At 38.4% G+C, this 57,671-nt stretch carries 43 protein-coding genes (2 of these 43 only partly in view); 19 read left to right on the top strand and 24 right to left on the bottom strand.

Translation table 11 applies throughout. The features are described 5' to 3' along the window. The 11 genes from UABAM_RS17170 to UABAM_RS17120 form a co-directional block, all read right to left on the bottom strand. On the bottom strand, positions 1 to 2,772 hold the 5' portion of the coding sequence (locus UABAM_RS17170; RefSeq protein WP_151969240.1) for a protein kinase domain-containing protein. The gene continues 774 nt to the left of window position 1, outside the view; only the first 2,772 of its 3,546 coding nucleotides appear in the window; it begins with the start codon at positions 2,770 to 2,772; the stop codon falls past the left edge of the window. 10 nt (positions 2,773 to 2,782) lie between these two features. After that, on the bottom strand, positions 2,783 to 3,118 hold the full coding sequence (locus UABAM_RS17165) for a hypothetical protein (RefSeq protein ID WP_151969239.1): 336 nt from the start codon (positions 3,116 to 3,118) through the stop codon (positions 2,783 to 2,785). 115 nt (positions 3,119 to 3,233) lie between these two features. Then, positions 3,234 to 4,106 carry an alpha/beta hydrolase gene (locus tag UABAM_RS17160; protein ID WP_151969238.1) on the bottom strand — a complete coding sequence of 291 codons (873 nt, stop codon included), beginning with the start codon at positions 4,104 to 4,106 and terminating at the stop codon, positions 3,234 to 3,236. Between the two features lie 172 nt (positions 4,107 to 4,278). Beyond that, positions 4,279 to 6,540, bottom strand: a complete 2,262-nt coding sequence (locus UABAM_RS17155) for a serine/threonine-protein kinase (RefSeq protein WP_151969237.1) — start codon at positions 6,538 to 6,540, stop codon at positions 4,279 to 4,281. A 15-nt stretch (positions 6,541 to 6,555) separates the two neighbouring features. Beyond that, positions 6,556 to 7,500, bottom strand: coding sequence for a bifunctional riboflavin kinase/FAD synthetase (locus UABAM_RS17150; protein ID WP_151969236.1), 945 nt, complete (start codon positions 7,498 to 7,500; stop codon positions 6,556 to 6,558). After that, positions 7,487 to 7,999 (bottom strand): peptide deformylase, encoded by a 513-nt coding sequence (gene def, locus UABAM_RS17145; RefSeq protein ID WP_151969235.1) that lies wholly within the window; start codon positions 7,997 to 7,999, stop codon positions 7,487 to 7,489. The genes UABAM_RS17150 and def overlap by 14 nt, the downstream gene beginning before the upstream one ends. A gap of 15 nt (positions 8,000 to 8,014) precedes the next feature. Beyond that, entirely contained in the window at positions 8,015 to 8,650 is a 636-nt protein-coding gene (locus UABAM_RS17140) for a prepilin-type N-terminal cleavage/methylation domain-containing protein (RefSeq protein ID WP_151969234.1), read from the bottom strand. Then, positions 8,622 to 10,721: a polyribonucleotide nucleotidyltransferase gene (pnp, locus tag UABAM_RS17135; protein ID WP_151969233.1), complete on the bottom strand. Its 2,100-nt coding sequence runs from the start codon at positions 10,719 to 10,721 to the stop codon at positions 8,622 to 8,624. Before pnp ends, UABAM_RS17140 begins: the two co-directional genes overlap by 29 nt. Before the next feature lie 173 nt (positions 10,722 to 10,894). After that, positions 10,895 to 12,325, bottom strand: coding sequence for a tetratricopeptide repeat protein (locus UABAM_RS17130; RefSeq protein WP_151969232.1), 1,431 nt, complete (start codon positions 12,323 to 12,325; stop codon positions 10,895 to 10,897). A gap of 16 nt (positions 12,326 to 12,341) precedes the next feature. Continuing rightward, positions 12,342 to 13,457 (bottom strand): tRNA guanosine(34) transglycosylase Tgt, encoded by a 1,116-nt coding sequence (gene tgt / locus UABAM_RS17125; RefSeq protein ID WP_151969231.1) that lies wholly within the window; start codon positions 13,455 to 13,457, stop codon positions 12,342 to 12,344. Positions 13,458 to 14,062: 605 nt separating this feature from the next. Next, positions 14,063 to 14,764, bottom strand: a complete 702-nt coding sequence (locus UABAM_RS17120) for a hypothetical protein (RefSeq protein WP_151969230.1) — start codon at positions 14,762 to 14,764, stop codon at positions 14,063 to 14,065. A 156-nt stretch (positions 14,765 to 14,920) separates the two neighbouring features. Between UABAM_RS17120 and UABAM_RS17115 the strand changes: the two genes are divergently transcribed. The 6 genes from UABAM_RS17115 to UABAM_RS17090 are packed head-to-tail and all read left to right on the top strand — an operon-like array spanning position 14,921 to position 20,635. Next, complete coding sequence (locus tag UABAM_RS17115; RefSeq protein ID WP_151969229.1) at positions 14,921 to 15,625, top strand: pseudouridine synthase; 705 nt, start codon at positions 14,921 to 14,923, stop codon at positions 15,623 to 15,625. A 12-nt stretch (positions 15,626 to 15,637) separates the two neighbouring features. Beyond that, positions 15,638 to 18,259: a M16 family metallopeptidase gene (locus UABAM_RS17110; protein ID WP_151969228.1), complete on the top strand. Its 2,622-nt coding sequence runs from the start codon at positions 15,638 to 15,640 to the stop codon at positions 18,257 to 18,259. Next, positions 18,259 to 18,645 carry a fluoride efflux transporter CrcB gene (gene crcB / locus UABAM_RS17105; RefSeq protein WP_151969227.1) on the top strand — a complete coding sequence of 129 codons (387 nt, stop codon included), beginning with the start codon at positions 18,259 to 18,261 and terminating at the stop codon, positions 18,643 to 18,645. Before UABAM_RS17110 ends, crcB begins: the two co-directional genes overlap by 1 nt. Before the next feature lie 11 nt (positions 18,646 to 18,656). Next, on the top strand, positions 18,657 to 19,418 hold the full coding sequence (locus UABAM_RS17100) for a hypothetical protein (protein WP_151969226.1): 762 nt from the start codon (positions 18,657 to 18,659) through the stop codon (positions 19,416 to 19,418). 4 nt (positions 19,419 to 19,422) lie between these two features. Next, a complete protein-coding gene (locus UABAM_RS17095; protein ID WP_151969225.1) occupies positions 19,423 to 19,812 on the top strand; it encodes a hypothetical protein in 390 nt (129 codons plus the stop codon). Next, complete coding sequence (locus UABAM_RS17090; RefSeq protein WP_173013376.1) at positions 19,796 to 20,635, top strand: patatin-like phospholipase family protein; 840 nt, start codon at positions 19,796 to 19,798, stop codon at positions 20,633 to 20,635. Before UABAM_RS17095 ends, UABAM_RS17090 begins: the two co-directional genes overlap by 17 nt. Before the next feature lie 16 nt (positions 20,636 to 20,651). On the opposite strand, the gene UABAM_RS17085 is transcribed toward UABAM_RS17090, so the two are convergent. The 3 genes from UABAM_RS17085 to UABAM_RS17075 are packed head-to-tail and all read right to left on the bottom strand — an operon-like array spanning position 20,652 to position 23,955. Next, the gene (locus UABAM_RS17085; RefSeq protein ID WP_151969223.1) at positions 20,652 to 22,307 is read right to left on the bottom strand and encodes a DUF6798 domain-containing protein; all 1,656 of its coding nucleotides are present in this window, start codon (positions 22,305 to 22,307) and stop codon (positions 20,652 to 20,654) included. After that, entirely contained in the window at positions 22,304 to 23,242 is a 939-nt protein-coding gene (locus UABAM_RS17080; protein WP_173013375.1) for a glycosyltransferase family 2 protein, read from the bottom strand. The genes UABAM_RS17085 and UABAM_RS17080 overlap by 4 nt, the downstream gene beginning before the upstream one ends. Before the next feature lie 5 nt (positions 23,243 to 23,247). Further along, positions 23,248 to 23,955 carry a class I SAM-dependent methyltransferase gene (locus UABAM_RS17075; protein ID WP_173013374.1) on the bottom strand — a complete coding sequence of 236 codons (708 nt, stop codon included), beginning with the start codon at positions 23,953 to 23,955 and terminating at the stop codon, positions 23,248 to 23,250. A 477-nt stretch (positions 23,956 to 24,432) separates the two neighbouring features. Between UABAM_RS17075 and UABAM_RS17070 the strand changes: the two genes are divergently transcribed. Genes UABAM_RS17070 through UABAM_RS17050 form a run of 5 tightly spaced genes read left to right on the top strand, consistent with a single transcriptional unit; the run spans position 24,433 to position 29,715 of the window. Further along, entirely contained in the window at positions 24,433 to 24,786 is a 354-nt protein-coding gene (locus tag UABAM_RS17070; RefSeq protein WP_151969220.1) for a PEP-CTERM sorting domain-containing protein, read from the top strand. Continuing rightward, the gene (locus UABAM_RS17065) at positions 24,787 to 25,374 is read left to right on the top strand and encodes a polysaccharide biosynthesis/export family protein (RefSeq protein WP_151969219.1); all 588 of its coding nucleotides are present in this window, start codon (positions 24,787 to 24,789) and stop codon (positions 25,372 to 25,374) included. 8 nt (positions 25,375 to 25,382) lie between these two features. Further along, positions 25,383 to 28,049: a polysaccharide biosynthesis tyrosine autokinase gene (locus UABAM_RS17060; RefSeq protein WP_151969218.1), complete on the top strand. Its 2,667-nt coding sequence runs from the start codon at positions 25,383 to 25,385 to the stop codon at positions 28,047 to 28,049. A 30-nt stretch (positions 28,050 to 28,079) separates the two neighbouring features. After that, positions 28,080 to 29,012 (top strand): glycosyltransferase, encoded by a 933-nt coding sequence (locus tag UABAM_RS17055; protein ID WP_151969217.1) that lies wholly within the window; start codon positions 28,080 to 28,082, stop codon positions 29,010 to 29,012. A 7-nt stretch (positions 29,013 to 29,019) separates the two neighbouring features. Further along, positions 29,020 to 29,715 (top strand): class I SAM-dependent methyltransferase, encoded by a 696-nt coding sequence (locus tag UABAM_RS17050; RefSeq protein ID WP_151969216.1) that lies wholly within the window; start codon positions 29,020 to 29,022, stop codon positions 29,713 to 29,715. Positions 29,716 to 29,765: 50 nt separating this feature from the next. Here the strand turns inward: UABAM_RS17050 and UABAM_RS17045 are convergent, their stop codons facing one another. From UABAM_RS17045 to UABAM_RS17020, 6 genes are all read right to left on the bottom strand, one after another. Then, complete coding sequence (locus UABAM_RS17045) at positions 29,766 to 31,043, bottom strand: VanZ family protein (RefSeq protein WP_151969215.1); 1,278 nt, start codon at positions 31,041 to 31,043, stop codon at positions 29,766 to 29,768. Between the two features lie 70 nt (positions 31,044 to 31,113). Beyond that, on the bottom strand, positions 31,114 to 32,139 hold the full coding sequence (locus tag UABAM_RS17040; protein WP_151969214.1) for a sulfotransferase: 1,026 nt from the start codon (positions 32,137 to 32,139) through the stop codon (positions 31,114 to 31,116). Beyond that, positions 32,139 to 33,224: a glycosyltransferase family 4 protein gene (locus UABAM_RS17035; RefSeq protein ID WP_151969213.1), complete on the bottom strand. Its 1,086-nt coding sequence runs from the start codon at positions 33,222 to 33,224 to the stop codon at positions 32,139 to 32,141. Before UABAM_RS17035 ends, UABAM_RS17040 begins: the two co-directional genes overlap by 1 nt. Next, positions 33,214 to 34,713, bottom strand: a complete 1,500-nt coding sequence (locus UABAM_RS17030; protein WP_151969212.1) for an oligosaccharide flippase family protein — start codon at positions 34,711 to 34,713, stop codon at positions 33,214 to 33,216. Before UABAM_RS17030 ends, UABAM_RS17035 begins: the two co-directional genes overlap by 11 nt. A gap of 75 nt (positions 34,714 to 34,788) precedes the next feature. Further along, positions 34,789 to 35,952: a glycosyltransferase family 4 protein gene (locus tag UABAM_RS17025; protein ID WP_173013373.1), complete on the bottom strand. Its 1,164-nt coding sequence runs from the start codon at positions 35,950 to 35,952 to the stop codon at positions 34,789 to 34,791. Between the two features lie 61 nt (positions 35,953 to 36,013). Continuing rightward, entirely contained in the window at positions 36,014 to 37,105 is a 1,092-nt protein-coding gene (locus UABAM_RS17020; protein ID WP_151969210.1) for a hypothetical protein, read from the bottom strand. A gap of 63 nt (positions 37,106 to 37,168) precedes the next feature. Between UABAM_RS17020 and UABAM_RS17015 the strand changes: the two genes are divergently transcribed. Then, complete coding sequence (locus UABAM_RS17015; protein ID WP_151969209.1) at positions 37,169 to 39,616, top strand: RIFT barrel domain-containing protein; 2,448 nt, start codon at positions 37,169 to 37,171, stop codon at positions 39,614 to 39,616. On the opposite strand, the gene UABAM_RS17010 is transcribed toward UABAM_RS17015, so the two are convergent. Both UABAM_RS17010 and UABAM_RS17005 read right to left on the bottom strand, forming a co-directional pair. Further along, positions 39,604 to 41,424: a putative O-glycosylation ligase, exosortase A system-associated gene (locus tag UABAM_RS17010; protein ID WP_261344008.1), complete on the bottom strand. Its 1,821-nt coding sequence runs from the start codon at positions 41,422 to 41,424 to the stop codon at positions 39,604 to 39,606. The two genes, UABAM_RS17015 and UABAM_RS17010, sit on opposite strands and share 13 nt — an antisense overlap. A gap of 1 nt (position 41,425) precedes the next feature. Then, on the bottom strand, positions 41,426 to 42,544 hold the full coding sequence (locus tag UABAM_RS17005; RefSeq protein ID WP_151969207.1) for a glycosyltransferase: 1,119 nt from the start codon (positions 42,542 to 42,544) through the stop codon (positions 41,426 to 41,428). On the opposite strand from UABAM_RS17005, the gene UABAM_RS17000 reads away from it, so the two are divergent. Beyond that, entirely contained in the window at positions 42,543 to 43,565 is a 1,023-nt protein-coding gene (locus UABAM_RS17000; RefSeq protein WP_151969206.1) for a FemAB family XrtA/PEP-CTERM system-associated protein, read from the top strand. The two genes, UABAM_RS17005 and UABAM_RS17000, sit on opposite strands and share 2 nt — an antisense overlap. Positions 43,566 to 43,568: 3 nt before the next feature. On the opposite strand, the gene UABAM_RS16995 is transcribed toward UABAM_RS17000, so the two are convergent. Beyond that, positions 43,569 to 44,510 carry an NAD-dependent epimerase/dehydratase family protein gene (locus tag UABAM_RS16995; RefSeq protein WP_151969205.1) on the bottom strand — a complete coding sequence of 314 codons (942 nt, stop codon included), beginning with the start codon at positions 44,508 to 44,510 and terminating at the stop codon, positions 43,569 to 43,571. 169 nt (positions 44,511 to 44,679) lie between these two features. On the opposite strand from UABAM_RS16995, the gene UABAM_RS16990 reads away from it, so the two are divergent. From UABAM_RS16990 to UABAM_RS16970, 5 genes are all read left to right on the top strand, one after another. Then, positions 44,680 to 46,101 (top strand): hypothetical protein, encoded by a 1,422-nt coding sequence (locus UABAM_RS16990; RefSeq protein ID WP_151969204.1) that lies wholly within the window; start codon positions 44,680 to 44,682, stop codon positions 46,099 to 46,101. 321 nt (positions 46,102 to 46,422) lie between these two features. Further along, positions 46,423 to 47,079: a PEP-CTERM sorting domain-containing protein gene (locus tag UABAM_RS16985; protein WP_151969203.1), complete on the top strand. Its 657-nt coding sequence runs from the start codon at positions 46,423 to 46,425 to the stop codon at positions 47,077 to 47,079. Positions 47,080 to 47,291: 212 nt separating this feature from the next. Continuing rightward, positions 47,292 to 49,145 (top strand): asparagine synthase (glutamine-hydrolyzing), encoded by a 1,854-nt coding sequence (gene asnB, locus UABAM_RS16980; protein ID WP_151969202.1) that lies wholly within the window; start codon positions 47,292 to 47,294, stop codon positions 49,143 to 49,145. Next, positions 49,142 to 52,084 carry a tetratricopeptide repeat protein gene (locus UABAM_RS16975; protein ID WP_151969201.1) on the top strand — a complete coding sequence of 981 codons (2,943 nt, stop codon included), beginning with the start codon at positions 49,142 to 49,144 and terminating at the stop codon, positions 52,082 to 52,084. Before asnB ends, UABAM_RS16975 begins: the two co-directional genes overlap by 4 nt. A gap of 1 nt (position 52,085) precedes the next feature. Next, positions 52,086 to 54,833, top strand: coding sequence for a tetratricopeptide repeat protein (locus tag UABAM_RS16970; RefSeq protein WP_151969200.1), 2,748 nt, complete (start codon positions 52,086 to 52,088; stop codon positions 54,831 to 54,833). Between the two features lie 81 nt (positions 54,834 to 54,914). Here the strand turns inward: UABAM_RS16970 and UABAM_RS16965 are convergent, their stop codons facing one another. Continuing rightward, positions 54,915 to 55,493, bottom strand: coding sequence for a PEP-CTERM sorting domain-containing protein (locus UABAM_RS16965; protein WP_151969199.1), 579 nt, complete (start codon positions 55,491 to 55,493; stop codon positions 54,915 to 54,917). Positions 55,494 to 55,870: 377 nt separating this feature from the next. On the opposite strand from UABAM_RS16965, the gene UABAM_RS16960 reads away from it, so the two are divergent. Then, positions 55,871 to 57,671, top strand: the 5' portion of a protein-coding gene (locus UABAM_RS16960; RefSeq protein ID WP_151969198.1) for a hypothetical protein. The gene runs 440 nt beyond the window's last position; the window shows 1,801 of its 2,241 coding nt (coding positions 1–1,801); its start codon is at positions 55,871 to 55,873; its stop codon lies off the right edge, out of view.

The raw sequence follows: 57,671 nt of genomic DNA, 5'->3' as shown, positions 1-57,671 counted from the left end.
CTTATTGGGGTGAAATTGCAGATAGCGCACTGGTCCCATACTGCCCAAAAAAGGTTTTAAACGATTTTTTTCAGGTAATTCAATTTTAACTCCGCGAAAATCACTCAGGAAAATGGACAATGCATGCTCTAAAGCAAAGGCAAGCTGATTAGGCGTACGCAGGTCTATCGCGCAATCAGTAATCGCATATTTTTGTTTTGGAAAAATAAAGGGGTTATTTCCAGAAAAATGTGCATCACTATAACGAATTCTCCAAAATTTCACCCCATCTTTACCACATGAAACTAGTTGATCTTTTCCATAAAACGCACATTTATACACCGCCCCCACATGGCCAACTAATGTCGCGACGCGCTCAAACGTTTCCATGGACCATACAATCATGGTGTTATCATTACTTGTAGAGACAAGATACTTTTTGTCGGGACTTAAGCAACAACTAAACACATAACTTTTATGTCCTACAAGTTGTCGTAATGGCTGCAATTTTTTGTTATAGATGATAATCGTACCATCGAAGCTTGCGGTAATAATGAACTTGTCGACGATAATAGAGTGTATTTTACTTTTAGGATAAATACGCGATTTGGATAAATAACTCACTCTTTCTGTTTTGAGATCCCAAATAGTTAGAAAGTCTTTATTGAAATCTTTTCTGATACGTTCATTATCCCCGACACCGCAAAACAACTTTCCATTGCGATATGCTAAGCTGTTGATATTATTCTCGAATTCATTTAATGGACTAAAAATCTTCAGGGGTTTCTGCGTCTTTATATTCCAAATCACAACCCCTTGCTTCCTCTTTTTCGACGCTATTTTTCGTTTGTAAATATCATAATTTTCAACCTCATAGCCTACAGCAAGATAATGCTCTTGAGATAAAAAAAGGCATGTACGCGATACATTTTCATGAGGTATCGCAGCGACTAAATCCCACGATGTGGTACTAAAAACTTCGACAAATTGCCCGTGTAAAATGGCGAGATATTTACCTGAAGGGCTAAAAATACAATCATTAATCGTGCCGGGAATTCCCGATGAACTTTTTTTGGTTTTATTGAGCTTTTTAATTATTCTTCTGTCTGACATATGATAAATAATCACTTGCCCTTTTTTGTTCCCCATGGCGAGCAAATCACGGTGTAATCCAATAGAAGTCGCTTTTTTAGCAAATTCTCTAATAACCTCCGGTTGAGGTTCAGAAGTGTTGCACTGTCCATCGAGCCAATACCACTCCCAATTACGTAAGTCCTTGGCGCAGTGCCCAAGTGCTTCCTGAGCCTCAAGACTGTTGTGGTCTTTCAAATATTGATTTGTCAACAGTATATTGGCATAGTACTCGCGTATTTGGGCTTTTTGTTTTGCTGTAACCGCTTCGTTACGCGCATCTAAAGCCTCTTGTTTTTGTGTTATCGCTTCGTTTTTTGCCTCTTCCGCTTTTTGCCTTGCTATTTCCAAATCGTTATTGACTTTTGCAAGCTCACTAAGTGACGTCCCCAGTTTTTCGTTCTTGTCTTGCAGTTGAAAATATTGATAAAAAATCGAAACCCCAGAAAAAACGGTAATCATCACGATAAATAAAACCAAGGAAGAAATAAGTTTGTTGCGCTTAAACAGTTTAAACATACGCGAAATAGGTGTGATTGGCGATGCACTAACAGGACGATCTTTTAAAAAATTCTCAATATCTTTCGCAAAAGCTTCTGCCGTACGATAGCGTTTACGTGGAGACTTCTCTAAACATTTCAAACAAATAGCTTCAACCTCTGGAGGGATATCGGGGTTTAGAACACGAAGACGTATAGGATCATCGGTGTGAAGCTTCTTGAGAACTTTCCAATAGCTATCCGCCTGAAATGGCGCCCGCCCCACAAGCATCTGATACATCGTTGCTCCGAGAGAATATACGTCACTACGCGGATCGACTTTTCTTCCATCGGCCTGTTCCGGAGACATGTAGGCAGGAGTTCCCATCACATCTCCTTGCCGCGAAAGATTTTGATCGTTGTTCACATCTTTCGCTAGACCAAAATCCATCACCTTGGGATTTTTGAGCTTATCCAGCATTATATTCGAAGGTTTTATGTCGCGATGTATAATCCCCTCTTTATGCGCAAAGTCAATCGCCGAAGCGCACTTGTTCATAATATACAGCACTTCTTTTAGTTTAAGGCCCTTCCCCACATAGTCTGATAGAGGCTTTCCTTCCACGTACTCCATCGTAAAGTAATTTACAGGCGTATTGTTGATTTCATACAGACTTATGATGTGCGGATGCTTCAAACGCGCCGTGGCTTTCGCTTCTTCTAAAAAACGCCTTATTTTTGTCGCGGTAAGGGCTGTACCAATAATCACTTTTACAGCAACAGTACGTCCTAATTTGGTATCTGTTGCTTTGAATACAATCCCCATTCCTCCACGACCAAGCTCTTTTTCAATATTGTAATGTGCGATAACTTGTCGCTGATTAATCGCTTGCAACATTTGCGTCTGTGTAAATTTGCTGCTATTCATCATCGACTGTTGCGAGACATTCACTTCTGAAGCGGTACCACTACTCATAATCGTACTCACCATACCGATGGCCGTTTGTAAATTTTGCTGCGAGACATATCCACTTTGTAATAGCACACTCTCTACGGCAATTTTTTGTCCTTGTTGACGTTGTTTAGTCACATATTCAAGAACCTTATTAATGACATGTGGCTGCACCCAATTTTTTTGCACGAGTAACTTCACAAGAGCTTGTTCATAGCTAGAGAATAGCATAAAGGATACCTTAACGAGGTTCTATAACAACAGGCGTTTTAAATCTTCCGTAAGACAACGGACTCCAGGCAATGTGCACTGTCACATCGTTGGATTTAATTTCGTAAATAAAAACACCGTAAATCTCTTTGCCAGGTATACGGCAGCTTAGGGGTTGCACGTATTTATAAAAGTGAAATTTGTCAAATCGCAGATATGTTTTTGTTGCAGTACTGTTTTTTACGGCGGGGGGAACAAACTCTGTTGCGCAACTTTTACCGTACATAACGAAGCCAACAAATGTGATGGTAAATAAACAAAGAATAGCGAGGAGAAATGTGAACGTGTAAAGCGTATATTTTTTCATGCAAACCTCTTGGGTTTTATTAGGCCAAACAGTAGTTGTGACATATGGTATGATAAAATTTACCTTTGGAAAAATTTGGGTCTAGGGCGTAAAACGCCCTAAACGAAAAATTCTTCTATTTTTGGCTTTGGTTTTGAATAGCAGGTTTTTGATATTTGATATTGAGATCTGTTGGTTGTCGAATGTACTGAAGCTCTAAAGAATTTGACTCTAAGAATTGTATAATGGAATCTCTTATTGGTTCTCGCGATAATGCTTCCACGTGCCCACAGTTGGCAACCGCCAGGAACGATTTGGGAAAACTCGCCTCTTGGAATAGCTGGTAGCCGTGCGAAATAGGAATCATTTGATCTCTATCTCCGTGTATAAACATAATTGGTACACGTAGAGATGCCACATAATCGGCCGCACTATAGCTATTACCACCTATTAGTGTCCACACAAAAGGATAAAAGAGAGATAAATCTCCTGCGTGATAATTGGCGACGGAAGCGTAAGAGTAAAAGGTACTATCGATGATCATGCCGTCAATAAAAGGACGATTGGAGTCATCCACAGCAGCGATCGCTTGGTTGCCCCCTAAACTTTGACCAAAAAGGTAGATGTTATCCCATTTTTTTTGTTGGATGATATAGCGAATGGCAGCGCGACTATCCTCTACTAATCCAGCACGACTTGGAGATCCTTGTGATTCCCCATAACCGCGATAGTCAAATGTAAAAACGTCATAACCTCTTACGATTAGCCATTCGACAAAAATAAAATATGTCTGTGCGTTTCCGGTGTTGCCATGGAAATGAATAACAACGCCTTTGGAGGGCTTTTGCGATTTTAGCAAAAAACCTTTGAGCTGATGGTTATCTGCTGTTTGGAATGTTACAGATTCTACAAATTCTGGGTTTTCTGCATACTCGCCAACGTATGGCTTGTAAAATTTATGCGAACAACTTGCAAATAATATGCATATAAAAATGACTATCTTCATCATATTTCCCTCAATATTTTCGGTTTGGAAGTAATCAAATCTTTAAATATTATACTGGCTTACAGTAATTTTAGCATCTATTTTTTGTAAATCTGTGGAAAATTTGTGTAGCATTAAGACCATAATATAGTTCTTAGCTGTTGTTTTATTTAGACAAAGCAGCTGATAAAAAAGCTTACTTAAAACCTTTTCTTCTCATTTCAGCCAACATACGTTCTCTCTCTGCGGCATTAAAATTAGGATCTGCTCTTTTGCATTGCATTAAATCCAGTTTTGCCTGGGCGAATTTCTTATTGTCGAATAAAAACTTCCCGCGACTAAATATAAACGTAATAGATGGTTGCATCTGTATGGCTTTGTTTAAGTTGTTTAATGCTTCTTGTTTTTGACCAAGGGCAACTTGTACAAGTGCTTTCTTGTGATAGAGGTCTGGCTTCACCTGCATCTTGAAGCACTGTTCGATGTCCTTCATCGCTTTGTGTGGCTGTTGCGTCAAGTAGTAACAAAAACCACGTTGGTCATAAGCACCGTATACATCTTTGGCTAACAGATGTTCTTTATTTTTAATCGCAATGTTCAAACAATCTATTGCTTCGGGAATTTTTTTCAAAGCAGTAAGTGCTCTTGCTTTATTGAGATAAACATACCACAGTTGAGGGTTACATGCCAAAGCTCTATCAAACGTCTTTAAAGACATCGCGGCATTGCGTCCTATTTGCATCTGTGCGACACCTGCTTCATTGAATAAATTGGCAAGTTCTTTATTTGTCAATTTGACGTTGACATCTGTACTTGCAACACTTTTCTTCTTGGATAGTTTTTCTTTTAAGACATTTGATTCAATTTTCAGCGTGTCTACTTGGTCTTTGTATTCGGCCAATTGAGTTTGCGCTTCATTAAGTTTTTCAGAAAGCCTGTCGTATTTGTTTTGTTGCGAACCCATACTGCCATACATCCAAAAAACAACGACGCAAAACAACAAAGATGTCGCGACCACACCAAAAAGTACTGATTTATTTTTACTCAACATTTTGCTCAACGCTTCCATGGGCACAGACCTTTTGGCTTTGATCTCGTCTCCCTTTAAGAAGCGCTCAATATCGCGAATAAGTGCTTTGGCATTGGGATATCTTTGATTGCGTGTTTTTTTCAAACATTTCAAACAGATGGTTTCCACTTTAAGCGGAATATTCGGAACTTCTTGTTTAAGACGTATCGGGTCTTGAGTCAAGATCATCTGTAGAGTTTCCGCCAGTGAATTTCCCGAAAAGGGGGGTTTACCACATAGTAACTCGTAAAAAACAGCTCCAAGAGAATAAATGTCACTGCGTTGATCAATTTCACGAATACGTCCTTCAGCTTGTTCAGGAGACATATACGCGGGAGTACCAATTGCCACCCCACTCATCGTTAAACCATCTTTACCATCTTTTTGTCTCGCCAAACCAAAGTCTGTCAAAAATGGCTTCCCTGATTTATCCACAAGAACGTTACTTGGTTTAATATCGCGGTGAATAATCCCCTTTGTATGCGCAGCACCTAAAGATTGGGCGACCTGAAGAATAATCTTTAACAGCTTGCGCAAAGAAGGCTTATTTTCTTTTACATAGTCCGACAAAGAAACGCCGTCAACAAAATCCATTGTGTAGTAATGTAAATTTTCTTGCAAACCAACTTCGTGTATTTTGACAATATTAGGGTGTTCTAGTTGCGAAGTCAACTTTGCCTCACGCCTAAATCTTTCAATGTCTATAGAGTCCGCTGCTTCTCCGGCAATGATTGTTTTCAAAGCAACGATCTTGTCTAAATCGGGATCTTTCGCTTGGTAAACAACCCCCATCCCTCCACGGGCAATTTCACGAATAATCTCGTAATTACCAATACTTTGTGGAACGTTGGAATTATTGAGATAAATTTTATTGTCGTGTTGTTTTAAAGACAAATACGTAAGACTTTGTGTTCTACTAATCGTTGCGGCCTGTACTTTGCGATTTATTTCGACAAACTGCTCAGAGGAAATCAAACGTTTTCGCAGTAAAATTTGTCCTAGGTTAAGACTAGGATTTTCCTGGCATTCCATCAAGGCACCATTGATTTCCTGTAAGGGAACAATGTTATTTTTCACCAGCTCTTCCGCCAGAAAAACTTGGCGCTGAATGACGGGATTTAACCTATCGACATTTATTTCTTCACCATCTTTTTCCTGATGAATAACAGGGGCTTTTTGCACAATTGTCCATAGCATTTTTGCCAACTCTGGATCAATGTGGTGTTTACGTATAAGATCCTGCAATTCACCTCTGGCACGCCCCATAGTTGTACGTAAACGATGTTGTGTAGACAAAGACTCTTTTTTTGTAATAAACCCCGTCACCTGAGACAACTTAATAAACAAGTTGACTTTTTTTTGTTCTTTTGGATCAGCTTGAGGTAGCATATTTATTTCTCTTTTCTATGTTGCAGAAATGGATGCTTTTAAAGTGTCAAACTTTTGCATCAGTACCTCTTTGTCTTTGTTCATTCTGGCAACAAGTTCGTCCGCATCGTTAAATTTAATCTGATCGCGAATTTTGTCCAGAACGAATACTTCAAGATACTGATTATAGATGTCCTCATCAAAACCTTCAATATATACTTCCGTACTTGTTGATTGGCCATCAAAAGTAGGATTTGTTCCTATGCTAATTAGACTCGGGTACCTTTTTCCATTAAGTTCTACTGAGCCTATATAAACTCCATCCCCAGGAACAAGAGTGTGTTCTAAGCTTAAATTTGCTGTGGGAAAGCCCAATTTCCTTCCGCGCTTTTGTCCTTCAATTACAGTTCCACATAGCGAAAATGGTCGCGATAACATCTCATGGGCACTTTGACAATCTCCGCGTTTTATCGCCTCGCGAATTTTGGTGCTAGATACAACATTCCCTGACCATTCTCGATGAGATTGAACATCGGTAAAAAAAGAATGTTCTGCGCTCATTTTTTTCAAAAGGTCTGGGGTGCCGGCCCCTCGATGTCCAAAACGAAAATTTTCCCCAATGACAATTCCACGCATTTGCAAATTCGCCACTAAAAATTTTTCAATAAATTCTTTTGGATCAATTTTTGCCACATTGTGATCAAATTCGATCAGCAATGTATAAGCAATATTAAACCGCGCAAGTAGCTTTAGGCGCTTGCGTAAAGAAGTAATCGAGGGTGGCGCAGAGCCAGTTATTGTTTTTAGTGGATGTTCCACAAATGTGATAACTGTTGGCGTTCCCTTTACTTCTTCCGCATGTTTTACAACTCGCTTTACGAGTTGTTGATGTCCTATATGCACACCATCAAAAAATCCCATTGTGACAATAGGACTTTTGATTTGCTGCGGCATTACATCAAAAAAGTTAAGCGTTTTCATTTTTAGATTCGTATTTTTGTTCTAACTCTTTTAGTTGCGTCTTGATGGCAATTTGTTCTACGGGCTGTATTTTGTTAATAAACAATACCCCCAACAAGTGATCTATTTCATGTTGCAAAACTCTAGCCTCAAAATCTTCGGCTTCGAATGTAACTTCTTCTCCTGAAATCAATGTTGCTTTTACTTGAATCCAAGTAGAACGTTGAACGTTACCATAAACTCCAGGAAAAGACAAGCAACCCTCTTCGCCTATTTCTTTTCCTTTACGTTTGAGAATTTTTGGATTGAGATATATCGTCTCATTACCTTCTTCCGCAGTCGGGTTAACGATGATAATTTGCTTAGATATACCAACTTGTGGACCTGCCAAACCAACACCGTTCGCACGGTGCATGGTTTTGATCATTTCTTGGGATAGTTCCACAATATCTTCCGTAACTTCGTTTATAGGCTCCGTTCTTTTTTTTAATATAGGATCTGGGTATAATACAACGTCCATAGTTTCTTCTAATCCTTACTTTGATCGAATGTCGTCCTCTGTGCCTGTTGTTCCATCTTTCCCAAGAGACATAATTTGATATTTTCCATAACCAGGAAAATTACCAGTTTTTGATTTTCCTGCAAACGGTTTTGCTTTTTGTATTGCACCGTTTATCTGATAATTTTGTTCTGTTTTGGAATTTAAATCCCGATAGTGGAAATAAACATATGGGTTTCCCCATGCATCTGTGACTTCCAGTAAGTCTCTGGTCGAAAAAACAGAGCCTGTTAGAGTCTTTAGAGGTACAGGGGAACTGTCGAGATCGGTATTTTCCAAATTGTCATCTTTGAATTCGTAATATGTATCGGTCTTTAAATTGCTCGACAAACACAAAACCAGTGCTTCATTTCCCGAATTGATGTTGTTTTCCTCTTTTAAGCCTAAAGCTTTTACTGTTGAGGGTGGAAAATCGCGAAAGTCACTGTTGTATGATTTCAAGGCAATTTCAATTTGGCTTATATCTACCTGACACACTTTTTCTTGACTCTTAAATACGACAGAAGATAAAGCGGGCAGTATAATTCCCATAAGAATGGCCAAAATAGTGATAACGACCAATAATTCTACTAATGTAAAAGCTTTAATTTGCGAGGTCGGATTCTTTCGCATCTAAAGCCTCCCTTCGAGAAAGTTTTATTTTTCCACGGTCAATTCCCAAAACCTTGACAATGATGGCATCACCTTCGTTGACAACATCGCGTACTTTCTGTACACGACCTTTCTCGAGTTCCGAAATATGAACTAGTCCTTCTTGTTCGCCGAAAAACTTAACAAAAGCTCCGAAATCTTTCACGGAAGTTACTTTTCCACGATAGATTTTACCGACTTCAGGATCTCCCACCATTTCATCGATTTTCTTCAAAGCCTTTTGGCAATCTTGCATGTTCGTGGCGTAGACCTGCACTTCTCCGTTGTCAGAATTGATGTTGATATTTACATTGCAGGCTTCTTGTATAGACTGTACATTTTTTCCACCTGGGCCTATCAAGCTGCGAATGCGATCTTTACGAATGGTTGTTGAAACAATTCGCGGTGCCAAATCAGACAAATCACCTCGGGTTTCACTGAGAATTTTCGCCATTTCATCTAGTATATGAACGCGACCATCTTTAGCTTGTTGTAAAGCTTTTTCTAAGATAGAAAACGGTAAACTACCTATTTTATTATCGAGTTGTAGCGCCGTGATTCCTTCCTTGGAACCAGTTACCTTAAAGTCCATATCGCCGAGATGATCTTCATCTCCCATAATATCAGAGATAACAACCGTTTCGCCATTGTGCTGGATAAGTCCCATCGCGATTCCTGCCACTGGCTTGGAAATAGGTACACCAGCATCCATCAGTGCCAAGCATCCGCCACATACAGTTGCCATCGACGATGAACCGTTGGATTCCGAAATATCGGAAACTAGACGTACGGTGTAAACGAACTCTTTTTGTGCAGGTAAAATATTCGTAAGTGCGCGTAGGGCTAAATTACCATGGCCTATTTCACGTCGTCCAGGGCCGCGCAGGGGACGAACTTCTCCCACACTATAGGACGGAAAGTTGTAGTGCAATAAGAAACGTTCGCGTCTCTCTCCTGCAAGACTTTCCACGAGTTGTTGGTCATCAGGAGTACCTAATGTACAAGACACAAGTGCCTGGGTTTCTCCTCGAGTAAAAATAGATGATCCGTGAACATTTGGCAGCCAACCAACTTTACCAGTAATCGCGCGAATACTGGCAAAATCACGCCCATCGATTCTTTTCTTTTCGTTGATCATGTAATCGCGAACTAAGTTGTAGTGTAGGTCATCGAGAATTTTTGCGACGTCCTTCTCTTGTTCGGGATATTTTTCATTGAATGCTTCACTATGCGCGGAGAGAACTTTCTTTATATTTTTACTGCGCTTCTTTTTTTCCTTGGTAAGTACCGCTTCGAGCAATTCCTCTTTTACTGCACCGATAATGTCGTCCTGCATTTCCTGGGCAGGCTTCTCCGGTTCTTCACAGATTCTCTTTTCGACATTCGCCTCTTTTTGCCACGCGTCAACCATATCAAAAAAAGGTTGCATGGCCTGTTGTGCTTTTTCCAAAGCTGTCAGAACATCCGATTCTTGAGCCTCTTCCGCTAGCCCTTCTGCCATAATGAGTCCTTCTTTCCCACAAGAAATCATTAAATCAAGTTGTGCTGTTTCGCGCTCTTGTCGTGTTGGTAAAACGGAATAAGAATCGCCATTTTTGACAATATGAACCCCACAAACAGGTCCTGCCCATGGAATATCGGAGATGTGTAATGCCGCAGCAGCTCCCATAATGGCTAGTGGCTCGGGATTCGCATCATCATCATAACTAAATACGGTAACCATAACCTGCGTTTCACATAAGAACGCTTTAGGAAAAAGTGGTCGTACGGACCTGTCGATCAAACGACTGGCCAAAATTTCGCGATCCTGAGGACGCGTTTCTCTCTTGATGAAACCTCCGGGAATCTTACCTGCCGCAGCAGACTTTTCGCGATATTCTACTGTCAGAGGAAAAAACCCTAAACTTTCATTTGCTTTATCCGCAGCTACAACAGTTGCCAATAAAACGGTACCGCCTTGCTTTACAATAACAGCTCCGTCGGCTTGTCTTGCAATTTCACCATGTTCAAAGGTGACAGACTTTCCACCAATCTCAATAGTAGTGCTTTTCACGCTTAGTGTGCCTTTCTATACAAAGTTACTAATTGCTCTTGTCGAAAGAAATAAGCAGTGAAGGATCACTCAAGTTGTAATATACAACGGAACTTCCTTCACAAAGTTCACTTTTATATCCATATTGGACATGTCACTTACTTTTTCATATAGAACAGTTTTTACTCTATTTGTTATTCTAATCTCGTTTGTTTTATACAGTGATGATAATACTCCATGCTTTGTTGTAACTGCTTTTGCAGAGTCGTATTATTTGGTTGTAATGATAAAGCTTTTTGATAATATTTACAAGCTTCTTGAAAATTTTCTTTTGCTTTTGCAAGCTCTCTATCCGCGTTTGGTTGCCCAGGAAAAGATTTCTTGAGGTGCTTATATGCGGTAGAGTAATATTTATTTGCTTTTGCCACAATCTTGGATGCCTTACCTCGTGCTTTAGGCAATTTTTTTGTCTGTTGAGGTCTACGATTTGCCACACGTGCAGGAGTCGCCGCCTTTTGTGTAGACTGGGCTTTGAGATCTTTTGCTGCCTGTGTTCGTGGGTACTTATCAAGTATTTTGCTACGAAACGTTCGTGCACGCCGCTCTTGTCCCATTGTCTGGCACCACAAATATGAGCGATAAATTTTACCCGCCTTGTACTCCAACAAATCGTCTATCAGGTTTAGGTTTCTTCGTTCCAATATCTCAACCATGTAGACAATCAGATGCGGCATGTTATCGCCAAAAGTTTCTCCGACGTAATCCATGATGGCTTTAAAATTTTTAGGAGAGAGGGTACGAACATCCACTTTGTATTTTTTGGCCAGCTGCGAACGATGAAACTCCACGTCAACTTCGGCCTGCCGTGCAATACGACTTTTGGGTAGCGGGAAAGTTCCCCACTCGCCTTGAAAAGTGATACTACTAACGCCATTTTCCACAACCTTCCCCACGTACTTTTTGCCATTTGACATGGTAATATAAGTAACTTTGCCTGTAAAATTTGCTTTTTGCGGTAGGTCTTCAATGAGTAGTGTAAGAGCTTCGCACTTACGTGTAAATTCCGTCAAAGCGGCAGAAGTTCCGTTTTTCGCAACGTGAGTGTTGATTTCGTTCAAACAGGTGAAAAAATCTCCGCGATGATATAATGGTAAGATATGGTCGGGAACACGACCAGAAAGTTGTTCTCGTGGATTATGACGATGTGGCAATGTCGGATTTCGTTGTGGTTCTTTTCTTTGAGTGTTACGAGGATTCTTTTGCGTATTCTTTTGGTGATCACGAACTTCACGTGGTAACAATGAATTTTTTTCTGGCGTTTTTCTCTGAGTCTTGCGCGGATTTTTTTGTGTATTCCGCTCAGCAATTTTTCGCGGTTTCATGGGAGTTTCTTTTCTATCTTGGTCGTCTCGCTCACTTACTTTTTGCGAACGTTGCTTTTGTGCTTTGCGTCTTCCTAAACTAGCAATGTCAACTTTCTCTGTGGAATATCCCTCGGGTAAGGACAACTCTTCGCCAAAAAATATTTCAATTGTCCGGTAACTAAACAGACCATTTTCATCTAGTATCCATAAAATACTAAAAAACACAACCCATAGAGTAATAAAACCAGTTAATTTTTTCATTAGCAAAACCTCTCGACTAAGTACCTTGATAGGTATCTAAAAAGTTAGACATAAAACTTTGAAAACGGTTTTCCATAATGGCTTGGCGAATATTCTTCGTAAAGTCATGGTAGAAATGAATATTGTGCAACGTCAACATAGACAAACCCAATATTTCTTCGACTTTCTTCGAAAACAAATGGTGCAGGTAGCTGCGCGAAAAAGTTGTACATGTGTAACAACTGCATTTATCATCCAAAGGAGATTCATCCCGAGCATAACGTGAATTACGAATTTGCTTCTTACCTTCCCAAGTAAAAAAGCCTCCTCCTCGTGCATTACGTGTCGGCATAACACAATCGAACATGTCAACACCTCGCGATATTGCCTGAATTAAATCCACAGGGGTTCCTACCCCCATTAAATATCTTGGTTTTTCTACGGGGAGTACTTTATTCGTGTGTTCAATCATCTCTTGCATCACATCTTTTGTTTCCCCTACAGCAAGGCCACCAATGGCGTAGCCTGGTAAATCTAGTTTCACCATCTCTTCTGCGCACCACTCGCGCAGGTCACTGTAGCCGCTTCCTTGTATGATGCCAAATAAATTTTGATGTGCACTTAATTCGTAGTCTTTTGAACGTTTTAGCCAATCAATACTTGTTTGTGCAGCCTGTTTTGCTTCTTCTTTCGTACATGGCCAACCAATGCAGTGATCCAGAGGCATAACAATGTCAGACCCTAGGCATTTTTCAATTTCCATTACCCTTTCGGGGGTAAATTCAAATATAGCACCATCAATATGCGAACGAAATGTTACACCGTTTTTGGTCAACTTTCGCAGCTTTGTAAGTGAAAAGGCTTGAAAGCCGCCACTATCAGTGAGAATAGGACCATCCCAGGCCATAAATTTATGCAGCCCACCCATATCGCGAATGAGTTGTTCCCCTGGACGTACTGCCAGATGATATGTATTTCCCAAAAGAATTTGCGTTCCCACTTCGCGCAAAACTCTAGGGGTCATGGTTTTTACAGTTGCTCTTGTTCCAACAGGCATAAAGACCGGAGTTTCGATATCTCCGTGATGCGTATTGATTTTAGCAACACGTGCTTTTGTTCCTGTTGTGTCTTCTTTTATGATTTGAAATTTCATTTTGTAAACTTTACTTACGGTAGAGGTTTTGCAAGTTGCGAATCACCCGGAGTGTTGCAATAATAGGGATGTTGTCTGTTGTTAACCATCCTTTGGAGAAGTTTTAACTTCTAAGAGTGTCATCCCTGATTTGATCAGGGATCCAGGCATTTACAAGTCAGTTTCATATTGTGGATTCCTGCTTTCGCAGGAATGACACAACACGATTGTCATCCCTGACTTGATCAGGGATCCAGGCATTTACAAGTCAGTTTTATATTGTGGATTCCTGCTTTCGCAGGAATGACACAACACGATTGTCATCCCTGACTTGATCAGGGATCCAGGCATTTACAAGTCAGTTTTATATTGTGGATTCCTGCTTTCGCAGGAATGACACAACACGATTGTCATCCCTGACTTGATCAGGGATTCAGGCATTTACAAGTCAGTTTTATATTGTGGATTCCTGCTTTAGCAGGAATCCACAACACGATTGTCATCCCTGACTTGATCAGGGATCTAGCAATGAAAGTCAACTTTACATTGCTGGTTTCCCGCTGGAGTTTATCCTCATGAAAATGAGGGCGGGAATGACACACTCGTGTAGTTTTTTTTTAGTAAACTTAGTTGTCGTTGTTTCTCTTTTTCTCTAATTCCATCACATCTGCGGTGTCTAGATACGGGTACAATTTCTTACGTAGATCTTTATTGAGTTCCGTCAAATTTTGATTTTCTTTTTGTAATTTTTTATATTTTTCCAACAAAGCATTGTGTTCATTTTCAAATGCGGCAATTTGCGTCGTGATCGATTTTATTTGCTTTTGCTGGATGAACACGCGTGTTTCATAATCGGTCAATTGTTTTTTGTATTTTTGCATCAACTGGTCGGATTCACTCCGTGCTTTTTCCATTGTGGTGATAATATTCTTATAATATTTCTCCACTTCTTTAAAAAAAAGATCTTTGTCTTTTTGATTTTCCGCATTCATCTGTGCCGTTTTTTTATCAAAATCGCTTTGAATTTTTCCTAACTGGTCGTCGTATTTGTCTCGTAATTTTTCGTAAAAAAGGGTAACGTCTTTTATAGAGGCACCAGAGTCAGGTTTTTTTTTCTCGGTAATAATTTGCACAGCGAAAAAAAATATTATTGCAATAGAAATAAATACAATCAACAATATTAAACGATTGAATCGTGTTTGACTTTGCATCTGATTATGCAGTAGTTGTGTTTGCTTGTTCGACTCGTGAAATAGAGATAGCAATTGCTCCTGATGATCTAAGCTCAGACCACTTTCAGATTGTGCAACATCATTTTTTCTATTCATAGAGAAACCCTGGTAAACGTATTTTTGCGAAATTCAACCGATTAGGTGCTCAAAAATGCTTGATAACAGACATGGTTAAGTGATAACATACCCAAGTCTAAACTATAACAAAATTAAAGAGTTTTGTCTACTGTTATTAGAAAGGAGACAAAAACGATGGAGCGTCTCCAAAAAATACTCGCAACTGCTGGACTTGGTTCAAGAAGAGCCTGTGAACAACTCATCTTACAAGGACGAGTTACAGTAGATGGCAAAACCATAACCGAGCTAGGTACTAAAGTAAATACAGACACCCAAAAAATTGTCTGCGACGGTGAAACGGTAAAGGTGCCAGAAAAAGTATACTATATGTTCAATAAACCACGCAACGTTTTGTCTACCAATGAAGATCATCAAAAAACTATTATGGATTTTTTCAAAAGTCTCAGTTTTAAAGTTTTTCCGGTAGGAAGACTAGATAAAGATTCTGAAGGAATGATTTTAGTCACCAACGACGGTGCATTTGCCCAAAAAGTTCTACACCCCAAATATGGAATCAGAAAAATATATGTCGCCCAAGTCAAAGGACGCGTCACCGCAAAGACTATTGCGGAAATAAGTAAGGGCGTATGGTTCAAAGAAGGTAAGATGCGCGTAAGCCGTGCAAAAATTATTGAAGCGCGAGACAAATATTCTATTTTAGAAATCGAACTACGCGAAGGACGAAATAGAGAAGTTCGTCGTATCATGGCCAGAGTCGGGCACGAAGTAAAACGTCTCATTCGCGTCAAGATTGGAAAATTAGAACTGGGAGATTTAGACACCGGAAAATATCGAACGATTGATGACAAGGAAATCAAAAAAATATTTGCCAACGCGTAAGAAAGAAAAAAAATGACAGCAAACAATGATTCATACGAAATTTTAGATATAAAAGAAAAATGTCTAGAAAATGGACTAAAAGTTCTTGTTCTTTCGCGACACTATCTTCCCATTGTAACGGTAATGCTAGCTTATCGTGTAGGTGGAGCACATACCTGGAATGGGAAAAGTGGAATAGCACACTTTCTAGAGCACATGATGTTCAAGGGAACGACAAAATATCCCAAAGGAGCTATTGATTTAATTACGCAAAAACTAGGTGGGCATAACAATGCATATACCACATGCGACTACACATGTTATTATTTTATGCTTGCAGCAGATCGTTGGCAATATGCCTTAGAAATAGAAGCGGATCGTATGAGAAATTGTTTGCTGTCGGAAAAAGACTTCATAAGTGAAAAACAAGTTATTCTCGAAGAACTAGCCACTTCGCAAGATAGTCCTATTGAGTTTTTAGATCATGAAGTTGAAGTGATGAGTTTTCAGCGCCATCCATATCGTAACCCCATTTTAGGGTGGCGCGAAGACATTGAAAATCTTACCTTACAAGAACTACGCGAATTTTACGAAAATTATTACTCCCCCGACAACGCCGTGGCGATTATTGTGGGGGACACAACGATGGGAAAAGTATCGCGAGCGGTGAACAAACATTTCAAAGACATTCCGTCACGCAATGTCAAACGCAGAAACTTCACAGTAGAGCCACTACAAAGATGCCAAAGACGCGCAGAAATCATTTCAGATGTGCAACTAGCACGTTTTGAATTTGCTTTTTCCACGTGCAAGGTAGGAGATAAGGACGATTATGTTCTAGACATCATTGATACAATACTCACCACAGGTAAAATGTCGCGTTTGTACAGGCGTTTAGTTACCCAAGAGCAACTTTTGCAAATGGTAATATCACTCAACGACTCTCGCAGAGATTCCGGTTTGTTTCGCATTGTAGGGGAAGCGCATCCTGGTGCATGTCAAAAAGCCATAGAGGATATTATTTTCTCTGAATTGGAAAGATTAAAAAAGCGTGCCATCAGTCCCTACGAATTGGCCAAAGCAAAAAACATTATCATATCTGAATTTATTGGACAACGAGAAACAAACTACGAGTTAGCCGAAAAAATAGCCCAATTCGAAATGATGTCGTCTTACGAGGAACTGAACGTCATTATTCGCAACGTGGAAAACGTTACCGTAGAAGACATCCAAGAAACGTGCCAAAAGTACTTCAACACCCATCAAGCCACGATTGGATGGTCACATCCAAAAAAGAAAAAACAATTCCAAGGGGTCAAAAAACAGCACCCAACCCTCAGAGGTATGCGCATTCCTAAGACATTAGGGCCTGTTTATGGGTCTGGCAGACCATTTAAAAATACCAATATACTCGAACGTCCCATTCACACAAAGTCTTTAGAAAACGGTCTCACCATTTTATTTATGGAAAACCACAATCTACCTAATTTTTCAATGACTCTACACGTAAAAGGTGGATATCTGTACGAAAATCCCAAAAAAGCAGGTGTTGCCCATCTAATGGGACGTCTCTTAGGGGAAGGAACACGCAAGTATAGTCGTTATAAACTAGCATGCACCTCTGAATTTTTAGGCGCCGGATTTAAAACGTCTTCTACCTTTATCGAAACACGTGGGTTCGTAAGAGATTTTTCACAAATATGCGATATTACTGCCGACATTATACAACATCCCATTTTTGATGCGGCGCTACTGCAAACACATAAGCAAAAAGTCATTACAAGCTTACTTTCTTTTGAAGACAATTCTTCATACCAAGCGCGTAAGTACTTCATGAAAGCCATTTATAAAAACCATCCCTATGCCCGTTCTCCTTACGGAACGCTCGAAACAATCAACAGCATATCGCGCGACGATGTTGTAAATATGCACAACAAATACTTTGTGCCCAACAACACCGTCATCGCGATCGTCGGTAACATGGACAAGGAAACGGTATTTGGTCAAATAGATGAACACTTAGGCAAGTGGAAATTTCACGATATTGATTTTCGTGGCCTACCCTCTTTGAAGCATAACAAAAAAATTTCCACCAAAGTGATCCCTATGGATAAGCAACAAGTCAACGTTTACTGGGGACACCTGGGCATAAAACGCAGCAATCCCGACTACTATACATTGCTCGTCCTCGACCACATTCTAGGCATGGGTTCGGGCTTTACGGATCGGTTGTCAAAGAAGGTACGCGACGACCTAGGTTTAGTTTACAACATTTGGGCATCCATCACGTCATCGGCGGCGATACAACCGGGGACTTTTTGTGCATTTTTTGCCACAGATCCCAAAAACTACAAAAAAGCCATTGATGTCATCAAGGATGAAATCAAATCAATGCAAAAAGGCAATATCACAAAAGAAGAAATAAACAATGCCAAAGCATATCTAACGGGAAGCTTTATTTTTTCCTTTGAAACAAATAGTTACTTGGCCGACTACCTAGTTTCCGCATACCGTCTGGAGCTAGGCTTTGGTTATGTGCGTAAATTTAAGGCCAATATTGAGAAAGTGACCAAAGAGGACTTGGTGCGTGTCGCAAATCAATATTTATTTCCCGATAAAGCGATTACTGTAGTAGCAGGAGCGACAAAAAAATAATGAAATATGTTTTCATCGTAGGATGCGGTGGCTTTATTGGCGCTGTTTTACGTTATGTGATAGGACTATATGTCACGAAGCTTTGTGGAGCCTCCTTATACGGAACATTAACCGTAAATGTCATCGGTTGCTTTGTCCTAGGACTTCTTATGGGTCTTAACACACGAACAGGAGTGGGCGAACAATTTATGTCACCAGAGCTACGCTTAATGTTACAAACAGGTTTGCTCGGAGCCTTAACGACATTTTCTACCTTTATATCGGACATTTTTCACCTTTACACCAAAAAACAAATCGTGTGGATGTTGTTTGTTTTGCATTTGCATCTCGTCATTGGTTTTTTGTGTTTTTGGGCCGCCTATGCATGGATGGCCACAAATCAATAAGGGATTTTGTTATGAAAATCATGATTCTAACAACATTTATTTTACTAAGTGTAGGATGCGCGACAACGCATACACGTGTCACAGAAGAAAAAGTACAACTAAAAAAAGTGTTGGTTCTTACACCACAAATAGACACAAAAGTAAAGTACATAGATTTACCCAAATTTTTTCGCAACAAAAAAGTGCAACAAAGAGTTGAGCAACAAATCGTAGATGGTTACGCGGATTCTCTAAAAGAAAAGGGCTATAAAGCCTACACGGAAAAAGAAATATACCCGACGACTCTTTACCGTAAATATTCACAAAAAATAAAACGCGACTTACAAAATGCAGGACAACAGGTAATCGCCAACGATTTAGAATACAACTACGATACAATGCCCGAACATTTTACTCCCAAAATACGCGACCCTTTTCCAGAGGAATGGGATAAATACGACGCGGTTGTTTTTCTGTACGGTAACGCCAAAATTGAAACAGACAAAGAATTTTGCGTTCGTTGGCGTGGCAATATCATATACAATATTCTCGCCTTGCCGTTAAGTGTCACCACTTTAGTATTTCCCTTTTTAGTACCTGTTGCCTTTATCGGTTCAGGTGAATATTCTTTTGAAAAAAGTCCCGATGAAACATTTTTAAACGCGATCGTTGTTGACACTTACACACGCAAAGTACTCTACCAACATGACTATTTCATTAGTGAATGGGGATTCGAAGAAGATGAGTTCCACTCCATCGCTTTTGATTCATTGGATGATTTTCCGGAAAGGTAATAGAATGGGTTCGTATTTGATTAGTAAGTATCTCATATATGCGGTATTATTCTTCGTTGCGGTAAAAATCTTTTTCTGGGGACGCCAACAAGAAAAAAAGCATGCTCCGAAATGGGGGTGGCGTCTAACGATATTATTTTTCATTTCTCCGATCCTGATCTACTTTGCCGATAAATTGCTGCCCATACCCGACGAAGGAATCAGAATTCTCCGCTTAATCACTAAGTACATGGATTATCCCGTGATTTTCATCTACGAAAATGTCAAAGAGCATTTGGGGTGGTGGGCGTGGTTTGCCAAACCAGCAATCGCCGCGTTTTTCTACGGAACAATAGGCTTTCTTATCGGTTCGATGATTGACGGAGGTCAAGATGACGATGATGAGGAAAATTAAACGTCCTTTCGCCGTCGTACTTCCTGGTGGAGGATTTCGCGGAGCTTACCAGGCAGGTGTTGTATCAGAACTCGGCCGCCTAGGAATAGAGATAGACATAGTCGCCACCGCCTCCGTCGGAACGTGCAACGGTGCGGCACTGGTTCTAGATATGTGGGAAATGCTACCAGATTTATGGGAACGCGCCGTGGACATGAAAATTTTCCAACCTTCATTACTACTCAAAGGAAAAAATCCTTTTGCGATTTCCGGCGTTTTGGAAAAATTTGCTCATGAATACGGTCGTCCAGGACAATTTGATCAGGTCGCAACAGACTTTCTCGTTTCCGTAACCAATGCAACAAACATGACCAATGAAGTCATCGACTTCAAGAGCACAGAGTGGGACTTTCAAGAGCTACAAAGGCTATATTTAGCTTCAAGTTGCATTCCTTATATCTGCGATCGCATCGAAATCCGCGGTCATTGGTATATCGATGGAGGTTTTACCAACAATTGTCCCATAAATTACGCGCTTGAACGCGGTGCAAAGGAAATATGGGTTGTCAACATGGGAAAGCATGCGGCACTGGAAAAAACATTTTTTGGACTAGTAAAGCACTCCTTAAAAGTTCTCCCCAAGCGCAAATTCCGGCCACTACAACTATTAGACTATATGGTGACGGAACAACAACTTATTACTCCTAATGGTATCACCATACAGCACATTGCCCCTTCCACTCCCTTAGAATTGGGGCACCTACGTCTCACCCGTGACAGAGTAAAGTCTGCCATTGCACTTGGAAAGCAAGACATTGCGAAACTACTAAGTGGTATATCGTAGCCAAAGCACATAGAAACTATTTTGGCAACTTGACCACAACAAACTTTTCATTTTCAAACGTAACGGGTAGACCATGCGTTTCATTTTGCCCGCGATATAGCACCGCATAATCAATCGAATATTTGCGGATCAACTTCATCAACCTCGGTAAATCCATCTGTGTATAACCCTCTTGTGCTGTTCCGAGATCAGCAACTTTTTCGACCCCTGTAATATCTTGTATTCTGCTGTACCATTCCACAACATCATCGGGATGCACAGACAACGATTTCCAATCCACAACAACTGCTCTTTCCGCGTGAAGTCGAAAATTACCCAAGTCAGGTGGTACTAAAAACTTGGAGGTATTTTTTGTTGTTTCACACCATTTATATAGTTCGCCTTCCCATTTAGGGGGAAAGCCATTGATAAAAGTCGACTTTTGGTAACAAACATTTGATTTATATGCGAAAATGAGTAATAGAAATGCGATTCCCAAAAGTTGTAGAAAGGTTTGCTTGTATTTTTGTGGAAGAAACATCCATCGTGAAATTTTCACAAATGCTGGTCGCAATAACAAAAACAACGCCCCGACAACAGGAAGAAATCCCACAAAGACGCGGTACCTTCTAGTGAGATATAAAATAACAAATGCCAGTGCAAACTCAGCGAAACATTGCCCCCAAGAGATCTCATTGCTGTGGAAAACTCGTTGTATCACAAAATAAAAAATCAACATTTGCGAAAGTAAAACACTAAAAGGTGCCATTCTCCAAAAGAAAAGCTGCGAAATTGTGGGGACAAAAACAACAGTGGTCAACAACGTTGCCACACAAACTGTGATTAGTAATGACACATACAAAGCAACAAATCTTTTGTGTATTGGATTCTCGCCGTTCAAAACTTTCAAACTAAAACATCCAAGAATAGACCAACCAATAAAGGGGATAAAATCGACAAGGTTTGGTACGTAATGATGTGGGGCACGAACAAATAGAATAATATCTCGCGCGATTTTACCATTTTCCGATGACATAAACTCTAACAGATACGGCAATGCCATACAAAAAACAACAAGCATAGGTGTGAATTGCATAAGAGAACGCCGCAAAAACTGCTTTGAACCTAAAAAGAGATGTGCTATTCCCAGGTAAACAAATCCCAAGAGCAAAAAATTGGTATGCATATAGCCGGCAAAGGCCATCATCAAACCCGAGACAAGGTAACGACCACGGAGAAAATACAAAAAGCCCACCATTGTAAATGTACTACCAAGCGACGACGGTTGTAAAACAGCACTGAAGATGTATGAGCCGCAAACACTCCATGTTTCTTCTAAAACAAGAAAACTCAGAACAAACACAAATATTGCAAGCCGGTGTTCGTCGTCAAGTGTTCCAATTACTTTGAATATACAAAGCAAGGTGACCATGCGCAGTAGTAATTCAAGCAAAACCAACGTAGCCCCCGTTGGTAACCCCAAATAACCAACAAACAAAATGATGTTACAAAAATTAGCATGGTGGTGCTTAGATTGATGCGCAAACCAATCGTTTGCTAAGAAACTCGCATCTATCTTGGTGAGACCTTCCACCAGATAGGTGTTTTGGTTACCACTGGCATAACCCAGTCCAAAACTCACAGCTACTAGAAACGAAAGAAGAAAAACTACAAAAAACTGCCCTCTGTTCACAGGTGTTCCTTTCCGCTGGTTGTCTCTTGAATAACAAATTTAGGACGATTTTGCAAAGCCATGTGTATTCTGGATAGATATACTCCGATAATGCCAAGTAGTATAAACAAAATTCCAAACAAAAAAGAGACAATACCTATAATCGATGCCCAACCAGGAACAGTCACTCCTCGAGAAAACTGCACAACGACATACACAATCTCTAAAAACGCCAGCATACTAGTGATAATTCCAATCCAAATTCCTAAAACAAGTGGCTTCACCGAGAAAGAAATGATGGATTTTGCGGCAAAGCGAATCATTTTTTTCAAATTGTATTTCGACACACCAGAGTGTCGTGCATTTGCTTCATAAGGAACCGTTGTAGAACGATAACCAAGCCATGCAACAGCTCCTCTTAGAAACAAATCAACATCTTGAAATTCGAGAATATGTTTCACCACGGAGTGATCCAGAAGTCTAAAGTCTGAAGTACCTGAACTCATGGGAACATTAGTGAGTATGGAAAATATTTTGTAAAAATAATGGGAGGTGGTTCTTTTAAAAAAAGAAGCGACCTTTACATCGTTGCGGCAAGTGTTGACAACCAGATAGCCTTTATGGTGTTCCTCGATAAGATTTTTAATCGTAGAAGGGGGGTGTTGCAAGTCGCCATCCATAGAAATAACAGCCTCCCCTTCGGCAGCATGTAATCCAGCAAGTAGAGCATGTTGGTGACCAAAATTTCTGGCAAAACGAATACCTTTTACATTGCAATCGTGCTGCGCTGCTTCAGAAATTCGCTCCCAAGTCTCGTCTTTACTTCCATCATCAACTAAAATAATTTCATAGCTTTTGTTCAAAGGGGTAACGCTATCTTTTAAATGTTTGAGTAGAGTTTCCACATTGTCTTGTTCATTAAATAAAGGTATTACTATCGACAAATACTTTTTCATTTTTATTATTCCGTTGTGCTCTGTTGTGATTCTAATTTTCGACCGCATATTCCATAATTAATCATGAAGGGATATAGTACTTTATCGCAGCGGTCAAAGAGAGGAAGGATTTTTTTTGCCAAAGGTATCTGCCATGGAAATAGATGGCATCCTCCGCAACGAATAACCTGCATGTTGTGCTTTTTCAAAAATTTAGCCGCAGACCACGGGAATAACCAGTTTTCATTTCCTTCAAAACGACGAATCTTCAAAACCATAGACAACCACAACACAGGATACCACATTTTGTTCGGTGAGGTAACCACAAGAGTACCATTTGGTTTTAATACACGAACCATTTCACTCAGTGCTCTACGTGGATTAGGGGTGTGCTCGATACATTCCGAGGAAATAACGATATCAAAAGAATTATTGGCCATACTTAAATGACAAGCATCTTCCTCCCCCCACGCCACTTGAAGGCTTTTACCAACCCCCTTAGCGAGCTTCTCTGAAATATCGACGACCGTGAGATTTTTCACCATAGAAACAACAGATTCGCTTATCTTTCCACTACCACAACCTACTTCTAAACAGGACATATCCTTACTGTTAGGAGGCAAAGACTTCATAATTAGCTTTATTCTTTGCCTCACGTCGTACATTGACATCCATTGGTCAAACTGCTCGCCAATTTCTTCAAAATACAACTCCGTTTTGCGCTTAGATTTCATCAACAACTCCATACATAAACATAACTAGTGGTTTATTAGTCTAATATTCTTGGCATTGTTTTGCAATATCAAAACTCTCTAGTTAGGTCAACAACATGAAGAAACCTACAAATGGATTCAACAACAAGGAAAAGAATGCCAAAGTCCTTGCTGGGAAATATACCTAAACGATCCCGCCGATGTAAAACCAGAAAAATATCAAACACAAGTTGTTTACTTACTAAAATAGAACTTCAAACTCCATTTGCTAATTGTAAAATAGCCTTAGTTGTATTACACTATAAATGTATAGGTTATGTTATACTAACTTAGGCTATTAAATGTATAGGTATTATTATCATTACTATTGTAGGTAATATACCTCTTCTTAAAACCAAAGCCTACTTTGCAAGGTTGATTATATCCACAATCTAAGTTATAATGATTGATCATTACAGTAAGGATACCTTTACACTTACCTAGTAAATAGGAAACAAAATGAAAACATACATACTCATTATAGTATTACTTATTTGCAATATCCACGCTCTTGAAATTGTATCGGTACGGGATACAGACGGTCGTCGTATTCGCAACAATCAAAGTGCAGACTTTGCAGTATTGATAACAAGAGAGAATAATCGAAGATTTGCATTGTTCGGTGTTCCCATACAAAACGGGGCTGGTGGTAACTCGCAAATTGCCAAAGACTCTTTTGCATCTTTTACTTCGGTTTTACGCCAAAGCTTATTCGGTGGACCAACACCTCCGCCGTTTACCCCGGAACCAAGTTCTCTATTATTATTATTTGGTGGTCTTATGGGTATATTCCTGTGGCGAAGGAAAAAATAAATGCTGCGATTACTTTTCATTTGCTTGACTTTTGCATGCGCAGCGTGTAGTAATATCAAAACAGAAGGTGTTATACCGGTAAATTCAACTCCCGATGTACCTGATCTTGTTGTGCAAACAGGTGATGTTATCAACATCAGTGTCTGGCAAAAACCAGAATTTTCACAGCAAGTGTTGGTACCTCCCAGCGGCAAAATACGACTGCTTCTTGTCGGAGAAGTAGAAATCAAGGGAAAAACTCTTGAGCAAATACGCATTGAAATGCAAGAAAAACTGAAGAAGTATTTGCAAAATCCCATTGTAGAAGTGTCTTGGGTCTCTCCAAATTTTGGCGTGTATTTTTTTGGTGAAATAAGTACCGGAGTCATCAAAATCAACCAAAACATCACCATTCTCGAAGCCTTAATCCAAAGAGGCGGACCAGGGCCTTATGCGGACAAAAGTAGAATCGTTTTAATACGCCGTTCTCCAGGCAAGGAAACACGTTATGTCTTCGATATGAACAAATATCTTTCGGGAGAAGACCTTGAACAAAATAAATATTTGCAACCGGGGGATATGATCTATGTTCCCGCTCTACCTTTTTAGATAAAGCCATGATAGATTTATATATTAGTCCAAAACACATCTTGCGCCTTATACTGCGAAATTGGTGGATGTTCATTTTGTTCCCCATCCTCATAGCTCCCTTTGGTTATATAGCAAGTTCCTTTATTGCAAACTCTTACAAATCAGATGTCACTATACTGGTTAAATCGCAGGGGCTAGCGTCTCAACAGACGAAAGCAACCATTGACGATAGTATACGTCAACGCATCGCCAACATCCAAGATAAGGTCCTCAGTCGTACAGAATTAAAACGCATTATTAAAAAATTTGAATTGTATATCGAAGATCTTGAGCAGCAACCTATCGAAAATGTCATTTATCAAATGCGCGGCAGTATACGACTAAAAATATATGCCAGTGTCTTTAAAATTTCTTACAGTGGTAAAGATGAACCGCGAAAAGTGATGAAAGTGGTTGATGAAATTGCCTCACTTTTTATTGAGGAAAATATAGAACACAAACAAAATATATACGCTGCCTACCAATTTTTACAACAAAAAGTCGATGAACTACAAAGAAAAATACAAAATGTCGAAGCAGAGATTGCGGAATACAAGCAACGAAATTTAACAGCACTTCCACAATACTTAGCGACAAACTTCAGCGCCCGAAATAACTATAGCAAACTTTTAGACACAAATTCACAAGTACTCTTAAAGAACTCCAAAGAGAAAAATATCGTTGCCAACAATTTTACCGCTCGTTTGGAATTTTTGGTTGCGAAATTGACGGAGATGAAAGATCAGAAAAAAACCGACGATAGCGTTGATCCTGTTGCCTTACTCTCCGAAGAACAACGTAAAGAACAACAACAGAAACTCGCCCAATTACGCAAAAATTTAGATGCCGCAAAGCAAAATCTGGAGAGACTTCTCGACGATTTCACAGAAAAGTACCCTGGCGTTGTAAAACAAAGGACCTTAGTCGCGTCACTTGAAAAAAAAATAGAAGACACCAAAACAATGCAGTCTGTGGAAAAAGACCGCGAGGATGTATATGTATACCCACCTGAAAAACGTAAAGAGTTTACCAAACAAATCAAACTACTTGAAAATTACAAAAAACAACACGTCATATACAATACACTACAAAATGAACTTTATAGTTTGCGTTTAAAATTAGAGAACACAAAAAAGCCCCAAAAGTACAAAAAAAAATGGAATAACCTAATCAAAAAAATAGAGCAAAAAGAAAAGATTATCTTTGGCAAAGCCTCGAAAGACCTACAGTATTTTCCAGAACTACTACAAATGGTAAAGCAACTCTATGAATTAAAAAACCAAGCAAACTATATTCAAAAACAACAACGCAAGTACTATAAAAGCTTAGTAGAAATAGAAAAACGCATAGAAGACACTCCTACCCATGAACGTAAGTTATCCATTCTAACAAGGCGTCACAAAGATTTGTTAAAGCAGAACGCCATTTTGCTAAAAGACTCTCAACGCGCTTATCGATTGAAAGAATTAGAGCAAGATAAAAAAGGTGGAGAATTTGTCATCTTAGATCCAGCGTATCTTCCTGGTATCCCGAGATCTACGAAAGCCTTACTGTTTACTATCGCGGCAGCGATGGCGGGAATAGGACTCGCCGTCGTGTTAGTTGTGGCGCGCGAAATAGTATTTCCAAGGGTAGAAGATTCTGGATCTGTAGAAAAAGTAACAAAAAAAATGACGCTAATGTCCGTTCCTCGTTTTGCGTTACGTATGGAAGATATGCGGGTGGTCAATTTGAGCGAATCAAAAATTGTTTCCAAAAAAGAATTAAGAAAACCGAAGAAGTTAACACAAAGACAACAAAAACTCTTGGCGCCTATTTCGATCTCCAACGACAAGGATTATACTCCACGTCAATACCAAAAATTGCAGCAAACGCTCCATGAACAGGATCTTCCCGTACAAATCAACAAAATTCACATGAATAAACAAATCGTGATCCGCAATCAAACATATCGCGTTCTAACTATCTTGGAAGAAGATCTTCGCGATGTGGAAAACTTCAACAACGTTGAGTTGCAACCTATCGAAAATATGACCACTTTCTTTGCACCGAGTTCATATATCGCCAATATATTTCGTAAAATACGTTTCCAAATTTTTCCACGCCACGAAGATGAAAACCACAAAGTTTTGTTTACAAGTGTCAAAGAAAACGAAGGGAAAACCTCGATTTCCCTAAATATTGCCGGAGCGATTGCAACAGGAATGGTGAATAACGCCATATGGATCGAGTGCAACTTTCACAACCCACTACATGCACTATTTCCCGAAAAGCAACCAGGCCTTGCTAATGTTCTCAGTGGGGAGATGAACCTCTCCGATGTATTAAAAGAGACGCAATTTCCACGATTAAAAGTTATTCCTGCGGGGGAAAGTCACTTAAATCCATCAGAGCTTTTATCTTCAAAAGCCATGCAGCGCGTCATCAAAGAGTTGGAAGCGAAATATCCTGATCATTTACTGATACTCGACGGCCCTGCGATATTCTCAAGTACAGATATCTCTGCCCTTATTTCACTTGTTAACAAGACGTTTATTGTGGCAAACGCCCATCAAACTTCGCGTAATCTTTTTTACGATTCGGTAGAAAAAATAGGGAAAAAGCATGTCAATGGTATCATCTTTAATGGAATTCTGGACGAAAAAATCATCTAGATTTTTACTTTCAATATGTGGTAGCATGAAATGGACAAACGATTAAAAATAAATATCATCATTCCTGTATTTAACGACTGGGATTGTCTAAAAATTCTGGTGGGCAACATTCATCGTGAACTTGCACAAGATACCGATTTTCGTATCTTTGCAATCAACGACTGCTCGACTATTGACTTTCCACAAGAAACATTTGCCCAATTCAATCATTTTGAAGTGGTGCACCTAACACGTAATATGGGACACCAAAAAGCGATTAGTATAGGAATTTCCTATATCACAGAACATGAAGAGTGTGATGCGGTCATCGTTATGGATGCTGACGGAGAAGACCGACCACAAGATTTACCAAAACTAATAGAGAAGTTCAAAACAGAAAACAAAATTGTTTTTGCCAAGAGAAATAAACGCCAAGAAAGTTTGACATTTCGTTTTTTCTATCATATATACAAGTACTCATTTCTACTGCTTGTCGGCAAGGAAATATCTTTTGGAAACTACTGCATTATTCCATACAAAAGTCTGAAAGTACTGGCCCATGTATCAGAAATTTGGAATCACTTCTCGGGAGGGGTAATACGTTCCAAGCTGCCGTATACCGCTATTCCACTTGATCGCGGCAAACGACTGAGTGGAACATCCAAGATGAACTTTGTGGCACTAGTGATACATGGAATTAGTTCGTATACCGTATACTTAGAAGTGGTGGTCGTACGTCTACTCATTTTACTTGGAATCTTAATTGCCATTTCGATTATTAGTTCTATTACAGTTGTTTCGTTGCGACTCTTTACCAACCTTGCAATTCCTGGTTGGGCAACGTACACAATGCTAGGTCTTATACTGATTATTCTCCAAGCTTTTTTCGTCATGCTACATCTGGCAATGACTGTTCTACACTACCGCACACAACGTTTATTTATTCCTGCATTGCACTACAAAAACTACATAAAAATTAGTTAGGGCTCACATGTCAACATATATTGGTAATGAACTGGAATTATTTGCAAAAGCGACCAATTGGAAGCAGTACTATGCAAAATATCTTCGACCGCATATAAAAGGGCATGTATTGGAAGTAGGTGCTGGTATTGGAGGGACAACCACAGTACTCTGCGATCAAACACAAGAATCCTGGACTTGTTTAGAGCCAGACGAATACATGGCGGAACAAATTGAGTTACGCGTCAAAGATAATATCCATTCTTGTAGTGTAATTGCGGGAACTATTGATGATTTACCACAAAATGCGACGTTTGATACGATCATGTATATTGATGTCATTGAGCATATTGCCAATGACAGAGATGAGATTTTACGAGCAACGCAACGCCTTAAGCCGCAGGGAAAACTCATTATTTTAGTCCCTGCACATCAATGGTTATTTAGTCCCTTTGATAAAGAAATCGGTCACTTTCGTCGATATAATAAAAAAATGTTACGCTCTATAATGCCGACATCTTTAAAAGAAACTAGCTTGTTCTACCTCGACTCGGTGGGAATGTTTGCCTCTATAGCCAATAAGTTTATCCTCAAGCAACTCTATCCAACAAGTGATCAAATTCGTTTTTGGGATAAAACAATGCTTCCTATATCAAAAATTTTCGATGCGATTATCTTTTATACGATGGGAAAGTCTCTCATTGGTGTCTGGAAAAAACAATAATTATCTTTATTTTTTGACGATATTGGCAACGCTCTCGATGAAAAAACCGTTTACTTTTGTTCCCACAAATCTGGCAATGAACTGTTTTCGATAACAAAACTACTTACCTTGGTTCCCACAAATCTTCCCACCATATATCCACAAACAACCCCCATAATATCTGTTATATCAGGGTAACGGTCAACAATAAAACCTTGGCAAAACTCCAGAGAAAACGCAAACAGTGCAATAAACAAGTACGGTAGAATCAACGACCTTTTTGCATAGGAGTGTGCAAATCCTAAGGCGAGAAACATACAAGCATTGTCTAAAAAATGGCTCCACACCACCATAGTACTTATCTCATATTGTGCAATAAAAGGTAACCAATTAAAAGTTCTCCATTGATCAGCAAACACGAAAGGAGAAAGAGTATGACAGATAAATGAATTGTAAGTCGCAAAAGCAATTAGAATAGAAATAACTATTGGTGTACAGCGTTTTATGTACTTAGTGATCAAAGTTCCAAAAACGATAGCAACAAAGGCAACAACAAGATCTTGGAACTGCGGCATACGCGACAAAATAAGTAACTGTGAAAATTCCAAGCAAGTCGCTACGATACAGCCGAAAAACATAGAAACAGCGCCATGATATTTGTTCTTTTCTTGCAAATACAAATTGAAAGCACAAATCCAAATGCTGTAGTACATAAATTGCATTAGTTCTAAATCAAAAGCATTTATGGAAAAAAAGTGCTTTGTGCAAGAACGTAATTTATTTTTGAAATGTGTAAATGAAAAAGAAACGTCAAAAGGTGAAATACTAATTACCACGAGAAGCAAGGAACTCATCAACAAAAAGATAAGTTGCGGTGATTTACATTTTTCGTAAAATATTTTTCCAAGTACTTGTATTTTACTATACAAAAAATACGCACACACAGACCCAACTAAAGTTCCGAAAGTATTGGTGATAAGATCATTGATCGAAGAGTAACGATGTCGTACAAAAAGCTGTAAAATTTCAACAAATAAACTCAGCATCAAACCACTGACAACAACGTAAAAAATATTTCTACGTCGAAGTTTTGTACATGACCACAGCGCAAAAAATCCAAAAGGAATGAAGAACACTATATTCTGTATGGTGTCTTTCAAAGAGGCATATGAGCCATTGTTATATATAAAGGGTATATGCAGCTGTGATCGTAAGCGCCATTTTATATATGACCAAGAAAACGTAAAGTCAAAAGGGATAATTGTTATATATACAACAAACAAGGCATACAATACCGAGAGTACAAAACATATTCTATTGTTAAAAAAATTTTCATGTGAAGTCGTCATGTATTATTCCAGATAACTTAACCTCGAATTGTTTACACTATAAGCCAAAAGTATTTCTAACAGGCCACTTTTATATACTTTTAGTAAAAAAACGTTTTAAAACCTTTTCACATAATTGTTCTTGCTCTTCAAACCACTCAACCGGAGCATAATGAAGATGCTGCTGTTTTTTGTTTGCAACAATTAGTTCTTTCAGGTTTTGTATGTTGTGATTAGGGGTGTACTGCATTATGGTCGCAAGATTTCTCTCCGGGGCCTCAATTAAATCTTCAAGAGATACAGAAACATCACTATAGTGAGCGCCAAAAAAATATGATAATCGCCATAAATAATAAAATACTTGATATGGATTTCGCGCATCCCTTAAAAAACAGAAGTGATTTTGTAAATCATTTTTCCAGTTCATCAAATAAAAATGGTCGTTATCATCAAATGTTTCAAAACTTTCCCGATAAGAAAATTTGCTTATATTGACAAGAGTAGAACACCACTGTTCCCGAGGATGACGATATACATGTATAATTTTCGCCTGAGGAAAATTGTGACGTATCCATGGCAAACGAAAATCAATTCTATTAAATTGCAATACAGGTATATTATCGGTATTGTCTATAAGATACTTTATATAAAAATACATATTTTCATCCCAAAACTTGGAATCCATGTATAAATGATCGCGTATCCAACTCTCTTGATAAAATAAACTAAGTTTGCGGTGTGGATCATATTCGCTCCAATAGTCTGTTACTTTACGATGCGATAGATCCATTTTTTCACCTCTTGTTTTTTTACAAAACCACCTTCTTTCGTTAAATGGCTCATAATAAGCCGTACAAGATGTGTTATGCCGAAATAAATTCCACACTAAAGTAGAACCACTACGAAAACGTCCGGTAATGAAAATCACTTTTTTTTCATCCATTGCCGCTTTTTGAATATAAGGACAAGGAAACTCATCGTAGTCAATTTTTTTATATTCTGAAGGCAATTGCGAAGAACCGTTGATGGCTTCAAAGAGAATTTTTTTCCCTTCGTGAGAATCCAATACCTTGCGAAACACAAAAAGTAACAGATTTTTAACACATGTTTTGATCATTATTTTTCCAAAATACCTTTATACACACCAACAATATTTTCCACATATACTTTATTGGTAAACATTTTCAAAACCCTTTGCCGTCCACAACGTCCCATATGCAAACGCAATTTTTTATCTTGGAGTAACTTCAAAACGGCCGCAGCTAATTTATTAGGTGATTTCGCAGGGACTAGAATAGAAGAATCGTCACACACGACTTCGGGTATTCCTCCTACACGTGTGGCTACAATAGGCTTTTCGCAAGCCATACCTTCAATTAAACACCGTCCAAAAGGTTCCTCATGGGAAGAACAAACGACAATATCCACATCACGAACTACTTCAGATACATTCTTAATAGAACCATGGAAGTACACATTGTCGGATATTTTTTGACTATATAACTTCAACTCTTCCATTCGTGTACCACCTGTAGTATCATCACCAATTACATCAAAGACAACCTGTTCATATTTGGCCAAAACAATTGCTGCCATATCAAAAAAATCCTCGTGTCCCTTTACTTTATGAAAGTTTGCAATTATGGCCACGCGAAGTTTTACATTATCTACTTGCTTGGGAACAAATGACTCTTCATCAACAGAATTATAAATAACATGTGATTTTGCGGAAGGACATTTTGACAATAAAGTTTGCATTTGTTGCTGCAAAGCATTGCTGTTAAAAATAAACGTGTGCGGCTTAGGAAGTCTTCGAAAAAACCAGTTTTGCGGTTCCATGGGAAAACGAATATGACAAATAACAGGCGTTCTTGTAAAAAAAGTGGGGTACATAATATTGCGTGTATTGAACAGATCCTGAGTATGAACAAGACGAATGTCATTTTTTCGCAAATAGCAAATCCAAAACCACAAAACTTTGAGTGTCCTCAGTGGATTTTGCCAACTTACTTGCCGCAAATTTGCAATGTCGTATGTAAAACCCATGTCAACGATCATACTCGTTGCAGGCCCCTCTTTGGGAAAAATTATTTTGGGAATATATCCGTATTTTTGTAGTTCCTGAATTATATTTATCGTACTGCGCGTCGCTCCACCTAGTGCTGGCGATGTAAATATAAACAATACGGTTTTATTTGCCATGCGTTACCACCTTATGGATAAGTTTGCGTAAATCTCTATTAAAAAATACTAATGCCAGAAGAAAAATAAACTCGACGATACAGCTCATGATTAAAAATCGCCATATGTTGTAGCTTATTTCCATTCTATAAACGAAAAAAACAAAAACAGCGGTAAGTGTACTTGGGATGATAATGGGAAGAAAACTCGAAGACAAAAACTGCAAAAAAGAAATTTCAATTTTTCTTATTACAATATAATTCAACAAAAAGAAAGCGATAAAAAAGCTAGGAATAAAAGTAGCGAGAGCTACTCCGATTAACCCCCAAAATTGAATAAAAATCACCGAAAAAATCACATTGAATATTGCCTGTATAAAATTCAGTTTGGCGGCAACTTTTCTCAAAGGTGTACTATTTAAAAATGTATTGGTGATCGGCTGAGAAAAAAAAGCATACAGCGTCAACACAATGAGAACATTGTGCATTTTTTCAAACTCTTGCCCCATCCAAAGTCCTTGAAAAATCCCTCCAAAACTCACATAAACAATGCAAATGGGCATAGCCAGAGCTAGAGAATAGTAAAAGCCCTTACAATAAAGGTTTCTCAATTGTGCAATATTGTTACCGGAATATAAATTAATGAAACGTGGAAACACAGGGGACTGCGCTTTAAATAAAAGTACCTGTAGATAAAACACTAACTTTTGCGGCACGCTATAAAAGGCCACTGCGATTGGGCCTAAAAAAATACCGATAATTATCTTGTCAGATAGCTCAATGATTTTTTGGGATATTGTAATGAAGAAACTGTACACACTTATTTGAAAAATAGAAGCGAACAGTTCAGACACATAGTTTTTCGAACAGACTCTTATGTCGGGGAAAAAATGTCGCGAAAGTATATAAAAAAATACCCCACCGGTTATGTTTATACAGAAAGAAAAACAAGCAAAGGACAAAACAGTTGCATAATTTTGCGGTATAAAAAAAATAAACAAGAAGTTTGCGCCAAAAATACATGTGGAAATGATATCGCGCACAATATATCTTTCGAGACCTGTTAAAATACCTTGGTAAAGACTAATGGGAAAAGACAAGGCAAATTGCAAACCAATCACAAGTACCGCATACTGGTAACCAAATTGATTTGGCGGAAGGTCAATAATATAGGGGAAAAACATGGACAGCAAAAGCGAAATAACAGCAACAAAACAACCGATACGGCAGAACATCTCCATCACCGTACCCAAAGTTTTTTCCACGAGTGCTTTATCGTTCACTTTCTCGTACTCGGAAACACTTTTAACGACAACCGTTCCAAATCCCAAAAACAGCACGGAATAATAAGAAGAAAGGCTTGTAATAAATATCCACAAGCCGTAATTCGTTTTGCCCAACTTTGTCAGTGTAACAGGAGCAATGACAAATCCAAGTATCGCAGTCACAATAAACGTCGCTAGACTAAATAAGGAGTTTGCCGCTATTTGTTTCGACTTAAGAATTTTCATGTATCAAGAATCTACAACGCAAGTATGTTCACTAGTAGCAAAATAAAGGTAATCAACCATTGCAAAAGGACAATCCTATAAGTTTCGTTTTCCGAGTTCATTTTTATATTTTACACATAACGCTTTGTGAGTAAAATTTAGGCTACGCTGATAACCCCTGCGTCCTAAATCGCCCGCTAACTTTTTGTCTTTCAGTATTTCTTTTATTTTCGAAGCTATTTCGTCAACATTTTCGCCATCAACCAAATAACCGGTAACCTCATTTTCAATCGCATCAACGCTACCTCCAACAAGCCCACCAATAACAGGCTTTCCACAAAAACCTGCTTCAATAAAAACAATCCCAAAACCTTCGACATCGTCTCCGTCTTTGCGGTTAGGCATTACAAATACATCGCAATTTTTGTAAAAATAAAGCATGTGCTCATCGGCAACATCTTCCAAAATAGAAACATTTTCTTCTAAATCAAGATCTTTTGCCAACTGCCGTAAATGGTGCGACCAATTTTCCGTTCCTCCTTGTTCAGAACCAATCATAGTGTAGTGAACCTTGGGAAAAAATTGCACTATTTTTGCCATAGCATGTATCACATGATCTTGACCTTTGCGGCATTGAAATCTACCCACGGTTAAGATATTGAGATTTTTCTCCTTGTAATGACTCCCCTCATAACAATTGTTCTGCAATTTTTCAGGAGAAAAACCAGGATGGATAATTGCCTGCTGTACTTTTTTTGTAGTTAGATCGTCAGCAATCGACTTGGTATACGACGAGTTAAATAGATTGAGGTGTGCTTTTTCCAGCATTTTTTTTAACAAAAAACGCTCCACTTTGTATCTTTGAAATACAGAGATGTCCTCGCCATGATAGTTAATGACAAGTTTCTTGCGCAATACAACACTTAATATTAATCCCGCAATACCTTCTGGAATAGGACGCGCACATTGAATAACCTGAACTTTATGTTTGCGTATAATTGGAATAGCAGCCAAGACAAAGCGCTTGACCATTCCCCACCACTCAAAACCGTTAGGACCGTCATAGCTCATTTTTTTGCGAACAATACAATACGACTGCGCTTCGTCAAACGAGCTAGAATTAGGTATCTCTTTTGTCAATACTACGATATTTCGTTCGTTTTCAAATCTTCCAGCAAACATTGTACAACTTCCACCAATAGTTGGTGGGTATAGCTCTGATAAAAACAGGTGTTTTTTGGGCTTATACGATTTGGTCATCTCTAAAATTCTCAAACAAAATACGGACGGCGAAATAGTACAACGAAAGTATAGATCTTCGTTAAAAAGAAAAGTTGATAGAGTAAGATATATTGTGCCCGAGAAACAGACTATCCCCATCGTCTCTAGTATTGAAATTGTAATTTATACTCATAGAGCACCAATTGGTAGGGCTATATCCATAAGATGTTGATATGACCAACCCGATTAGATTGTCTTCATCTTGTAACTCAGTGTGCAAGAAACCTATTTGTATGTTAGGGGATATGTATTCATTGAGATTATATATCAATGAAAAGTTTACGTTTGTTTGAATTTGTACATCTTCAATAAGAGAAAATGTCAAAATCCTTGATCCATTGAATGTCCAGTTTAATTGCTTACTTATGGCTCCCGCAGCTCCAAAATTAAAAAGTAATGGGTTATCAAATGACCCATCCACGGTAAAACCAAAACTAAAAGAAATATTGTCAAGCCAATATATTCCAGGAAGTTGGGAATTAATGGCTAACCCCAAATTAACTGCAGGAATCCCTTGGACCTCGCCACCAATGATAATATTGTATTGCGTTCCAACATTCCATGAAACACGATCGTTTATCCGATAGTTTGTATTAAAAGAAAAGCTAAAAATGTCACTATCACTATCGTCTAAGTCGGGGAAACGTACCGCTTGATATGAAGCTCCGGCGTTTACATTCCATTTAGGGTTAATCTGCCAAGAGACATTTGCCGCATTCGTGTTTTGGTATGTGACGATAAAATCATTGAATTCTAATGAGGCTAACTCGGAGCTAGCTCCTAGGATACTACTCAATGATAGACTGTAATTCTTTCTTGGTATCGAAATTTGAGTAGCAAAATTATGCGAGGCAAAATTAAAATTGTCATTCAACAAAAACGTGTTGTAGCCAAAATTATAATTTAAGCTATACGAAAAAAGACGCCGTTGTTGCGCATGATTCATCGAAAATGAGTGACTTAGCACTAGATCTTCGGTACGATTACCGTCTTGGTCATCAGCAAGAAATAAATTAGAAGAATAGTTTACATTTTCGGAAAACTGAAAATTTACATGGCGAGAAATTTTAATATTTTGCGAATGACAAAAACTAATTAGTATGAAGACAAGTGCACAATAATATGTTTGCATTTCAAAAAATTTCCTGCCATATTCTATGTATTTCATAAAATTTTTTGCAACAGAAAGTAACAAATGATTATTTCATCTTTTGTTTTAGTCGAGAATTGCGGAATACGTCGCAAAAATGAAGTTGTTTGTTTTGGTGTTCCATTGGTCCAAAGAATGGTAGACAATGTCGACGATATTCACCTAAAAGATCAAGAACACACTCTAACAATACAAAAACAAGTTACCCAGTGGTGGGGTGATGGCAGTATTCGTTGGTTACTAATCCATTTTTATGCCAACTTACAACCACGTGAAATTAAAGAATACGTTATCTGTACTGATAAATCAAATGAAAAGAGGACTTTGTCTACGAATATATCATGGAGACCTTCTTTACACAAACAAAGCTTTGTATCTATTGCATATCGACAAACTCAATATGAGTTATCCGCGACTATCCAAGATCAAAAAAATCATACACATTCTATCCATCTACCATTACAACAAGTAAGTGAAGACAATATTTGTACCACGTTATTTTTTCAAGGCGTTGCCCTAAAAAAATACCAGATAAAATTATACCTAAATATTTATTATGATTCCATTACATGTGAGGTAACTCTCCATAACCCTCAGCGTGCACAACACAAAAACGGTCTTTGGGATCTCGACGACACAGGGACATTTTTATTTCGCGACTTTTCCATCAATATAAAAATGAGTGACATTTGCACAATAAAAACAAATTTAACATCAGAAAATCTTGAAAAATTCGTTATTTATCAAGATTCAAGCGGGGGGGAAAACTGGGACAGTATTAACCACATAAATCGCTATAAAAAAATAACAACTTCATTTCGTGGATACCGCATCAACAATAACGGGCAACAAATATCTCAAGGGAAACGAGCGCAACCGACTATTACGCTACAACACAAGGAACATGTTGCTCATATAATGATTGAAAACTTCTGGCAAAACTTTCCTAAGGCCATCGCATGCGATAAAAACAACATCCAGCTACGTTTATTTCCACAAGATTGTCAACATCTTTTTGAATTACAAGGAGGTGAACAAAAAACTCATATATTTCATATTGTGTATGATAAAGAGTTACCAACGAAAAAACTACGCCCGCAAATACCTGCTGCGTATTATACGAAAACAAAGACCATTGACTTCTTTACAGACACAAAAACACCTGTAGATGATATCATTGCCAAAGCCGTCCATGGTGAAAACTCCTTTATAAAGCGTAATGAGCGAGTCGATGAATATGGTTGGAGAAATTTTGGAGACTTTTTCGCCGACCATGAAGCGATCAACCAAAAATCCATGTTTATTTCTCATTACAACAACCAATATGATCTGATATATGGCTTTTTCTTGCAGTACATACGCACGGGTCAATCAAATTGGTTTGATCTCATGGAGAATTTAGCACAACATGTCATTGACATTGATATCTATCGTACAAATCACGATAAACCAGCCTACAACAACGGTCTTTTTTGGCACACAAACCACTATCTACCGGCACAAACAGCAACACATCGTTGTTATTCACACATGCATCTAGATCAAGTTCCCTTTCCCAAATTGTATGGTGGGGGACCTTCCAATGAACATAATTACACAACCGGTCTTATGCACTTTTACCTTGCCACGGGAAATCTACAGGCAAAAGAAGCTGTTTTGCTGTTGGCGGAGTGGGTTCTCAACATGGAGGATGGTAGTCAAAATATATTCCGGTTTATTGATAAGAGTGACACAGGTTTGAGTAGCCAGACATATTCTCCTCATTACCATGGTCCAGGGCGCGGAAGTGCAAACTCGATCAATGCGCTTCTAGACGCTTATTCTCTCACACACGAGAAAAAATACATCATTGCAGCAGAAAAACTCATCGCAAGATGTATAACCCCTCATGATAATTTCGATGAGCTTAGACTTTCTGAGCCAGAAGAAAGATGGTCATATACAGTTTTTTTACAAATTCTCGGCAAGTATTTGTCTTTTAAAGAACAACACAACAACTACGATGAGATCTACAGCCACAGTGTCGCATCTTTACTGCATTATGCACATTGGATGGTAAAAAATGAGTATTTCTATCTTGATAAACCGCAAAAGTTAGAATACCCTACAGAAACATGGGCGGCCCAAGAATTACGTAAAGTACATGTGTTTTTTTTGGCTGGTCAGTACAAAAAAAATGTTCAATTTACTGAGAAAATGCATTATTTTTATCATCGTGCACTCACAACTTTAGAACAACAATACCCCAACCGAAAAAATTTTGTACGCCCTATCGCAATTATGATGCATTGGGGAAATATTTATCACTATGCCACCCTGCATCCAATGACCAAAAGTTTCCCTAAACAAAACAAAAGCCATATGGCCAAATTTGTATTTACACCTCAAAAGGTACATGTTAAATACAAAATTAAACGCATAGGCAAAATTTTAGGACTCGTATTATGCGGAATAATGACTATTCTTGCAGTGCTTATCTATTATTGTTCTTGATCTTCACGTAATTTATCCCAAAAATTTTCTTCATCAAGATCATCCTCATTCATTGTATACACAGCAATTTCTCTGTCACTATGTATTTGTGTATTTTGATAACAAATAATGGGTATATCTAGATATCGCGCTTCTTGTGCGACATCAATAAAATTTTGCAGTTGTTCCAATCGTTGTATACTATCAAGTTCTACAACGATGGTCTTGTAGTCATTAATATTTTCAGACAATTTATCGCAAATATTTGCTTGTTTCTCATAGCCAAAATCTAACGAAGAAATGAGCAATGCTTCTTCCTCGCTGTTTAAAAAGTTGATCACTTTTTGTTTCGTGTCTAGGTGCTCATGTTCATCTACAAAAATAACAGATACGATACCATCACGAAAGTCTTTTTTCTCTAGTATATTCCAATCCATTGAACCATATAATGGCGTTAAAATAAACTTAGCGGCTTCCATTTCTTGTTTAGAAACCTTGCGGTCATCGACAACATTGAATTTCGCCTTTTCGAAATGAGAGGTGTAAAGAGAGCTAATATCTCTTGATCGCAAAACGAGAGGGTTTTTCAAATATTTAGATGCTGTTTTGTGTAAAGCGACGACCAAAAAGAAAAGATGATAAATCAAATCGGCATACGCCATCGACAAAAAAGCACCACTAATACAATACGCAATGATAGACACTTCAAAAGTATTGGAGCAATACGTTACCCATTCTAAATCGCGACGTTTGCGAACTTTCCACCGTATATAAATACACGTCAACAGACTAGTGAAAATCAATAACAGAAATAGAATTAAGCCGGGATAACCATTATTTGACAGCATTTGAAAATAACAACTATGCACCGCTTTTCGTTTGCCAAATTTTCCTTTAGAAAAATCATAACGAGGATATGCTACCTCGAAACACCCAGGTCCTACTCCAAAAATGGGGTTATCATTGGCAATGATGACCGCAACTTTCCAAAAATGTAGACGACTCCCTGCACTTTTGTCGCGCTTTTCCTCACTAGAAAAGATAGTTAAAATTCTTTTTTTATAAGCCTCAGGCACAGATACAAATACAATTACTCCAATGAAAAGCGCTCCAAAAACTAAGATAAAGATATTCCTCTTCGCTTTCAATTGCAAAAGTATGACAACCGCCACCAGCCCTAAAAAGCCTCCACGAGAGTAGGTAAACACAACTCCAAAGATAGAAAGATAAAATAGAAATGTCAGTCCAAGTTTTAACACTTTGAAAGAATAAAGTCGCCCAGCAAAAAAAACAAAAGGTAGAATCATGTTAAATGCCATGGCAAAGGAGTTGTTATCTTTCATCATTCCACCTGGCCCCTGTGCTATTTTTGCTCCTGGGTGTATAATGCCAAATAAACCACTTTTGCTAGAATAAAAGCCTATAGATAAAACAAAAGGAATGAAAATATACATCATTTTTCGTTTCGTATTCACCAAACCAATAATCAGACAACCAGATATCATCAATTTATTCATGAAGTCCATCCAGAAGCCCGAAGCAAATCTATTTATAGAATTGAAATGGCAAATCGAAATCCAAAACCAAAACAACATCAATAAAACGCTAATAACGTGAAGGCGAAATATTTTTTTCTTATGTATAATACATCCCATAATAATGCATAGCGCTATGAGAAGAGACGGGCGTAAAGACATAAACCACCCAACATTTCGTGCCCACTCTTGCGCCCGGATGTAAGCAAACCATATATAGACACACAAGCCATAAAAGGGTACGATGAAAGATCCTAATACGCCCGACATAGTAACATTCACCACTAACAACATTCTAAGCATTCATCGTTCCTATATACTGACGAAACTCCATACTTTTTTCACTCCATGATTCGCCAACTAAAAACTGTCGTGTTTCGCTCAAGCGTTGTTTTTTTTGTTGTGGTGTTTCTTTGTGTAAATAAAAATCAACACGGTTAGCAAACTCTTCGTAATTTTGTGACCATCCGATAACACTTTGATAGTCTTGTAAACTAGGCAACGCCGTAGTTACCACTGGTATTTCCGTACTTAAGTATTCCTTGAATTTTAACGGATTGATATACTTTGTGAGTTCATTCACATAGTAGGGGAGAATGCAAACATCAAAATTTCGAACATATCGAGGAAGTATTGCATAATCGATTTTTCCCAAAAAATGTACATTTTTATATCGTTGTAAAGCTTGGATATTGATAACTACTGGCCCGATAAAAACAATATTCCATGCCGGATATTTGTCGAGGACAAACTCAAGTAATTCCATATCATTGCGTTCGTCAAACAATCCAAAGTACCCAATAATTGGTTTTTCCATCTCAAGTGGAATAAAAGAAGTATCCCGAAAATGCTCTACATCAACGCCATGGGTAAGAATTTCGATATGCCGTGCTTGGGCTTTTTTGGCTTTATACAATGTGTGCGAAGTAGTGATAACCACGTCGACATTCGCCATCAATTTTTTTTCCATTGTGAGCATTTGTTGCTTATTGTGCCCAGGCCATTCACTAAACTCGTCAACGCAGTAATAAACTTTTTTACGGCATTTTACATTTTGTAAAAAATCCGCTACAATAGGGAGTGTTGTCACAACGGTGTGCTCTTTATCTACATGTACTTGCATAGCAAACAATATGGCATTTATCTTGCGAAAAAACCAATTGAATATAGGAATCATAAAAACGCGTTTTACTTTTAAATATGGATGTTCTTGTGTCGTATTTGCTTTTTGGGGAGACGAGAAAAGTTTTTGGTATATACGCCGTAAATCACGAAGATTTAGCTTTGGCATGCGCATAACAGTGTTTAGCCATAAAACAGGTGCTTTTGTTTGGCGAAATAAATGCTGACAACTCGAAGGATGCGCTCCCCAGTCGTCGGCAAAAACAATATAATTCTCGTTATTTTTATTCATGGAAATCAAACTTTTACAACAAAATTTTCAATCAGCTTGGGATCAGTATGTCTTACAACATTCACAAAGTGAAATTTACCACCTATCGGCATGGCAACAAGTCTTTCATAAGCACGGCTTAAAAACTTTTTACGTCTATGCACAACAAGAAAAAAACATCGTCGGAGTACTTCCCTTAGTTTTATCAAAAAGCCTACTTTTTGGAAACTTTATCACATCAGTTCCCTTTTACAACTACAGTGGAATTTTAGCAAATAGTGCCAATGTTGCACAACTACTATACCAAAAAGCCCAAGAAATTGCACAACAACATGGTGCGAAACACATAGAACTACGACATACAACACCCGTACTCCCCGACATAGAAAGCCACCAGCAAAAAGTGCGTATGCTTTTAGAGCTTCCTGAGAGTAGTGACATGTTGTGGGACAATTTCAAATCTAAGTTGCGTAGTCAAATACGCCGTGCGATGAAAGAAGACATGAAGTGTGTAACAGGAGGAGTCACACTACTGGACGATTTTTATCGCGTATTTGCTATTAATATGCGTGATTTGGGCACACCTGTGTGGCCAAAAAGTCTGTTTCGTGCAGTATTTACTTATTTTCCAGAAAATACTCATATATGCTGTGTGTATCACAAAGACAAAGTGGTGGCGGCTGGATTTTTATTGGGCTTTCGCCATACATTAGAAATTCCTTCTGCATCTTCACTAAGAAAATACAACTCTTTAAGTCCAAATATGTTACTTTACTGGAACGTTTTGAAATTCGCTTGTGAAAAAAACTATCGTTTTTTTGATTTTGGACGTTCTTCACGAGATAGTGGGCCACACCGTTTTAAAAAACAGTGGGGAGCAGCAGAAGTTCCTCTAAACTGGCAATATTGGCTCGCAGATGGCAATCTTCCGCAACTCAACCCGCAGAGTAAAAAATTTCAAATGGCGATCAGCATGTGGAAAAAACTTCCTGTAGGCCTTGCCAATATAATTGGTCCATTTATTTCGCTAAAATTACCATAAAATTTACTTCGCAAAGTATAAACAGGTTTTTTCCAATCCTTCGGCCAAAGTAGTCTTAGGTGCCCACCCAACACTGTGGTAAATATTTTTGTAACTCAAAGAACTACGCCGTAATTCGCCGGCCAGTGCTTCGCCATGTGCTATTTTGAGAGAAGTGAAACCATGTTTCTTTGCAATATCTTGAGCCAGAGAAACAAGTTTAACAATCGAAATCTCTTGTGCACCACTGACATTAAAACAATTGTAATTCGTTAAATTTTCGGCTGTTGCGCACATCCAATTTGCCCGTGCAACATCTTCCACAAAAACAAAGTCACGCGTCTGTAATCCGTCACCGTTAATCGTAAAAGAGTTTTGCGCTTGTAAGCGATCAAAAAAGATAGCAATTACTCCTGACTCACCTCCGGCGTTTTGTCGGGGACCATACACGTTGGAAAATCGCAACGCAAATGTCTGCATATTGCTGTTACGTCCGTAGTATTCTAAATAAGTCTCGCAACATTTTTTGCTAATGGCATACGGTGAATGGGGAAACTGGGTATGCTCTTCTGTTGTAGGGTAATATAGTTGATCGCCATAAACGGCTGCGGACGATGCCATAATGAACTTCTGAACTTGAAGACCCTTAGATGCTTCTAGTAGCTTTAATGTCGCCATGATATTTTGTTGCGCATCTCCTTGTGGCTCACGCACACTATACCCTACACTTATTTGTCCAGCATAATGGAATACCATATCAGGCTGAAATTTTTCTATTTCGCGTATGCACACACTGTGGGAGATGTCCGCTTCCAATACATGCAGTTTTTTTTGCGTAAAATCAAGATGCTCTTTCTTTCCCGAGGAAAAATTATCGATCACCAATATTTCACTATCATTTTCCAGAAGCAAATCAACGATGTGCGAGCCAATAAAACCTGCTCCACCTGTTACAACAGCTTTCATATTTTTTAGGCCTTCCAATAATAAAGAATTTTGTAGTATTTTAGACCAAACAACGATAAAAAGCCAGGGTCTTATCACAAAATGTTTGTAAAATAATTGGTGTTCGTCAACAAATCTGTTAAGCTAAAAAAACAAACATATTTTACTAACTTTAAACCTAAGGTGCCCAATGGATGAGAGAAAAATTACCCAAGCTTTACTGTTAAAAAAGTTAATTACAGAAAGCGATTTGGAAAACTTAGAACAAAATGACGATGAAAAAATTACCAAAGCTCTCATTGATGAAGGAAGTATAAGTCAAGAAGCCATAGCTCTTGTCACTTCCGATGAACTAGATATTCCATTTTTACACGTTATTCCCGAACTAATTGACTGGGAACGTTGGGAAGAATATGCTTCTTCGTTGTTTCTCATCCACAACTGTGTCCCTATTTTCCAAGAAGCAGAGGTTGTCATTGTCATGACCTACCCCTTATCCGTGGAAGACCAACACGAAATTAAACAAATTTTCAAGGACATCCCCCTAAGCTTTGCGATGGGCACTGACGAAAGTATCTCACGAATACTCAAAGTTTACGATGAAAATATTGCCCGGGTAAAAAAAACCAGAAGAACAAGAGTCAGACAACAAGAATCATTATCTCTCAACTCGCAAATCGTAATTTCAGAGGCGTTCCACGAATACTTATTTGTAGTAAGTCGCCATATCAAAGAAGCCATGTCGAATAGTGCAACGCAACTACATATTCGCATTAGCACAAAATTTTTAAAAGTATATAGTCGTGTTGATAATCAGCTGAACTTAGTGGATAGCTACGCCTACGATGAGGAGTGGAAAACGTGTATAAAACTACTACAAGAACAGCAACCAGGTAAGACATCGTTTGAATTTTTTTTTCAAGTGGAGACAGATTTTTTTTCCGCCTACACGCTTTTCGGCCACAATTCGCTCATTGTCATCAACCTAAAACAAAAACAAAATATTTATATTGATGAAGAAATTGTCGAGGAAATATTACAACCTTTTCATGGATTAGTTTTACTGGTGTCTCCACGATTTGAAGATATCAAAACATTTGCCTATGCGCTTATGCGAAAAAGCATACAACAGAAAAAAATCACCTGTAGTGTGGAACACAAAAAACAAGAAAATATAAATGGTGTATTCCAAGTCGACAATAATGAAAATGGCTTCATTACGCACTTAAAACCGGACATTCTCTACACAGAAACACCTCTATCATATTACCATCACTTAAGTGAAACCCTCGTTTTTCAAGCTGTTGTTGCTTCGACAACAACAGACGCCTTTTTCAACATCATCAACGATTTACCACAAAGTTATGTTGCAACAGCGTTACGCTACATAACCATAGTCGCGAAGGTACGCAATGAAGAACACAAAAAAATAGAGCACCGCTTTATCGTTGAACATATAAAAATAGATAAAAGCGTACGTAAACTAGCATGGGACCAACCTAAATACCAAAAAGCAGAAACAATCATTCCCCAAACTACCATAGTAAAAACACTATCAGAAATGCTAAAAAATAAACAAGCCCATATCGATGACTTGTCATTGTTTCTCTAAATGACTCTTTCGAACGCTTTTGGTGGTTGACATAAATCATAGCCTACTTTGTGGTTGTGTTGTCTAATTTTATCACCAAATCTATTCGAGAAGATAAACACAGAGTTTAAATTCAAATATTTTTTTCGTTTTTTTAAGCAATTTTTAATTTTTGGCATTTTTCTTTTTACCCGATTAGCCTTTTTTCAAAAGGATAACACAAAAAAAAGGCAAATGTCACAATAGCGACGCACAGGTTTATGTTGCCTAGCGGGTACCAAATGTGTTATTATAATAATATGCGTAAAATCATTAATTGTACTTTTGCGAGAAGGAGCTTTAATGATAAAAAATCTAATCAATCTCGCTATAATGGTTTCAATTACATTGTATGCAGAGACAATCAAATTTCAAGTTGATCCATCAGGAGGTATAACTTATAGAGATACAAACGGTAATGGCTCTAATTTACCAAACAACACCATACTAAACCAACTATCCATTGAGACAGGAATTTCAGGTTGGGATATTGAAGACACTACGGCATCTGGTAACAGCATTTTCTCGAACAATTTTGTTCTTTCAAATGGCGGCGCATTCATCACCACAAACGGTGTCAACTTTACTTCAGGTGTGGGATTTAGAGTAGAAGCAACAGGTTTAGGTACAACCAACGGTGCCCTTAGAATTTCCATTGCAAGCAATGCGACCTTCAACAATAGCTCTTTATTCATGAACCAAATCGATTTCACGGGTATTACCGATGATAATTTGGAAGATATCTTACAAAGAGCGGTGGAAGAATCTGCGACGGTTATTAGTGTGTTTTTAGTAGATAACGGAACAGCAGACTTTTTCATAGGTATCAACCCGGGTGAAATTATACTTGATGAAATAACAGGACTAAATACCGTACCTGAGCCAACCACATACTTGGTATTTCTGATGAGTGCAGCCTTATTGGGTTTAACTCGTTTGAGAAAAAAACAAATTTGTTAAAATGGTAGTAAAGTCCCTATACTATAACCATTTTGACTAAATTCCAAAGCATAACCACAAATACAACAACCCCTTTCGGGTTTAATCTTCTTGACTTATATTTATATTTTTTTGTATACGACCTTCGCGATATATGTTTTAAATTACAAGAAGAAGAAGAAGAAGAAGAAGCACTATTATAATTGCCACTTAAAATATTGTAGGACATAAAAATGTGCGGAATTTCCGGCATATTTGATCCAACACGACAACATATCACACGACAAAAAATTCAAAAAATGAACGACACTCTCTATCATCGTGGACCAGATGGAGAAGGATTTTTTGTCGAACAATGTATTGCACTGGGTCATCGCAGATTATCAATCATCGACGTAACAGGTGGTGCACAACCTCTTTTTAACGAAGACAAAACCATCGCAGTGGTGTGCAACGGAGAAATTTACAATCATCACAATCTACGAAGTGAATTAAAACAAAACGGTCACCAATTTCATAGTTTAAGTGACTCAGAGGTTATTGTTCATTTATATGAAGAACTTGGTGAACGTTGTTTGAACAAATTACAAGGAATGTTCGCTTTTGCTTTGTGGGATCAAAACAAACAACAACTTTTTCTCGCCCGAGATCGTCTGGGTATCAAACCATTGGTATACTCCATAGTCGACAAAAGCGTTTTCTTTGCTTCGGAAATAAAAGCACTTCTCGCCGCTGGTGTCGATCGACAGATTTGTCCACAAGCAGTTTCTACCTATTTTAGCCTTGGCTATACGGTCGCCCCTCATACTATTTACACGAATATTCACAAGTTACTTCCAGGGCACTTTTTACTAGCCAATCATGAGCGAATTACCACACAAAAATATTGGGACTTACCACAACCCTCTCCCGCAAACTATACTATCGACGAGTGGAAAGATATTGTACGTAGTAGTTTGCAGCGTGCCGTAGATAGCCGCTTAGAGAGTGAAGTGCCTTTAGGAGCGTTTTTATCAGGAGGTATAGATTCTAGCGCTGTGGTCGCTGCCATTTCTCAAAAAAGAAAAATTGCAACATTTACCATCGGCTTCAATGAGCGCGCGTATGATGAAAGTTCGTATGCTGCACAAGTTGCTGCCCGCTATCACTGTAATCATCATGCCAAGACAATTTCACCCTCCTCTCCGCAAGACCTTGAAGAAGTTCTACATTATTTTGACGAACCGTTTGCTGATCCTTCTATTTTACCGACATTTTCTGTATGTCGCGAAGCAAAAAAACACATTACAGTTGTTCTCTCAGGAGATGGAGGAGACGAAAATTTTGCGGGATATCGTCGCTACTACATAGATGCTCTCGAAAACAATATACGCCACATGATTCCAGGTTTCATGAGACGCTCCCTTGTGCCTTTTTTCGCACGCATTTACCCTAAAGCCGACTGGCTACCGCGCATTTTTCGCCTAAAAACCGCTTTGCAAAATATTGCCTTACCATCCTCAACGGCCTATTTCCAAAGTCTATCGACCATTTCGCCCGCAATAAAACAACAGATACTTCTACCCGAGTTTTGTCATGATGCGCAACAACAAGTTTGCCAGTATTACAATAAAATTCATAGTGATGATTTGTTATCGAAAGCTCTTTATACAGATATCAAAGTATATTTGCCAGATGATATCCTTACCAAAGTTGATATTTGTAGCATGGCCAACGCTTTAGAGGTGCGCGTTCCGTTGTTAGACCATTTTTTTGTCGAACAGGCTTTTCAAATTCCTAGCAACTACAAACTAAACGGCGCAGAAGGTAAGTATATTTTCAAAAAAACACTAGAAAATTGGCTAGATAAAGATATCCTATACCGTAGAAAGATGGGTTTTTGCATCCCAATGAATGAATGGCTAACTAACGATCTACATGACATGTTTTCGGAACTAGTGTTAAATGGTAAACTGCCATTTTTCAACTATAAAAATATTCGCCATCTCCATCAAAAGCATCTCAAGGGTTTATCCAACCAAACGGATACCTTGTGGAGTCTTTTTATTTTTCACCTATGGTATTTTATAAAAGGTAACAAACTATGACGCGTAAAAAAATTATCTTGAGCATTGTTTCTTTATTGCTCATAGCGATCGCTGGCCTAACAATAAATTATTTTCGACCAATCAAACGCATTGCGCGACACTATGATAAAGGTTTGTTGTATGTCCAACGTGCGCAACACCAAGCAGCAATACGTGAATTCAAGGCCGCGCTGGCTATTCAGCCTAATCTCAACATTCAACTTAGTTTAGCAAAAGCATATGTCAGCAACGAAAATTTTGATAAAGCGCAACAAGAATTAGAGAATATCATAGGAACAGATAAAAACTTCAAATTTGCCTATACCACATTGGCGGGATTATTTCTTCAACAACAGCAATATGCCAACGGTTTAGAGGTGGTAAATCGTTTTTTAGAAGTCAAAAGTGACAGTGTGCCGATCTTAAACCTGAAGGCACGTATACTGCTTGCACAAAAAAAGCCAAATTTAGCCAAGGAAGCGCTCCTGAAAGCGAAAAAATTAGACCCCAAACAAGACGAAACACACAGCAATTTGGCAACCGCTGAGTGGCAAGCGGAAAACAAAAACGCAGCCATTCAAGTTTTAGAAGAATATATAAATGCCTTCCCGAAAAATGTCTCGTTGCGTTTACAACTTGCAAGCTACTACTTCAACATCCAGGACCAACTCAAGGCCATTGAAAATTTTAAAATACTTCAGGACAATGGTAAAAAAATTCCGGGAGAATACCTAGGCACCTATGTTATGTCGCTGGTACAAAGTGGTGACATCGATCGCGCTTATAAAATAGCCAATAAGTTTCTGGAAAAAAACAAACGTTCTCCACAAAAATTTTTAATGACTTATGTTCGTGGAGTTGCGCATCTTTCCCAAAAAAAATATAATGCTGCAAATAAAGACTTACTATGGGTAACCGCCGCTCAACCGGATTTTGCCTTGGGTCGCTATTACATGGGATTAACATATCTTTTACAAAAAAACTATCTACTTGCCAGCGAAGAACTACAAAAAGCAATTGATTTAGATCCCAAGGCGACCGCGATTCACAACGTAATCATTCAATCTTACGCGGCAGAAGATAAATTGGACGAATGTCTCAAAATTTGCGAAGAAATGCTACGCAATGATCGTAATAACATAGTAGTTCTCAACATGAAAGCGCGCATTTTAATGCTAATGGGAGAAACGGAAAAAGCACAGCAACTTTACGCGGCAATTGCCAAAGCGTCTCCCAACTCTGCAAGAAGTGAAATGCAATTGGCCATAGTCGATTTGCGCAATAAAAAAGAAAATAAAGCGATTTATCGTTTAAAAGCCGCAATGAAAAAAAATCCCAATGACCCCACCATTCCCTTATTTCTTGCACAAATTTATTTCGCAAAAAATAACCTACTGCCCGCTCTAAAATACCTCAACCAAAGCATTGATAGTGGTAAACAAAAAACTCCTGCATCAAGACGTATGCTTGCTCGTATAAGATTGGCCCAACGATATTATGATTTGGCTGCCGAAGAGTACGAGAGCTTACTACAAGATTATCCGCGAAACGACGTTTATTGCTTGCGCTTGGCCAGTATTTATTTCCAACAAGGAAAAATAGATAAGGTAACAGAGTTTTTGCAATCGAAAAATAAAACACCGCAAACTCACCCGGCATACACACAACTCTATGCACAAATTTATCTACAACAGAAACGCTATGATGATGCCATTAAACTGATTGACGCCTCCGACAACGCCAATCTAAAAATACTCAAAGGCAACATCCTATCTTTCTTAAAAAAATACCCTCAAGCCGTCGAAGCATACCAAGAAGCGAAAGATCTCAACGATCAGTTGAATGTTGAAAACTACATTGGTTTTTGCTATTACTATCAAAAGGATTGGGCAAAAGCCATTGATCATTTTGAGGCATTTGTCGAAAAAAGTCCCAATAATGTCATGCGTACATTCATCGCTATTTTATTCGCCTACAGTAAAGACCTAACTTCCACAAAAAAAATACTAAATAACGTACTAAAAGAAAACAAAGACAACATCCTCGCAAATTTAGTATTGGCCAATACCTTTCTAATGGAAGGTGAACAACAAAAGGCGACAGAACAGCTAAAACAAATCTCGACAGAAAGAACGTTTATTCGTGAGCAGTTCGCAAAACTCATTAGTGACTGCGCAGCAAAAAACACCCATTTTCTTCCACTCATTGATGGAATTATTTTTGAAAGAATTGCCTCAAGAGATCAAGCCATCGCAAGATATGAAGAAATTATGCGTGAACTAGATTCGCATTATCTCGTCGAATACTACTATTCCATATACCTATACCGCGTTGCCAAAACCGAGGATGTGATCAATCGCTTACAAAAACTAATTGCCACAGGAAATCTGAGTGAGGAAGCTTACAGTATTCTTGCCGGAGTGTACTTGAGGGAACAAAAAACGCAAAAAGCGCAGGAAGTTTATAGCAAAATTCTAAAAATCAATCCCAAAAATAGCGACGCTCTTATCAAAATGGGCATGATTCACGAATTGAATAAAAAATATCCTCAAGCAGTGTCTTTTTATAAAAAATTAATAGACATTCCCAACAACAATAGCAAAATTATCGCTTTGAATAACCTAGCTTATATTTATGCGACCAAACAACAAGACTCTAAAAAAGCCATATCTTACGCAAAACAAGCTTATGATCTAGCCCAGAGTTCTTGGGAAATTGCAGATACATTGGGATACATTTACTACACGGCAGGAAAATACCCTCTTGCCTTAAAATATCTACAATACTCTTCACAGTTATACCCCAAATCATCAGAAGTACAATTTCACTTAGCACAAACGTATTTCAAAATGCGCAACAAAACAAAATGTAAATATCATTTAAACCGTGCTTTTAAAGTAAACAACCGCTTCACAAGTCGTAAACAAGCGGAACAAATGCGCAAAAAACTAGGCTTTTAATATGAAAAAGAAATGGAAAATAGCTGTTATACTTTTATGTGTAGCAGCTATTACAAGCACTACAATATATTACTTCCGTCCCCATGCACGAAAAATGCGCTACTACAACACCGGAATTATTTACTTGCAACAAAATAAGTATCCGCAAGCGATTAGTAATTTTAAAAATGCCTTGGCAATAGATCGTGACAATTTTGAGTTTCGCTATCGTTTGGCTCTAGCATATGTAAAAGATGAAAGGTGGCAACAAGCACTCAATACCATTGATGTAATGACCAATGACCAACAAAAATCTTTTGACATTTACTCGTTACTTATACAAGTATATATTCATCAAAAAAAATACAATAGGGCCCTGGAATACAGTGGTAATTGCATAAAGCTATTCTCTCATAAAGCACACTCCTATATTCTACATGCCAAAGTACTTCAGGAAATGAATTACCCACACACAGAAAAATACTTAGAAAAAGCCATTAGTGTCGACCCCAAGTATGTCGACTCTTACATAATATTATCCGCCTACTTCGCCGATAAAAATCTTTTTGATAAAGCCACTCATTGCTTAAAAAGGTACATTCAGCAAAATGGACATCACATTGAAATTGGCTTACTACTTTGCAATTATCTGATAGAACAAAAACAATACAAAAAGTGCATTTCCCTTTTACAAGAACTGCGCGACAAATTTGCAAAACATCATGAACGACTCGCAACCCCGCTCTCTTTTTCCCTACTACAAATTGGAGAAGTCGAAAAAGCATGGCAAGTGCTACAACAACTGTCTGCCACATCGCAATACAGCGAAAAGAATTCACGCCTAATTTATACAAGAGGTGTTTGTCGTGTATACAAAAAAATGTACGCCGAAGGCATTAATGATTTGTTGTGGTTCCGTCGCGAATTTCCCAAAATTTCTAGTACTTATTACTACTTATCGATAGCGTATTTTGAAACGGACAAATCGGCGATCGCATTTCGCGAAATCAATCGCGCCGTTCAGCTGTCACCACAAAATACTGCTTACCAAAAATTTCTCATCAACAAACTAGCACAGTACGAAAAATGGAGTGACATAGAACAAAAAATACAAATCTTTGGCAAACAGGCCCTACAAGATCCACAAATACAAAAACTGTATGCCCAAGCTCTCTTGCAACAGCAAAATTACAAAAAACTTGAAAAAATGAATAACAAGGCCAGTAATTTCACCTTGGAACTTGCTTGGTCCAAATTTTTGCAGGGCCAGAGTAACGACGCCATTGCGGCCCTAAAGAAACACAAAAACAACAATGAAGCTCATTACTTGCTTGCCAAAATATATACAGCTGAAAGCAATTGGTTTCAGGCATTACGCCATGCGCAAATTTTTTTACAAAAAAAGCCTCAAAGTAAATACGGTCTGTGGCTTGTAGCTCAAATACGAGAAGCCCAAGGTTTATATAGCGAGGCGCAGAAAATCTGTCGCGATTTAATCGAGAAATACCCAAACGATGCCGCACTAAAAAATTACCTAACCCTTTTATACTTAGAAACAGACCCTCAACAAGCCCAGCAATACTACACGCAAAATTTTGCGGGTAGTGTATCATTTACCCAAGCTCAGATTCACATAGCCAATCAGGATTTTAGTGCGGCAATCGCTACACTAAAAAAAATTCCCAACAAAAATAGTCAGTACCTCCTTACATTGGGAAACGCACATTTAAGTTTAAATCAAATATCATACGCCACAGACGCTTACTTTAAAGCGCAGTTGCAAGCTCCACAAACACAGGCCATTGAATATTTTATTCTCGCAAAAATACTTTCCCATCAACAGTACACGGCAACGACTATTCTAGAACGCCATCCACACCAAAATGAACAAATAACAGAACTTTTGGTGGTGAGCTATCTATTAAGTGGTCAACCTAAAAAAGCACAACGCTACCTAAAAAAACTTTCTCCGCAAAAATTTCCATTGTTATACAGCGCGTATTACTTTGAAACAAAAAAATACAACAAAGCCAAAAGTGCCGCGAAATACATTGGCGATCGTCTTTATCGTCGTGATATTCAACAGTGTATTCTCGACGCACAACAAAATCAATTTAGTTTTACACCACTTCTACTTTTAGACAAACTCACGCAAAAAGATCTATGGCGTCCTGCGCTTACCAAAATTCAAGAAACATTTATTGTGATGGGTAACCACTTTGTTGTAAAGTTGAAAGAGGCACAAATTTTAGAGCATTTAGGCGATGAGCAACAAGCCATGCAAATATATCAAGAGCTAGAGTCTGTATCACAAACGGCGCGGTGGCAAAAAGCAATGTCTCACTACAAAAAACAACAATTTTCCGCAGCGCGAAACGCACTACAGCATTTAACACAAGATGCACCGCCAAAAATTTGGCTACAGTTGGGAAACACCTACCTCCAGCAAAAAGACTATGCCAAAAGTTTGCAATATTATCGAAAAGCACAACAACAACCTCACCAATCCATTTCTCTAGAGCTAAGCAACAATATTGCCTGGGCAATGTTGCACACGACACCTCCCCAAGCGCAAAAAGCACTGAAATACGCGAAGAAACTGCAAAATTTTACCAACACAAGTGCTGCGGCAGCCGATACTCTTGGTTGGGCATATTTACAAAATGGGGATCGTAAAAAAGCACTATATTACCTACAGAGAGCAAAGCTCTTGCTTCCAGGTAATCAACAAATCGAGAAACACTTGAATATGGTGGGGGAAAATAAATAGATGAATTTGTTATGGAGGCTTTATGTACAAGAATTGCTGAAAATTTTAAAAAACTAACAACAATTCTTATTCATGATACAGTTATTGCTTCTTTCTAGTTCCTAAACCAAGCAAAATCATTCCTAAAAGCATCGCTATGTAGGTAGAAGGCTCGGGAACAGAAGCGTTTACTACGATATTATCGATAGAAACATTCTGAAAAGTTCCGACAGAACTAAAAGTTACCGATAGAAGATTTGTAAAGCCTGCCAAATTAAATGTCTGAGCCCCAGCAATACCATCTATTGTGACATCTGTTGAAACAACCGACGAATCTGATCTCACCCCAGAAATGTTAAAATCTGCTGGGCCAGGCAATAATTCTAAGGAAAACGGCTCTACCAAATCAAAAGAGGCTAAATCGAATGCTTGCCCGTCGACCTTTGTCAATTCGATCCCATGATCGTCAAAACCGAAGCTAGGAAATACAGAAACCTCTGTTCCAGAGAAACTGCCGTTAAATCCTTCTACTGGTCTTATTGCACCAAAATTCGTAGCTTCAAGACGAAATCCATCTTCGAAGTACGGCTGAGCATCGTTAGTAAGTCCCTGAAAATCAATTGTTTCAGCAGAAATACCAAGCATACAAAATATGCTAACTAAAATAATAATTTTATTCATATACAATCCTTTGTAAAAAATATGAAAACAATTTGTTAAAGCATAATGCTATATTCAAATCTATCGAGTGTTGCGTTGGTCATGTCCAACACTTTTCAATTCATCATTTTCCTTAGCGACAAGATGACTTTAGAGAGCTAGAGTACCAGAAGCACATCACCAAATCAATAAACAACATTGATGTTTTTGCCAAAAAAATTAGTTGTATTTTGATAATTCCAAATTAAACATATTATTATATTACAAAATGTATACAAATTTAACCATTTCGTTCAACGTAACAACTTTTATTTTCGAATAAAAGTTGATATTTCACAATTCTTTGTTTATGGTACACCTGTGATTTATGACACTCTATTCTTTTTGTGAGAAAATCTATGATAATCGATATTGTTATCTTAATTGTTGCAATGGCAACAGGTGCTGCTTTTGCCTTTGCAGCTTCTTACTTAAAAAAGACGCCTCTACTCATTCCTGTACGTTCTGAAGATCCTGTACCAGTGAAAGTAGGAGCGCCCATCCCCTTTCGATTAACCACATATGGCGAAATAAAAGACAAAACTGTTCACCGTCCACGACTACTATTGGCGATGATGGTATTTGCGATTACCATTCTCATTTTAAAACCAATTGTCAATGTGTCATACAGTTGGAACTTTATTATGATGTGTTCGCTATTTTTGATATGTGGTTTGTTGTGCTTTATCGACTTTCGCAGCACAATTACTCTAATTATTTTCGCGGGTATTCCCCCTTTTTTGCTGTCAATTTTTGGTTTCGACAACTACTTTTGGCTGGTTTTTTCTTGTGGGATGATTCCTGGATTTAAAATTGGCCTAGATGTAGCAAATAGTTATACATCGTTGATGGGTTCCGTGGAAGATAAAATGAAAGTTAGCGACAACCCATACTATCAATATTATTATCTTCTGCTCAAATGGTTACCTATCGTTATTGTGTATCAGATTGCATGCTACTGTTTCCCTGTTATCGATATTGTAAATTTATTACAAATAGCTTCGCAGTCTTTTTGGAAGTACCCTCTGATTCTTATTGTTCTCATCTTGACAATGAATTTAATTTGGGTAGTTTTCCCATTATACCGTGAAACTTTGACAACGAACAACGTCGAAGCGGCAGGAGAATTTACCAAAGAAGTGCGTGAACTTGAACGCAAAGCTCAACAGGAAAATACTACTCCGCGTTACCTTATGGCACTAGACCGCCAAGCGCGAACCCCATCCATGTCGAATTTTATCGCATATGCACGCAACCCCAAAGCATATCCCAAAAATCAAACTGTAAATAATTTCCTGAGTCACGAAAACGCTTGGCTTAGCTTTCAAAGTGAACAAATCGCTGGTTTACTATTTATTTCCGTGTTCTTACTTCTGCATTTGTTCTGTCAAATGACAGAAGCAATGTATATGGCTGGTATTAGTAACTATACACGCACTTTTGAAGATAATTTACTTATATTTTGGGCAATAGCATCCACGATTAGTTTATGGGTGAGCGCCGTATTTTTATTAGGAATTTTTACAAACCTTCCCACAAAGAAAAGTGATGGTAGTGCGATTGCTCCAAACAGTGGAATTCCCGATGTTGCCGCCATGCAACAAGTAGAGGTAAGCTCTAGCGTAGAACAAGAAGAAACAACCCCTACAGAGCAGCCACAAGTCTCTCAACAAGCGGAGCCGATCACTAACGAAAATGTCACGAATACCGAAATACAAGACGAACCCGCACAGGAAGAATCTAAAGAAGAAGAGTTAGTTCCTTCGGTTATCGAAAACAACCGCGAAATCATACGCCGTGCACAACAACACTCAGAAATGATCGTAACCTGTTTTCACGATGGAAGTGATGTCGCCCTGCGCGAAGAAGATAATAGTATATTGGAAAAAGACGACCCGAAATCTACAGAGCAAATTGATGTAGAAGTCAATGATGTCAGTCAAAAACTGTGGTTCAAGTTTAGCGCGTTTCTTGTTATTTTTGGAGCGATGTCCATCATTGCTGGCGTCGCGGGACACTACTCGATAGGTGGTAAAATAGGCGACAAAGAAGTAGAGTTTGCCGGAGTAAATACCGAAATTTCGCTCAAGATCAATGGCCCAGAAGAATCTATTAGTGGTAAGTGGACAGCAAAAGCTACGGTCTCGGCTTCCAGCCCTG

It is taken from the genome of Candidatus Uabimicrobium amorphum (assembly GCF_009002475.1).
GTDB classification, from domain to species: domain Bacteria; phylum Planctomycetota; class Uabimicrobiia; order Uabimicrobiales; family Uabimicrobiaceae; genus Uabimicrobium; species Uabimicrobium amorphum.
Note: the sequence above shows the minus strand (reverse complement) of the source record. Positions and strands in the feature narration are given on the sequence as shown.

Excerpts from the sequence above, each read along its gene's own strand:
- UABAM_RS17165 (WP_151969239.1), bottom strand. The coding sequence starts at position 3,118 with ATGAAAAAATATACGCTTTACACGTTCACATTTCTCCTCGCTATTCTT.
- UABAM_RS17160 (WP_151969238.1), bottom strand. The coding sequence starts at position 4,106 with ATGATGAAGATAGTCATTTTTATATGCATATTATTTGCAAGTTGTTCG.
- UABAM_RS17155 (WP_151969237.1), bottom strand. The coding sequence starts at position 6,540 with ATGCTACCTCAAGCTGATCCAAAAGAACAAAAAAAAGTCAACTTGTTT.
- UABAM_RS17150 (WP_151969236.1), bottom strand. The coding sequence starts at position 7,500 with ATGAAAACGCTTAACTTTTTTGATGTAATGCCGCAGCAAATCAAAAGT.
- def (WP_151969235.1), bottom strand. The coding sequence starts at position 7,999 with ATGGACGTTGTATTATACCCAGATCCTATATTAAAAAAAAGAACGGAG.
- UABAM_RS17140 (WP_151969234.1), bottom strand. The coding sequence starts at position 8,650 with ATGCGAAAGAATCCGACCTCGCAAATTAAAGCTTTTACATTAGTAGAA.
- UABAM_RS17130 (WP_151969232.1), bottom strand. The coding sequence starts at position 12,325 with ATGAAAAAATTAACTGGTTTTATTACTCTATGGGTTGTGTTTTTTAGT.
- tgt (WP_151969231.1), bottom strand. The coding sequence starts at position 13,457 with ATGAAATTTCAAATCATAAAAGAAGACACAACAGGAACAAAAGCACGT.
- UABAM_RS17120 (WP_151969230.1), bottom strand. The coding sequence starts at position 14,764 with ATGAATAGAAAAAATGATGTTGCACAATCTGAAAGTGGTCTGAGCTTA.
- UABAM_RS17115 (WP_151969229.1), top strand. The coding sequence starts at position 14,921 with ATGGAGCGTCTCCAAAAAATACTCGCAACTGCTGGACTTGGTTCAAGA.
- UABAM_RS17110 (WP_151969228.1), top strand. The coding sequence starts at position 15,638 with ATGACAGCAAACAATGATTCATACGAAATTTTAGATATAAAAGAAAAA.
- crcB (WP_151969227.1), top strand. The coding sequence starts at position 18,259 with ATGAAATATGTTTTCATCGTAGGATGCGGTGGCTTTATTGGCGCTGTT.
- UABAM_RS17100 (WP_151969226.1), top strand. The coding sequence starts at position 18,657 with ATGAAAATCATGATTCTAACAACATTTATTTTACTAAGTGTAGGATGC.
- UABAM_RS17095 (WP_151969225.1), top strand. The coding sequence starts at position 19,423 with ATGGGTTCGTATTTGATTAGTAAGTATCTCATATATGCGGTATTATTC.
- UABAM_RS17090 (WP_173013376.1), top strand. The coding sequence starts at position 19,796 with ATGATGAGGAAAATTAAACGTCCTTTCGCCGTCGTACTTCCTGGTGGA.
- UABAM_RS17080 (WP_173013375.1), bottom strand. The coding sequence starts at position 23,242 with ATGAAAAAGTATTTGTCGATAGTAATACCTTTATTTAATGAACAAGAC.
- UABAM_RS17075 (WP_173013374.1), bottom strand. The coding sequence starts at position 23,955 with ATGAAATCTAAGCGCAAAACGGAGTTGTATTTTGAAGAAATTGGCGAG.
- UABAM_RS17070 (WP_151969220.1), top strand. The coding sequence starts at position 24,433 with ATGAAAACATACATACTCATTATAGTATTACTTATTTGCAATATCCAC.
- UABAM_RS17065 (WP_151969219.1), top strand. The coding sequence starts at position 24,787 with ATGCTGCGATTACTTTTCATTTGCTTGACTTTTGCATGCGCAGCGTGT.
- UABAM_RS17060 (WP_151969218.1), top strand. The coding sequence starts at position 25,383 with ATGATAGATTTATATATTAGTCCAAAACACATCTTGCGCCTTATACTG.
- UABAM_RS17055 (WP_151969217.1), top strand. The coding sequence starts at position 28,080 with ATGGACAAACGATTAAAAATAAATATCATCATTCCTGTATTTAACGAC.
- UABAM_RS17050 (WP_151969216.1), top strand. The coding sequence starts at position 29,020 with ATGTCAACATATATTGGTAATGAACTGGAATTATTTGCAAAAGCGACC.
- UABAM_RS17045 (WP_151969215.1), bottom strand. The coding sequence starts at position 31,043 with ATGACGACTTCACATGAAAATTTTTTTAACAATAGAATATGTTTTGTA.
- UABAM_RS17040 (WP_151969214.1), bottom strand. The coding sequence starts at position 32,139 with ATGATCAAAACATGTGTTAAAAATCTGTTACTTTTTGTGTTTCGCAAG.
- UABAM_RS17035 (WP_151969213.1), bottom strand. The coding sequence starts at position 33,224 with ATGGCAAATAAAACCGTATTGTTTATATTTACATCGCCAGCACTAGGT.
- UABAM_RS17030 (WP_151969212.1), bottom strand. The coding sequence starts at position 34,713 with ATGAAAATTCTTAAGTCGAAACAAATAGCGGCAAACTCCTTATTTAGT.
- UABAM_RS17025 (WP_173013373.1), bottom strand. The coding sequence starts at position 35,952 with ATGACCAAATCGTATAAGCCCAAAAAACACCTGTTTTTATCAGAGCTA.
- UABAM_RS17020 (WP_151969210.1), bottom strand. The coding sequence starts at position 37,105 with ATGCAAACATATTATTGTGCACTTGTCTTCATACTAATTAGTTTTTGT.
- UABAM_RS17015 (WP_151969209.1), top strand. The coding sequence starts at position 37,169 with ATGATTATTTCATCTTTTGTTTTAGTCGAGAATTGCGGAATACGTCGC.
- UABAM_RS17010 (WP_261344008.1), bottom strand. The coding sequence starts at position 41,424 with ATGTTGTTAGTGGTGAATGTTACTATGTCGGGCGTATTAGGATCTTTC.
- UABAM_RS17000 (WP_151969206.1), top strand. The coding sequence starts at position 42,543 with ATGGAAATCAAACTTTTACAACAAAATTTTCAATCAGCTTGGGATCAG.
- UABAM_RS17005 (WP_151969207.1), bottom strand. The coding sequence starts at position 42,544 with ATGAATAAAAATAACGAGAATTATATTGTTTTTGCCGACGACTGGGGA.
- UABAM_RS16995 (WP_151969205.1), bottom strand. The coding sequence starts at position 44,510 with ATGAAAGCTGTTGTAACAGGTGGAGCAGGTTTTATTGGCTCGCACATC.
- UABAM_RS16990 (WP_151969204.1), top strand. The coding sequence starts at position 44,680 with ATGGATGAGAGAAAAATTACCCAAGCTTTACTGTTAAAAAAGTTAATT.
- UABAM_RS16985 (WP_151969203.1), top strand. The coding sequence starts at position 46,423 with ATGATAAAAAATCTAATCAATCTCGCTATAATGGTTTCAATTACATTG.
- asnB (WP_151969202.1), top strand. The coding sequence starts at position 47,292 with ATGTGCGGAATTTCCGGCATATTTGATCCAACACGACAACATATCACA.
- UABAM_RS16975 (WP_151969201.1), top strand. The coding sequence starts at position 49,142 with ATGACGCGTAAAAAAATTATCTTGAGCATTGTTTCTTTATTGCTCATA.
- UABAM_RS16970 (WP_151969200.1), top strand. The coding sequence starts at position 52,086 with ATGAAAAAGAAATGGAAAATAGCTGTTATACTTTTATGTGTAGCAGCT.
- UABAM_RS16965 (WP_151969199.1), bottom strand. The coding sequence starts at position 55,493 with ATGAATAAAATTATTATTTTAGTTAGCATATTTTGTATGCTTGGTATT.